The organism is uncultured Sphingomonas sp. (genome assembly GCF_913778135.1).
In the GTDB taxonomy this organism is placed as follows: Bacteria; Pseudomonadota; Alphaproteobacteria; order Sphingomonadales; family Sphingomonadaceae; genus Sphingomonas.
Genome location: NZ_CAJYVU010000093.1, coordinates 1 through 51,652 on the forward strand (window position 1 = coordinate 1; position 51,652 = coordinate 51,652).

Annotated in this window: 55 protein-coding genes; 28 read left to right on the plus strand and 27 right to left on the minus strand. The window is 67.0% G+C overall.

Annotation, left to right across the window (positions count from 1 at the left end; all coding sequences use genetic code 11):
• The first annotated feature begins 67 nt into the window (after nucleotides 1-67).
• The 13 genes from QZ847_RS08490 (at nucleotide 68) to QZ847_RS08550 (ending at nucleotide 11,761) form a co-directional block, all read left to right on the plus strand.
• Complete coding sequence (locus QZ847_RS08490) at nucleotides 68-640, plus strand: NifU family protein (protein ID WP_294192442.1); 573 nt, start codon at nucleotides 68-70, stop codon at nucleotides 638-640.
• Nucleotides 641-682: 42 nt separating this feature from the next.
• Nucleotides 683-1,276: a malonic semialdehyde reductase gene (locus QZ847_RS08495; RefSeq protein ID WP_294355411.1), complete on the plus strand. Its 594-nt coding sequence runs from the start codon at nucleotides 683-685 to the stop codon at nucleotides 1,274-1,276.
• Nucleotides 1,277-1,333: 57 nt separating this feature from the next.
• The gene (gene tsaB / locus QZ847_RS08500; protein ID WP_294355439.1) at nucleotides 1,334-1,972 is read left to right on the plus strand and encodes a tRNA (adenosine(37)-N6)-threonylcarbamoyltransferase complex dimerization subunit type 1 TsaB; all 639 of its coding nucleotides are present in this window, start codon (nucleotides 1,334-1,336) and stop codon (nucleotides 1,970-1,972) included.
• The gene (rimI, locus tag QZ847_RS08505; protein ID WP_294355442.1) at nucleotides 1,969-2,442 is read left to right on the plus strand and encodes a ribosomal protein S18-alanine N-acetyltransferase; all 474 of its coding nucleotides are present in this window, start codon (nucleotides 1,969-1,971) and stop codon (nucleotides 2,440-2,442) included. The genes tsaB and rimI overlap by 4 nt, the downstream gene beginning before the upstream one ends.
• 59 nt (nucleotides 2,443-2,501) lie before the next feature.
• Nucleotides 2,502-2,924 (plus strand): Fur family transcriptional regulator, encoded by a 423-nt coding sequence (locus QZ847_RS08510; RefSeq protein ID WP_019517064.1) that lies wholly within the window; start codon nucleotides 2,502-2,504, stop codon nucleotides 2,922-2,924.
• A 10-nt stretch (nucleotides 2,925-2,934) separates the two neighbouring features.
• On the plus strand, nucleotides 2,935-3,651 hold the full coding sequence (locus QZ847_RS08515) for a 1-acyl-sn-glycerol-3-phosphate acyltransferase (protein WP_294355445.1): 717 nt from the start codon (nucleotides 2,935-2,937) through the stop codon (nucleotides 3,649-3,651).
• A gap of 47 nt (nucleotides 3,652-3,698) precedes the next feature.
• Nucleotides 3,699-5,021: a tRNA (N6-isopentenyl adenosine(37)-C2)-methylthiotransferase MiaB gene (miaB, locus tag QZ847_RS08520; protein ID WP_294355450.1), complete on the plus strand. Its 1,323-nt coding sequence runs from the start codon at nucleotides 3,699-3,701 to the stop codon at nucleotides 5,019-5,021.
• A gap of 82 nt (nucleotides 5,022-5,103) precedes the next feature.
• A complete protein-coding gene (locus tag QZ847_RS08525; RefSeq protein WP_294355453.1) occupies nucleotides 5,104-6,105 on the plus strand; it encodes a PhoH family protein in 1,002 nt (333 codons plus the stop codon).
• Nucleotides 6,102-6,614: an rRNA maturation RNase YbeY gene (gene ybeY, locus QZ847_RS08530; protein ID WP_294355456.1), complete on the plus strand. Its 513-nt coding sequence runs from the start codon at nucleotides 6,102-6,104 to the stop codon at nucleotides 6,612-6,614. The genes QZ847_RS08525 and ybeY overlap by 4 nt, the downstream gene beginning before the upstream one ends.
• Nucleotides 6,615-6,624: 10 nt before the next feature.
• Nucleotides 6,625-7,539, plus strand: coding sequence for a hemolysin family protein (locus QZ847_RS08535; protein ID WP_294355458.1), 915 nt, complete (start codon nucleotides 6,625-6,627; stop codon nucleotides 7,537-7,539).
• Between the two features lie 147 nt (nucleotides 7,540-7,686).
• Nucleotides 7,687-9,906: a catalase/peroxidase HPI gene (katG, locus tag QZ847_RS08540; RefSeq protein WP_294355461.1), complete on the plus strand. Its 2,220-nt coding sequence runs from the start codon at nucleotides 7,687-7,689 to the stop codon at nucleotides 9,904-9,906.
• A 254-nt stretch (nucleotides 9,907-10,160) separates the two neighbouring features.
• Nucleotides 10,161-11,507: a sorbosone dehydrogenase family protein gene (locus tag QZ847_RS08545; RefSeq protein WP_294355576.1), complete on the plus strand. Its 1,347-nt coding sequence runs from the start codon at nucleotides 10,161-10,163 to the stop codon at nucleotides 11,505-11,507.
• A 5-nt stretch (nucleotides 11,508-11,512) separates the two neighbouring features.
• The gene (locus QZ847_RS08550; protein ID WP_294355464.1) at nucleotides 11,513-11,761 is read left to right on the plus strand and encodes a hypothetical protein; all 249 of its coding nucleotides are present in this window, start codon (nucleotides 11,513-11,515) and stop codon (nucleotides 11,759-11,761) included.
• Here QZ847_RS08550 and QZ847_RS08555 read toward each other — a convergent pair.
• From QZ847_RS08555 to QZ847_RS08565, 3 genes are all read right to left on the minus strand, one after another.
• Nucleotides 11,746-11,946: a hypothetical protein gene (locus QZ847_RS08555; RefSeq protein WP_294355467.1), complete on the minus strand. Its 201-nt coding sequence runs from the start codon at nucleotides 11,944-11,946 to the stop codon at nucleotides 11,746-11,748. The genes QZ847_RS08550 and QZ847_RS08555 overlap by 16 nt on opposite strands.
• Nucleotides 11,947-12,022: 76 nt before the next feature.
• Complete coding sequence (locus QZ847_RS08560) at nucleotides 12,023-12,325, minus strand: polyhydroxyalkanoic acid system family protein (protein WP_294355469.1); 303 nt, start codon at nucleotides 12,323-12,325, stop codon at nucleotides 12,023-12,025.
• A complete protein-coding gene (locus QZ847_RS08565) occupies nucleotides 12,322-12,756 on the minus strand; it encodes a VOC family protein (protein WP_294355471.1) in 435 nt (144 codons plus the stop codon). The genes QZ847_RS08560 and QZ847_RS08565 overlap by 4 nt, the downstream gene beginning before the upstream one ends.
• A gap of 137 nt (nucleotides 12,757-12,893) precedes the next feature.
• Between QZ847_RS08565 and lnt the strand changes: the two genes are divergently transcribed.
• Nucleotides 12,894-14,435 carry an apolipoprotein N-acyltransferase gene (lnt, locus tag QZ847_RS08570; protein WP_294355473.1) on the plus strand — a complete coding sequence of 514 codons (1,542 nt, stop codon included), beginning with the start codon at nucleotides 12,894-12,896 and terminating at the stop codon, nucleotides 14,433-14,435.
• Between the two features lie 47 nt (nucleotides 14,436-14,482).
• Nucleotides 14,483-15,700, plus strand: coding sequence for a methionine adenosyltransferase (gene metK, locus QZ847_RS08575; RefSeq protein WP_294355477.1), 1,218 nt, complete (start codon nucleotides 14,483-14,485; stop codon nucleotides 15,698-15,700).
• Between the two features lie 28 nt (nucleotides 15,701-15,728).
• Here the strand turns inward: metK and QZ847_RS08580 are convergent, their stop codons facing one another.
• From QZ847_RS08580 to QZ847_RS08590, 3 genes are read right to left on the minus strand one after another with little or no spacing between them, the layout of a single operon-like run.
• The gene (locus tag QZ847_RS08580; RefSeq protein WP_294355480.1) at nucleotides 15,729-16,340 is read right to left on the minus strand and encodes a phosphatase PAP2 family protein; all 612 of its coding nucleotides are present in this window, start codon (nucleotides 16,338-16,340) and stop codon (nucleotides 15,729-15,731) included.
• Nucleotides 16,337-17,173 (minus strand): formate/nitrite transporter family protein, encoded by an 837-nt coding sequence (locus QZ847_RS08585; RefSeq protein WP_294355483.1) that lies wholly within the window; start codon nucleotides 17,171-17,173, stop codon nucleotides 16,337-16,339. Before QZ847_RS08585 ends, QZ847_RS08580 begins: the two co-directional genes overlap by 4 nt.
• Nucleotides 17,174-17,196: 23 nt before the next feature.
• Nucleotides 17,197-17,985, minus strand: a complete 789-nt coding sequence (locus QZ847_RS08590; RefSeq protein ID WP_294355486.1) for a hypothetical protein — start codon at nucleotides 17,983-17,985, stop codon at nucleotides 17,197-17,199.
• 48 nt (nucleotides 17,986-18,033) lie between these two features.
• Here QZ847_RS08590 and QZ847_RS08595 point away from each other — a divergent pair, with 48 nt between their 5' ends.
• Nucleotides 18,034-18,714: a tRNA (guanosine(46)-N(7))-methyltransferase TrmB gene (locus QZ847_RS08595; RefSeq protein ID WP_294355488.1), complete on the plus strand. Its 681-nt coding sequence runs from the start codon at nucleotides 18,034-18,036 to the stop codon at nucleotides 18,712-18,714.
• Nucleotides 18,715-19,004: 290 nt separating this feature from the next.
• Here QZ847_RS08595 and QZ847_RS08600 read toward each other — a convergent pair whose 3' ends face one another.
• The 5 genes from QZ847_RS08600 to QZ847_RS08620 form a co-directional block, all read right to left on the minus strand.
• Nucleotides 19,005-19,163: a DUF2256 domain-containing protein gene (locus QZ847_RS08600; RefSeq protein WP_294355491.1), complete on the minus strand. Its 159-nt coding sequence runs from the start codon at nucleotides 19,161-19,163 to the stop codon at nucleotides 19,005-19,007.
• Between the two features lie 23 nt (nucleotides 19,164-19,186).
• A complete protein-coding gene (gene metH / locus QZ847_RS08605; protein WP_294355494.1) occupies nucleotides 19,187-21,859 on the minus strand; it encodes a methionine synthase in 2,673 nt (890 codons plus the stop codon).
• A 69-nt stretch (nucleotides 21,860-21,928) separates the two neighbouring features.
• The gene (locus QZ847_RS08610) at nucleotides 21,929-22,975 is read right to left on the minus strand and encodes a homocysteine S-methyltransferase family protein (RefSeq protein WP_294355580.1); all 1,047 of its coding nucleotides are present in this window, start codon (nucleotides 22,973-22,975) and stop codon (nucleotides 21,929-21,931) included.
• Nucleotides 22,976-22,989: 14 nt separating this feature from the next.
• Complete coding sequence (metF, locus tag QZ847_RS08615; RefSeq protein ID WP_294355496.1) at nucleotides 22,990-23,943, minus strand: methylenetetrahydrofolate reductase [NAD(P)H]; 954 nt, start codon at nucleotides 23,941-23,943, stop codon at nucleotides 22,990-22,992.
• Nucleotides 23,940-24,899, minus strand: coding sequence for a metalloregulator ArsR/SmtB family transcription factor (locus QZ847_RS08620; protein ID WP_294355499.1), 960 nt, complete (start codon nucleotides 24,897-24,899; stop codon nucleotides 23,940-23,942). The genes metF and QZ847_RS08620 overlap by 4 nt, the downstream gene beginning before the upstream one ends.
• A 118-nt stretch (nucleotides 24,900-25,017) precedes the next feature.
• Here QZ847_RS08620 and QZ847_RS08625 point away from each other — a divergent pair, with 118 nt between their 5' ends.
• From QZ847_RS08625 to QZ847_RS08635, 3 genes are read left to right on the plus strand one after another with little or no spacing between them, the layout of a single operon-like run.
• The gene (locus tag QZ847_RS08625; protein WP_294355501.1) at nucleotides 25,018-25,299 is read left to right on the plus strand and encodes a hypothetical protein; all 282 of its coding nucleotides are present in this window, start codon (nucleotides 25,018-25,020) and stop codon (nucleotides 25,297-25,299) included.
• A complete protein-coding gene (locus QZ847_RS08630; RefSeq protein ID WP_294355504.1) occupies nucleotides 25,299-25,487 on the plus strand; it encodes a hypothetical protein in 189 nt (62 codons plus the stop codon). The genes QZ847_RS08625 and QZ847_RS08630 overlap by 1 nt, the downstream gene beginning before the upstream one ends.
• On the plus strand, nucleotides 25,484-26,434 hold the full coding sequence (locus QZ847_RS08635) for an aldo/keto reductase (RefSeq protein ID WP_294355507.1): 951 nt from the start codon (nucleotides 25,484-25,486) through the stop codon (nucleotides 26,432-26,434). The genes QZ847_RS08630 and QZ847_RS08635 overlap by 4 nt, the downstream gene beginning before the upstream one ends.
• Before the next feature lie 16 nt (nucleotides 26,435-26,450).
• Here QZ847_RS08635 and QZ847_RS08640 read toward each other — a convergent pair whose 3' ends face one another.
• The gene (locus QZ847_RS08640; RefSeq protein ID WP_294355509.1) at nucleotides 26,451-28,391 is read right to left on the minus strand and encodes a CocE/NonD family hydrolase; all 1,941 of its coding nucleotides are present in this window, start codon (nucleotides 28,389-28,391) and stop codon (nucleotides 26,451-26,453) included.
• Nucleotides 28,392-28,491: 100 nt separating this feature from the next.
• On the opposite strand from QZ847_RS08640, the gene QZ847_RS08645 reads away from it, so the two are divergent.
• Nucleotides 28,492-29,442, plus strand: coding sequence for a cation diffusion facilitator family transporter (locus QZ847_RS08645; protein ID WP_294355583.1), 951 nt, complete (start codon nucleotides 28,492-28,494; stop codon nucleotides 29,440-29,442).
• Entirely contained in the window at nucleotides 29,439-30,080 is a 642-nt protein-coding gene (locus QZ847_RS08650) for a hypothetical protein (RefSeq protein ID WP_294355516.1), read from the plus strand. Before QZ847_RS08645 ends, QZ847_RS08650 begins: the two co-directional genes overlap by 4 nt.
• 10 nt (nucleotides 30,081-30,090) lie before the next feature.
• Here the strand turns inward: QZ847_RS08650 and QZ847_RS08655 are convergent, their stop codons facing one another.
• Both QZ847_RS08655 and QZ847_RS08660 read right to left on the minus strand, forming a co-directional pair.
• Nucleotides 30,091-30,750 carry a DUF4893 domain-containing protein gene (locus QZ847_RS08655; protein WP_294355519.1) on the minus strand — a complete coding sequence of 220 codons (660 nt, stop codon included), beginning with the start codon at nucleotides 30,748-30,750 and terminating at the stop codon, nucleotides 30,091-30,093.
• A complete protein-coding gene (locus QZ847_RS08660) occupies nucleotides 30,747-31,532 on the minus strand; it encodes a 3-hydroxybutyrate dehydrogenase (RefSeq protein WP_294355522.1) in 786 nt (261 codons plus the stop codon). Before QZ847_RS08660 ends, QZ847_RS08655 begins: the two co-directional genes overlap by 4 nt.
• A 108-nt stretch (nucleotides 31,533-31,640) precedes the next feature.
• Here QZ847_RS08660 and QZ847_RS08665 point away from each other — a divergent pair, with 108 nt between their 5' ends.
• Nucleotides 31,641-32,549, plus strand: coding sequence for a neutral zinc metallopeptidase (locus QZ847_RS08665; RefSeq protein WP_294355524.1), 909 nt, complete (start codon nucleotides 31,641-31,643; stop codon nucleotides 32,547-32,549).
• 57 nt (nucleotides 32,550-32,606) lie between these two features.
• On the opposite strand, the gene QZ847_RS08670 is transcribed toward QZ847_RS08665, so the two are convergent.
• The gene (locus tag QZ847_RS08670; RefSeq protein ID WP_294355527.1) at nucleotides 32,607-33,431 is read right to left on the minus strand and encodes a class I mannose-6-phosphate isomerase; all 825 of its coding nucleotides are present in this window, start codon (nucleotides 33,429-33,431) and stop codon (nucleotides 32,607-32,609) included.
• Between the two features lie 151 nt (nucleotides 33,432-33,582).
• Between QZ847_RS08670 and bamD the strand changes: the two genes are divergently transcribed.
• Nucleotides 33,583-34,578 carry an outer membrane protein assembly factor BamD gene (gene bamD, locus QZ847_RS08675; protein ID WP_294355530.1) on the plus strand — a complete coding sequence of 332 codons (996 nt, stop codon included), beginning with the start codon at nucleotides 33,583-33,585 and terminating at the stop codon, nucleotides 34,576-34,578.
• Between the two features lie 77 nt (nucleotides 34,579-34,655).
• The gene (gene recN, locus QZ847_RS08680; protein WP_294355533.1) at nucleotides 34,656-36,311 is read left to right on the plus strand and encodes a DNA repair protein RecN; all 1,656 of its coding nucleotides are present in this window, start codon (nucleotides 34,656-34,658) and stop codon (nucleotides 36,309-36,311) included.
• A 19-nt stretch (nucleotides 36,312-36,330) separates the two neighbouring features.
• Here the strand turns inward: recN and gpmA are convergent, their stop codons facing one another.
• Both gpmA and QZ847_RS08690 read right to left on the minus strand, forming a co-directional pair.
• Nucleotides 36,331-37,017: a 2,3-diphosphoglycerate-dependent phosphoglycerate mutase gene (gpmA, locus tag QZ847_RS08685; RefSeq protein WP_294355536.1), complete on the minus strand. Its 687-nt coding sequence runs from the start codon at nucleotides 37,015-37,017 to the stop codon at nucleotides 36,331-36,333.
• Between the two features lie 85 nt (nucleotides 37,018-37,102).
• Nucleotides 37,103-37,558, minus strand: coding sequence for a GNAT family N-acetyltransferase (locus tag QZ847_RS08690; RefSeq protein WP_294355540.1), 456 nt, complete (start codon nucleotides 37,556-37,558; stop codon nucleotides 37,103-37,105).
• Nucleotides 37,559-37,632: 74 nt separating this feature from the next.
• Between QZ847_RS08690 and QZ847_RS08695 the strand changes: the two genes are divergently transcribed.
• Nucleotides 37,633-38,355 (plus strand): dienelactone hydrolase family protein, encoded by a 723-nt coding sequence (locus QZ847_RS08695; protein WP_294355542.1) that lies wholly within the window; start codon nucleotides 37,633-37,635, stop codon nucleotides 38,353-38,355.
• Between the two features lie 38 nt (nucleotides 38,356-38,393).
• On the opposite strand, the gene QZ847_RS08700 is transcribed toward QZ847_RS08695, so the two are convergent.
• Nucleotides 38,394-38,819 carry a BLUF domain-containing protein gene (locus QZ847_RS08700; protein ID WP_294355545.1) on the minus strand — a complete coding sequence of 142 codons (426 nt, stop codon included), beginning with the start codon at nucleotides 38,817-38,819 and terminating at the stop codon, nucleotides 38,394-38,396.
• 40 nt (nucleotides 38,820-38,859) lie between these two features.
• Nucleotides 38,860-39,141, minus strand: coding sequence for a chorismate mutase (locus QZ847_RS08705; RefSeq protein ID WP_294190669.1), 282 nt, complete (start codon nucleotides 39,139-39,141; stop codon nucleotides 38,860-38,862).
• A gap of 100 nt (nucleotides 39,142-39,241) precedes the next feature.
• Between QZ847_RS08705 and QZ847_RS08710 the strand changes: the two genes are divergently transcribed.
• Nucleotides 39,242-40,252, plus strand: a complete 1,011-nt coding sequence (locus QZ847_RS08710) for a polyprenyl synthetase family protein (RefSeq protein WP_294355547.1) — start codon at nucleotides 39,242-39,244, stop codon at nucleotides 40,250-40,252.
• 13 nt (nucleotides 40,253-40,265) lie between these two features.
• Here QZ847_RS08710 and QZ847_RS08715 read toward each other — a convergent pair whose 3' ends face one another.
• Entirely contained in the window at nucleotides 40,266-41,228 is a 963-nt protein-coding gene (locus tag QZ847_RS08715) for a cation diffusion facilitator family transporter (RefSeq protein WP_294355554.1), read from the minus strand.
• 54 nt (nucleotides 41,229-41,282) lie between these two features.
• Complete coding sequence (locus QZ847_RS08720) at nucleotides 41,283-42,602, minus strand: HAMP domain-containing sensor histidine kinase (protein WP_294355585.1); 1,320 nt, start codon at nucleotides 42,600-42,602, stop codon at nucleotides 41,283-41,285.
• Between the two features lie 104 nt (nucleotides 42,603-42,706).
• Here QZ847_RS08720 and QZ847_RS08725 point away from each other — a divergent pair, with 104 nt between their 5' ends.
• Nucleotides 42,707-42,952 (plus strand): hypothetical protein, encoded by a 246-nt coding sequence (locus QZ847_RS08725; RefSeq protein ID WP_294355557.1) that lies wholly within the window; start codon nucleotides 42,707-42,709, stop codon nucleotides 42,950-42,952.
• A 15-nt stretch (nucleotides 42,953-42,967) separates the two neighbouring features.
• Here QZ847_RS08725 and QZ847_RS08730 read toward each other — a convergent pair whose 3' ends face one another.
• Nucleotides 42,968-43,633: a response regulator transcription factor gene (locus QZ847_RS08730; protein ID WP_093003085.1), complete on the minus strand. Its 666-nt coding sequence runs from the start codon at nucleotides 43,631-43,633 to the stop codon at nucleotides 42,968-42,970.
• 61 nt (nucleotides 43,634-43,694) lie between these two features.
• Nucleotides 43,695-43,985: a hypothetical protein gene (locus tag QZ847_RS08735; RefSeq protein ID WP_365344720.1), complete on the minus strand. Its 291-nt coding sequence runs from the start codon at nucleotides 43,983-43,985 to the stop codon at nucleotides 43,695-43,697.
• A gap of 105 nt (nucleotides 43,986-44,090) precedes the next feature.
• On the opposite strand from QZ847_RS08735, the gene QZ847_RS08740 reads away from it, so the two are divergent.
• On the plus strand, nucleotides 44,091-45,872 hold the full coding sequence (locus QZ847_RS08740) for an ATP-binding cassette domain-containing protein (protein WP_294355559.1): 1,782 nt from the start codon (nucleotides 44,091-44,093) through the stop codon (nucleotides 45,870-45,872).
• Here QZ847_RS08740 and QZ847_RS08745 read toward each other — a convergent pair.
• From QZ847_RS08745 to prsK, 4 genes are all read right to left on the minus strand, one after another.
• Nucleotides 45,869-46,678 carry an ATP-binding protein gene (locus QZ847_RS08745; RefSeq protein ID WP_294355563.1) on the minus strand — a complete coding sequence of 270 codons (810 nt, stop codon included), beginning with the start codon at nucleotides 46,676-46,678 and terminating at the stop codon, nucleotides 45,869-45,871. The two genes, QZ847_RS08740 and QZ847_RS08745, sit on opposite strands and share 4 nt — an antisense overlap.
• A 53-nt stretch (nucleotides 46,679-46,731) precedes the next feature.
• Nucleotides 46,732-48,855 carry a tetratricopeptide repeat protein gene (locus QZ847_RS08750; protein WP_294355566.1) on the minus strand — a complete coding sequence of 708 codons (2,124 nt, stop codon included), beginning with the start codon at nucleotides 48,853-48,855 and terminating at the stop codon, nucleotides 46,732-46,734.
• Nucleotides 48,848-50,200, minus strand: coding sequence for a PEP-CTERM-box response regulator transcription factor (gene prsR, locus QZ847_RS08755; RefSeq protein ID WP_294355571.1), 1,353 nt, complete (start codon nucleotides 50,198-50,200; stop codon nucleotides 48,848-48,850). Before prsR ends, QZ847_RS08750 begins: the two co-directional genes overlap by 8 nt.
• Nucleotides 50,197-51,652 (minus strand): XrtA/PEP-CTERM system histidine kinase PrsK (gene prsK, locus QZ847_RS08760; protein WP_294355573.1); only part of this gene is annotated, 1,456 nt, incomplete at its 5' end. The genes prsK and prsR, both read right to left, overlap by 4 nt.

A 51,652-nucleotide genomic window follows, 5' to 3' on the forward strand; every position in this document is an offset into this window, starting at 1 on the left:
CGCGCTGAAACGATCGCTTTCGTGGACGCCGCTTGATCCCGCCGCCGCGCCGGGCCACATCGCCGCCATGCTGATCGAAACAGAAGCCACGCCGAACCCGGCGACCCTGAAGTTCCTGCCCGGCCGCGTCGTCATGGATGCGGGCACCCGCGACTTCGCGACGCCGGAGGAGGCCGAGGCCAGTCCGCTGGCGCAGGCGTTGTTCGATCTGGGCGACGTGACCGGGGTGTTCTTCGGGCGCGACTTTGTGTCGGTGACGGCGGCGCCGGGTGTCGCCTGGAGCACGCTCAAGCCTGACGTGCTCGGCATCCTGATGGATCATTTCGCGGCGCAGATGCCGCTGTTCCGCCCTGCCTCCGCTGGCTTCTCGGTTCCGGCAGAAGAGGAAGCGTTCGCCGACGATCCCGCCGACGCCGACATCGTCGCGCAGATCAAGGACCTGATCGACACGCGCGTTCGCCCGGCGGTGGCGAACGACGGCGGCGACATCGTTTATCGCGGCTTCGACAAGGGCAAGGTGTATCTGCGGATGCAGGGCGCGTGCGCGGGCTGCCCGTCGTCGAGTGCGACGCTGAAGAACGGCATTGAGCAGCTGCTGCGCTATTATGTCCCCGAGGTGAGCGAGGTTCGCGCGGTCTGATCTGCCGCGCACCTTTCTTTTCATCCACGACCCGGAGCCTCCATGTCACAGCCCCTTCCTGACGCCGCGCTCGATCAGCTGTTCCGCACCGCGCGCAGCTACAACGGCTACACCGACCAACCCGTCAGCGAAGATGACTGCCGCGCGATCTGGGAGCTGGCGAAGATGGGGCCGACCTCGGCCAACCAGCTGCCGGCGCGGCTGGTGTGGTGCACGTCGGAAGAGGCAAAGGCGAAACTCGCCGACTGCTGCTCCGACGCGAACAGGCCGAAGGTGCTGAAAGCGCCGGTGACGGTCATCGTCGGTATGGACACCGATTTTCACGAACACCTGCCCGAGCTGTTCCCGCACACCGACGCGAAGAGCTGGTTCGACGGCAATCGCGAGCTGCGTGAGGCGTCGGCGTTCCGCAACTCGTCGTTGCAGGGCGCGTATCTGCTGATGGCGGCGCGCGCGCTCGGGTTCGACACCGGCGCCATGTCGGGCTTCGACGGCGGTGCGGTCGACAAGGCGTTCTTCGCCGATCAGCCGGCGGTACGCACCAACTTCATCATGACGATCGGCCACGGCGATCCCGCGTCGATCTTCGACCGTAGCCCACGCCCGGCGTTCGAGAAGTTCAACACGGTTGCATGAAGCCGCGCGGGCGGCAAAAGCCTGCGCGATGTTCCTTCGCCGTCCCCAACTGCTGCCGTGAGCCGCGCCGACCGCCTGCTCGTAATCGACACCGCGACCGCCGCCTGCTCGGTTGCGCTGTTCGAGGATGAAACCTTGCTCGCGCGGCGCCACGACGTGGTCGGGCGCGGCCATGCCGAACGATTGCTGCCGATGATCGCCGATCTACCCGACGGCGGACGCGCGCCGCACATCCTGGTCGATGTCGGTCCAGGCAGCTTCACCGGCATTCGCGTCGGCATCGCCGCGGCGCGCGCGCTGGCGCTTGGCTGGGAGGCCGAGGCGCGCGGCTACAGCGCCCTCGCGCTGATCGCCGCCGCGGCGCTGGCGAAAGGCGATTTGTCAGAGCTTGCGGTCGTCACCGAAGGCGGGCACGGTGAGGTCTTCATGCAGGCGTTCGCCGCTCCCTTCCATGCGCTGGACGAGGTGCAGTCACTGCGCCCGGAGGCAGCGCTCGACGCGCTGCAGGGTCGCCGCGCGATCGGCAGCGGCACGCGCTGGCTCGCCGACCTGAACCCCGCCTTTGAGATCGCGGAGGCGTGGCCCGACGCTGCAGACGCGCTTCTCCTTCCACCCGCCTTTCGCGCACTTCCACCTGCACCGCTTTACGGCCGCGCGCCCGATGCGAAACCGCCGACACCCAAGGCGCCGCGGTGAGCACGCAGCTCCACCAGGTCGAACTCGCCAGCGGCCGCGTCAGCGACGCCGACGCGGTGGATCGCGTAATGCAGGCGGCGTTTGATCCGCGCTACGGCGAGGCGTGGACGCGCGCGCAATGCGTCGGCATCCTGACCATGCCCGGCGTCTGGCTCACACTCGCCAGGATGGAGGGCGAGGTGGTCGGCTTCGCGCTGGTCCGCGCGATCATGGACGAGGCCGAACTGTTACTGATCGCGGTCGCCCCCTCTGCGCGCCGCCGCGGGGTTGCAGGAGCGCTCATGCGGTCGATGCTGGCGGAATGCCGTGGGCGCGGCGTCAAGCGGGTCCATCTGGAGGTTCGCGCCAACAATGCCGCCATCGCGCTCTACTGCGCGCAGGGCTTCACCAAGGCAGGCGAGCGCCGCGATTACTATCGCGCGAAATCGGGCGAGACGTTCGACGCGCACACCTACGCGCGCGACCTGTAGGCGTTTTTGCGAGTCGCTAGCGCTTTTCGCAACAAGCCTTAGCCTCTAAGAGCCGCTTCATGCCTCGCAACATCGATCTCGAAGCCCTTTGCCACCAGAAGGGTCTGCGCATTACCGAGCAGCGCCGTGTCATCGCACGCGTCCTGTCCGAAGCCGACGATCATCCCGACGTGGAAAAGGTGTACGAGCGCGCGTCGAAGATCGACTCCGGCATCTCGATCGCGACCGTCTACCGCACCGTCCGCCTGTTCGAGGAAGCGGGCATCCTCGACCGCCACGATTTCGGCGACGGCCGCGCGCGCTATGAACCAAGCCCCGAGGCGCACCACGACCATTTGATTGACGTGGAAACCGGCAAGGTGATCGAATTTGTCGATCCCGAACTCGAGCAGCTGCAAAAGGCGATCGCGGAGAAGCTCGGCTTCCGCCTGGTCGATCACCGGATGGAATTGTACGGCGTCAGCCTCAGCCGCAAGGACTAGGCGCGTTCGCATGGCCGGCGGGGTTCGCACCGCGGCGCGGCTGGCGATGCTGATCGTCGCACTGCTCGCCGCGCTGCTACTGCATGGATTGTGGCGGCTTGTGCGCGCGCCCTCCCCCTGGCCGCGGCTGTTTCTGGGCGCGGTTGCGCGAATTGTCGGCGCGCGCGTGCGCGTCGTAGGAAGGCCGCTGCGACGCGACGTGGTCGTGCTCGCCAATCACCTCAGCTGGATCGACATTCTGCTGCTTGCGGGCGCCAACGGCAGCGCGTTCGTCGCCAAGTCCGAGTTGCGCGGCGTGCCGCTGATCGGCTGGCTGTGCACGCTCAACCACACGATCTTCGTCGCCCGCAGCGACCGGATGAACGTCGCGGCGCAGGTGACGCAACTGCGCGACGCGCTCGCGCGGCCATGGCCGGTGACGATCTTTCCCGAAGGCACGACCGGCGACGGCGTGACGTTGCTGCCGTTCAAGGCCGCGCTGCTCGGCGCGCTCGACCCCGCACCGGCGGGACTGATGATCCAGCCGGTCCGCATCGACTACGGCGCGGCGACACCTGAGCTCGCCTGGATCGGCGACGAGCCCGGGGTGGATCACGCGCGCCGCGTACTGGCGCGCGCCGGTCGCTTCACGGCGACGCTTCACTTCCTCGAACCCTTTGTCCCCAGCGGCGACCGTAAGGCGATCGCGGCCGAGGCACGTGCGCGGATTGCTGCAGCCGCCCGGTAGCAGGGCAAGTGTAGCGATTACCGGCACTTTGCCCTATGGGCGCCCCCATGAAGTCGCCCCCGAAAACCTTTCACGTCAAGTCGTTCGGCTGCCAGATGAACGTTTACGACGGCGAGCGCATGGCCGAACTGATGGCGGCCGACGGCCTGACCGCGACCGACGACGCCAACGCAGCCGACCTCGTCGTGCTCAACACCTGCCACATCCGCGAAAAGGCGACCGAGAAGGTTTATTCGGACATCGGTCGTATCAGAAAGCACGCGGGCAAGGACGGGCGCGCGCCGATGATCGCGGTCGCGGGATGCGTCGCGCAAGCCGAGGGGGCTGAGATCGTACGCCGCGCCAAGGTCGACGTGGTGGTCGGACCGCAGGCGTACCACAACCTGCCCCGCCTCGTCGCCGATGCCGCTACCGGCACCGCCGCGCTCGACACGGACATGCCGCTCGCCTCCAAGTTCGGCGCACTGCCCGCGCGTCGCAAGGTCGGCCCGAGCGCGTTCCTGACCGTGCAGGAGGGATGCGACAAGTTCTGCACCTATTGCGTCGTGCCCTACACGCGCGGCGCGGAGGTCAGCCGCTCGTTCGCGCAGGTGCTGGACGAGGCGAAGGCGCTGGTGGATGCGGGCGCGCGTGAAATCACGCTGCTGGGGCAGAACGTCAACGCGTGGGAAGACGCGGATGGCCGGGGCTTGCACGACCTGATCCGCGCGATGGATCGCATCCCGGGCCTGTCACGCATCCGCTACACCACCAGCCACCCCAACGACATGCGCCAGGGCCTGATCGACGCGCACCGCGACGTCGAGAGCCTGATGCCGTTCCTCCACCTGCCGGTGCAGGCGGGATCGGACCGCGTGCTCAAGGCCATGAACCGCAGCCACACGCGCGACAGCTACCTGCGACTGCTCGACCGTATTCGCGACGCCCGCCCCGATATCGCGCTTTCCGGCGACTTCATCGTCGGATTTCCCGGTGAAACCGACGCGGAGTTCGCCGAAACACTGAGCCTGGTCGACGCGGTCGGCTACGCGCAGGCGTTCTCGTTCAAGTACAGCCCCCGCCCCGGCACCCCCGCCGCCGACATGGATGAACAGGTCGCCCCCGAGGTGATGGACGATCGCCTGCAACGCCTGCAGGCCGCGCTCAACCGCGATCAGACCGCGTTCAACGCGCAGGCGGTCGGACGCACCTGCCGCGTGCTGGTGGAACGGCGCGGCAAGCTGCCCGGCCAATGGCTCGGCAAGTCGCCGTGGCTGCAATCGGTTCATCTGATCGGTGACTATGCGATCGGCGACTTGGTCGACGTGGTGCTGACGCAGGCTGGCCCGAACTCGTTGACCGGCGAGGCTTGCGTGGCAGTCGCAGCCTGAGCGAATTCTCGTGCGGTGACGACAGGGCAGTTGCGCGCGCGCCCGCGAGTGCTCACCTTGTGCGGGTAAGTGAAAGGACCGCATGAGTCGCAAGCCTGCTCCCGCCCAGATGGGTGAACGTGCCCGCGTCGAACTTCTGTTCGACAAGCCGCAACTGCTGGTACAGCTGTTCGGCCAATATGATCAGCATCTGGTCGCGCTGGAGAACCGGCTGGGGGTCTATATCACCGCTCGCGGCAACCGCGTCGGGCTGGAGGGGACTGCCGAGCAGGTCGCGCTCGCCCGCGACGTGCTGAACGACCTGTATCAACGGATCCAGCGCGGCGAGGAGGTCGACACCGGCCTCGTCGACGCGTCGATCGCGATGGCGGCCGAGCCGGTGTTGAGCGGCATTATCCGCGCCGATGCGGGGCAAGGCGCGCCCTCGGTGATGATCCGCACGCGCAAGAAGACGATCGTGCCGCGCACGCCGGCTCAGGCGCATTACATGCGCGAGCTGACCACGCATGACATGATCTTTGCACTCGGTCCCGCGGGCACGGGCAAGACCTACATCGCGGTCGCGCAGGCGGTGGCGCAGCTCATCACCGGCAGCGTCCAGCGGCTGATCCTGTCGCGCCCCGCGGTGGAGGCGGGCGAGAAGCTCGGCTTCCTGCCTGGCGACATGAAGGAGAAGGTCGATCCCTATCTCCGCCCCCTGTACGATGCGCTGCACGACTGTTTGCCCGCCGAGCAGGTCGAGCGAAGGATCGCGAGCGGGGAGATCGAGATCGCACCGATCGCGTTCATGCGTGGGCGCACGCTCGCCGACGCATTCGTGATCCTCGACGAAGCGCAGAACACCACACCGGCTCAGATGAAGATGTTCCTGACACGCTTCGGGCAGAACAGCCGCATGGTGATTTGCGGCGATCCGAACCAGACCGACCTGCCCGGCGGCGTCCGCGCCAGTGGCCTCGCCGACGCGACGCAGCGATTGGACAGCGTCGAAGGCATCTCGCTGTGCCGGTTCAGCGCCGCCGATGTCGTGCGTCACCCGATCGTCGGGCGCATCGTCGAGGCGTACGAAGGGGTCGACGGATGATCCACGTCGAGCTGACCTGCGAGGAACCGTGGGACGACGGCGCCGATTGGGAGGCGCTGACGCTCGCCGCCGCACGCGCCGCGGTCTCGCGCACGCCGCACGGCGAACTGCTAACCACGCCCGCGCACGTCGAGGTGAGCGTCCGGCTGACGAGCGATGACGAGGTGCACGCGCTCAACCGCCAGTATCGTGGAAAGGACAAGCCGACCAACGTGCTGTCGTTTCCGATGGTGCAGCCCGACCTGATCGACACGGTGACGCAGAACAGCGACGACGGCGAGGTGCTGCTGGGCGACATCGTGCTCGCGCACGGCGTCTGCGTGAGCGAGGCGGCAGAGCGTGGCATTTCGGTCGAGCAGCACCTGTCGCATCTGATGGTGCACGGCACGCTTCATCTGCTAGGCTATGATCACGGCACCGATGAAGAGGGGGACGCGATGGAGGAACTCGAACGCGCGGCGCTCTCCGATCTCGGCATCGCCGATCCGTATCTGATCCGGGAGGAATGACGCAGCCACTATGGCCGAGGACCGAAGTAGCGCCGCGCACGGCGGCGACTCCAACGAACAGAATATCTGGAGCGGATTGCGCAACCTGATCTTCGGCGAACAGCGCGAAGAAACGTTGCGCGATCAGCTCGAAGAGGTGATCGACCGGCACGAGGACGATCCCTCCCCCGACGCCAAGGGCGACCTGACCCCACTCGAGCGGCAGATGGTGCGTAACCTGCTCCATTTCGGCGAGCGCGACGCGGGCGATGTCGGTGTGCCGCGCGCCGACATTGTCGCGGTGGAGGAGCGCACCACCTTCGACCATCTGGTGCAGGTGTTCGCCGAGGCCGGCGTCAGCCGCCTGCCCGTCTACCGCGAGAACCTCGATACGATCATCGGCATGGTCCACATCAAGGACGTGTTCAACATCCTCGCGAGGTCTGCCGACAAGCCCGCGGATATTGCCGCGCTGATCCGCCAGCCGCTGTACGTGCCAATGTCGCGCGGCGCGCTCGACCTGCTCGCCGACATGCGCCAGACGCGCGTCCACCTGGCAGTCGTGCTCGACGAATATTCGGGCACTGAGGGCCTCGTCACGATCGAGGATCTGATCGAGGAAATCGTCGGCGAGATCGAGGACGAGCATGATGAGGCGCCCGCCCCGCTACTGGTGCCGATCGATGGCGGCGCGTGGGACGCCGACGCGCGCGTCGAGCTGGAGGACGTCGCCGAAGCGATCGATCCGCGCCTTGCCGAGGTCGAGAACGACGTCGACACGATCGGAGGGCTCACTGCAGTGCTTGCCGGACACGTGCCGGTGGTGGGCGATTGCCTCGATCATCCGAGCGGCTGGAAGATCGAGGTGATCGATGCCGACGAGCGCCGCGTCAACAGCGTGCGCCTCCACCCGCCGGTAACACCGCCTGATGGTGATGATGACTGATCGAGCGCGACGATCAATCCAGGCGTGATTTAGCGTTTCCCCGATCAGTCGTCACACGCTAGACACGCTCATCCATTATCCCGAGCCACGTTTCCGCCGAGGTGGAAGCAAAGTGGCCTGAACGCGCCGACGAGGAGCCAGAAACACATGGACGCGATTACCGAAGGCAGCCCCATCAACGATCCCAACAAGCAGCCCGCCGCGATGCGCTCGCTGCTTGGTCGCACCGCGCGCGACTGGTGGCCCGACACGCTGCCGCTCGAAATCCTGCAGACCGATGGTCAGCCCGCCAATCCGATGGGTGCGGAGTTCAACTACCGCGAGGCGTTCAAGACGCTCGACTATGCCGCGGTAAAGGCAGACCTGACCGCGCTGATGACCGACAGCCAGCCGTGGTGGCCGGCCGATTACGGTCACTACGGCCCCTTCTTCATCCGCATGGCGTGGCACTCGGCCGGCACCTATCGCACCGGTGACGGTCGCGGCGGTTCGTCGTCGGGCGCGCAGCGGTTCGCGCCGCTCAACTCGTGGCCGGATAACGGCAACCTCGACAAGGCACGTCGCCTGCTGTGGCCGATCAAGCAGAAGTACGGCCGTGCGCTCAGCTGGGCCGACCTCTTCATCCTGACCGGCAACGTCGCGATCGAGTCGATGGGCGGGCCGACCTTTGGTTTCTCGGGCGGGCGTGAGGACGTGTTCGAGCCGCTCAAGGACATCTACTGGGGTACCGAGGAGGAGTGGCTCGGCCAGACGCGCATCGACGAGGAGGCTGGCCTCGCGCTTGAGAGCCCACTTGCGGCGATCCAGCACGGCTTGATCTACGTCAATCCCGAGGGTCCGGGCGGCAAGCCCAACCCGATGGGCTCGGCGCGCGACATGCGTGAGACGTTCGCGCGCATGGGCATGAACGACGAGGAAACCGCTGCGCTGACCGCGGGCGGCCACACCTTCGGCAAGGCGCACGGCAATGGCGACGCGTCCAAGGTCGGCAAGGAGCCGGAGGGTTCGGACATCGCGGCGCAGGGTCTCGGCTGGACCAGCACGCACGGCACCGGCATGGGCGACGACACGATCACCTCGGGCATTGAGGGCGCGTGGACGCCGACGCCGATCACCTGGGACATGACTTACTTCGACATGCTGCTCGACCACGAGTATGAGCTGACGAAGAGCCCGGCGGGTGCGAACCAGTACCATCCGGTCGGCGATCCCGAGGACACGCTCGCCCCGTCGGCGCACGTCGAGGGCAAGAAGGTTCCGACGATGATGACCTCGGCGGACATGGCGCTACGCGAGGACCCCGCCTACCGTGCGGTGATGGAGAAGTTCCGCGCCGATCCGGCGTACTTCGCCGACGCCTGGGCGCGCGCGTGGTTCAAGCTGACCCACCGTGACATGGGCCCGAAGCAGCGCTACATCGGACCGGAAGTGCCGTCGGAAGAGCTGATCTGGCAGGACCCGATCCCCAAGGCCGACTACGCGCAGATCAACCAGTCGGACGTTGTCTCATTGAAGCAGGCGATCGCGAACTCCGGGTTGGAGATCAGCGAGCTGGTCACCACCGCCTGGGCATCTGCCTCGACCTACCGCAAGTCGGACCATCGCGGCGGCGCCAACGGCGCGCGCATCCGCTTCGCGCCGCAGAAGGATTGGGACGTCAACGAGCCCGAGCAGCTCGCCCGCGTCCTCTCGGTCTACGAGGGGCTGAAGGCCGAGTTCGACGGCAAGGGTAGCAAGAAGGTATCGATCGCCGACTTGATCGTGCTCGGCGGCAACGTCGGGATCGAGGCCGCAGCGAAGGCGGCGGGCAAATCGATCGAGGTGCCGTTCACCCCGGGCCGCACCGACGCGCTGGAGGAGCAGACCGATACGGCGAGCTTCGACGTGCTGGAACCCAAGGCCGACGCGTTCCGCAACTACCTGCAGGTGCGCTTCACCGTGCCGACCGAGGAGTTGATGGTCGACAAGGCGCAATTGCTCGGCCTGTCGACGCCGGAGATGGCGGTGCTGATCGGCGGTCTGCGCGTGCTCGGCACCAATCACTCGAACGCGAAGCAGCACGGCGTCTTCACCGATCGTCCGGGTCAGCTGACCAACGACTTCTTCGTCAATCTGCTCGACATGAAGACGGCGTGGAAGCAGGTCGATGAGAAGAGCGATCAGGAATATGTCGGCACCGATCGCCTGACCCATGAGCATCGCTGGACCGCGTCGCGGACCGACCTGATCTTCGGCTCCAACTCGCAGTTGCGTGCGGTGGCCGAGGTCTATGCGATGGACGACGCAGGCGACAAGTTCGTCGGCGACTTCGTGGCGGCGTGGAACAAGGTGATGAACGCGGATCGCTACGACCTGCTCACTGCCTGACGTTATCCGATTGTGCTGCCGGGTTTCGCCCGGTAGCGCGGCGGAGATAAGCTCGGTGGGGCGCGGGGTGCACAGGCACCTCGTCCCCTGCCCTTCGGACCGGCGGAACAAGCCCTTCGGGTCGCACCGGGGACGCTGAACCGTCGGGGGCCGCCGGCATGCCCCCCATGTCGGCGGTCCACTCTTTTCTGCGGCGGAAATCGCGCAGCGTACAACCGCGTGCATCCGACAACGATCGCGCTTACATGGCGATCATGCTCAAGCACGTGCTCGCAGTTTTTGGCCTGATCGCCCTCGTCGCCGTCGGCATCGTCGTTTATCTCGCCTGGCCAGACAAGGCACGGCTCGACGTCAACGCGGTCGCGGGCGGACGCCCCGACATCACCGCCCCGCGCGAGCAGGTGATCCCGACCGTTGGCACCGCCGACCCGATCGGATGGAAGAACGGCGAGCGGCCGACTGTCGCTGCCGGGCTGACCGTTCAGCCGTTCGCGACTGGCCTCTCGCATCCCCGGTGGCTCTACCGACTGCCCAACGGCGACGTGCTGGTCGCAGAGACCAACTCGCCTCCGCGCGAGGGCGGCGGCATCCAGGGCTGGGTGATGAAGCACCTGCTCGGCAAGGTCGGTGCGGGGGTACCCTCGGCCAACCGCATCACGTTGCTGCGCGACGCGAATGGCGACGGTGTGGCGGAGATGAAGACGGTGTTCATGACCGGGCTCAGCTCGCCCTCGGGCATGACCTTGTTCGACGGGCAGCTCTACGTTGCCAACACCGACTCGCTGGTGCGCGTGCCGTACACGAGCGGACAGACTAAGATCACGTCCACGCCCGAGCTCGTCGTGCGTTATCCCGGCGGCGGCAATCACTGGGCGCGCAACGTCATCCAGTCGGAGGATGGCCGCACGCTATATCTGTCGGTCGGATCGTCGTCGAATATCGCCGAGAACGGCATCGACAAGGAACGCAACCGCGCCGTCGTCCTGCAGGTCTATCCGAAGGAAAAGACCTTCCGCATCTATGCCGCGGGCCTGCGCAACGCGAACGGCATGGCGCTCAACCCCGACACGCGCGCGTTGTGGACCGTCGTCAACGAACGCGACATGCTCGGCTCCGACCTCGCGCCCGATTACCTGACCGCGGTCGAGTTCGGCGATCACTTCGGCTGGCCGTGGTATTATTGGGGCGGCTATCCCGACGCGCGGGTCGAGCCGAAGAACCAGGAATTGCAGCAATATTCCAAGCGCCCCGACTACGCGCTCGGGCCGCACGTCGCGGCGCTGGGGCTGTCGTTCGCGAACGAACTGCGACTGGGTGACCGCTTCGCGCGCGGCGCCTTCGTCGGTGAGCATGGATCGTGGAACCGCAAGCCGCTTTCGGGCTACAAGGTCGTGTTCGTGCCCTTCACGCCGCAGGGCTGGCCGGTGAAGGGTGCCAAGCCGATCGACGTCGTCACCGGCTTCGTCAACGCAGACGGTGAGGCGCATGGTCGCCCGGTCGACGTGAAGGCGGACGCGCACGGCGGCCTGCTGGTCGCGGACGATGTCGGCAACACGATCTGGCGTGTCAGCGCGCCGCAGCCGATCGCGGCGGCGCGCTGATCCCCTTGGCTGAGCAACGTTCGACGCTCCGTTCGTTGCGCTCGGTGGTAGAAGCGCTGATCTTCATCGTCACGACTGTGGCGCTCGCCAAGGTCGCGCAATATGCAGCGGTCGATCAGCTGGGCGGATCGATCGGCTTCCTTACGGCCTCGTTCCTCGGGGCTGCGCCGGTGGTCGTCGCAGCGGCGACGGTCCGCAGGTGGACGCAGCGCAGCAGGCTGTTCGAAGAGACCGGCGATCAGTCGAGCAGATAGTTGTCCAGTACGACGGCTAGTTCGTGACATGACAGGCAGCTGGGATGCGCACAGTTCGAGATCGTCTGCCGGATCGTCGTGAGCACGTCGCGGTGGAGTCTCACCAACGTTGGTTCATCGTGACCATTCGCCACGAGCAGGTCTGTCAGCGGCGCGTCGAGCACCGGGATCGTCGTTATACGCATACAGGAAGTTTCCTCCGAAGCGACAGCGAGCGTTCACTCCTGAGGTTGCATGCACCTCCAATGCGGAGGTAATTTCTTACTCAAGCAGCTTCGGCCCCTCCTTTTGCAACTTCGCGCGCAGCTGGTCGCCGAACATGGCGAGAAAGCCGGGCAGCTCGAACGAGGCGTGCACGTTGCTCTCGCCGACGTCGAGCCGCACCGCGACACGCTGTCCCATCCCCTCCGCCACGAAATTGAGCGTGTCGCCGCTCCAGTGATGCTCGGCGACGTGCCCGCCGGGAATGAAGCCGGCGAGCTTGCCGAAGCCGCCCTCGATCCGCTGCTTGGCAGCCGCCTTGCCGAGGCGATGCGGCAGGTCGACTTCGATCGGCTGGGTCATGCGGACATCTCCTCGGTCGCGAACAGCATTGTGTCGTCGGCGAACGCCTTGAACTCCAGCGCGTTGCCCGACGGATCGCGGAAGAACATGGTCGCCTGCTCACCCACCTGCCCCTTGAAGCGGATGTGCGGTGCGATCCCGAACGCAACGCCGGCCGCTTCGACCCTGTCGGCGAGCGTGCGCCAGTCGGACATGGTCAGCACGACGCCGAAATGCGGCACGGGGACGTGGTGCCCGTCGACCGCATTCTCGACCGCGACCGGCTTCGCGCCCAAATCGAGGTGCGCGACGATCTGATGTCCCATCAGGTCGAAGTCGATCCACTCGGCGCTCGACCGGCCCTCGGCACAGCCGAGCACACCGGCGTAGAAGGCGCGTGCGGCGGCGAGGTCGTGAACCGGAAACGCGAGGTGAAACGGTCTTAGTGTCATGCCAGCGTGATACAGCGCCGTGCGACGCGCGTCACCAGCTTGTTGCCGCAAGCACGACGCGCTTGTGCGCGCACGACCGCTCGCCCAAACAGCCCTCGATACATCGCCGCCTGTGCGGTGAGCCGAGGAAAGCCTGCTTGTCCCACTTACTTTCGCGTTACCCTGCTCTCGCTGCGCTAGCCCTCGGCGCCGTAGCCGCATGCGGGTTCGCGCCGCTGCAACTCTGGCCGCTGACGCTCGCCTGCTTCGCCGCGTGGATGTGGCTGGTGCACGACGCGCCGACGTGGAAGGCGGCGTTGTGGCGCGGCTGGGTGTTCGGCGTCGGGCATTTCACGATCAACGACAACTGGTTTCAGCACGCGTTCGACTTTCAGGACAAGATGCCGCCGGTGCTCGGCTATGTCGCACCGCTCGCGCTGGCGCTCTATCTCGCGGTGTTCCCGATGGCAGCGGCAGGGATCGCGTGGTGGTTTCGCAAGCCGCGCCTCGACCTCGCCTGGATCCTGCTGTTCGCCGCGACGTGGATCGCGACCGAGTGGGTGCGTAGCTGGCTGTTCACCGGTTATGCCTGGGATCCGCTCGGCGTCATCTGGGTCCCGGTGCAGCCGGCCGCGATGCTGGCGCGCGTGACCGGGACCTATGGTTTATCGGGCCTGACGGTCGCGCTCGCGGGAGCGCTGCTGGTGTTGCCGCAGGGCATGAAGGTCGTAGCGGGCGGCGGCGCGGTGGGGGCATTACTGGCCGCACAAGCGCTCAGCTACCGCGACGTTTCACCCCCGCTCACCCCGACGAACCCGCGCCTCGTCGTCGTGCAGCCCAATGTCGCGCAGGACGAGCGCGGCGAGAGCGACGGCGAGATGATGCTGCGCCGCCTGTCCGCGCTGTCCGGCAGGCCCGGTGCCGCGCCTAGGCTCGTGTTGTGGCCTGAGGGCGTGATCCGCGACTTCGTCGAGGACGGCTATCCGTTATGGGTTTACGGCAACCGCAGCCCGTACGTCATCCGCGAGCGGATGGCGGCGCTGCTCAGCCCGCGCGACCTGCTGCTGACCGGGGGCACCGCGCTCAACTTCAAGGCCGACGGCGACATTGCGTCAGGCTACAATTCGGTGTTCGCGATCACGCCCGACGCGCGGATCGCCGCGCGCTACGACAAGGCCCACCTCGTTCCTTATGGCGAGTATCTGCCGATGCCGTGGTTGCTCAAGCCGCTGGGGCTTGCGCGGCTGGTGCCGGGCGACGTCGACTTCCTGCCTGGACCGGGGCCGCGCACGCTCGACACGGCCGCCTTCGGTGCGATCGGCGTACAAATCTGCTACGAAATCATCTTTTCGGGACAGGTAATCGGTCCGACGCATCGCCCGCGCCTGTTGTTCAACCCGTCGAACGACGCGTGGTTCGGTCGCTGGGGACCACCGCAGCATCTGGCGCAGGCGCGAATGCGCGCGATCGAGGAAGGGCTGCCGATCGTACGCGCGACCCCCAACGGCATCTCCGCGGTGATCGCCGCCGACGGTGCGCTGCTGGCGACCGTTCCGCACATGAAGGCAGGCGCAATCGAGGCAGCGCTGCCGGCACCTGCCCCTGCGACGCTGTTCTCGCGCATCGGCAACTGGATGGCATTCGTCGTCTCCGCACTGCTGATCGCCGCAGCCCTTGTCCTGCGTCGCCGTGCGCGATAGAGGTCATTTAAAGCTATCTTTATATCGTTATCTGTTGCGGAGCTATCATGCGCCAGTCGTTCCTGTTCACCTCCGAGTCCGTGTCCGAAGGCCATCCCGACAAGGTCGCCGACCAGATTTCAGACGCGATCGTCGACCTGTTCCTGTCGAAGGACCCGCAGGCGCGTGTCGCGTGCGAAACGCTGACGACCACCAACAAGGTCGTGCTCGCGGGTGAAATCCGCGGCAAGGGCGTGTACGAGAATGACGCCTGGGCGCCGGGGATCGAGGAAGAGATCGAGCGCACCGTGCGCGAAACCGTGAAGCGGATCGGCTACGAGCAGGACGGCTTTCACTGGCAGACGTTCGACTTCTCGAACAACCTCCACGGCCAGTCGGTCCACATCGCGCAGGGCGTCGATGAGAGCGGCAACAAGGACGAGGGCGCGGGCGACCAGGGCATCATGTTCGGCTACGCCACTGACGAGACGCCCGGGCTGATGCCCGCGACGCTCTACTACAGCCACAAGATCCTCGAGCGGATGGCGGCCGATCGTCACTCGGGCGCTGCGCCGTTCCTGGAGCCCGATGCGAAGAGCCAGGTGACGCTGCACTACGAGAATGGCGTACCGGTGAAGGCGACCGCGCTCGTCGTCTCGACGCAGCACAAGCCCGGTTACTGCGAGATCGGCGACAAGGCGGACGCTGCCAAGTACGCCGAGCTGCGCGATTATGTGAAGGGCGTGTTCACCGACGTTCTGCCCGACGGCTTCGTGTCTGACGACACCAAGCTCTACATCAATCCGACCGGCACCTTCGAGATCGGTGGCCCCGATGGCGACGCCGGACTGACCGGGCGCAAGATCATCGTCGACACCTACGGCGGCGCAGCCCCGCACGGTGGCGGCGCGTTCAGCGGTAAGGACCCGACCAAGGTCGATCGCTCAGCGGCCTATGTCGCGCGCTATCTGGCGAAGAATGTCGTCGCAGCCGGGCTCGCCAAGCGCTGCACGATCCAGCTCTCCTACGCGATCGGCATCGCCGAGCCGCTGAGCGTCTACGTCGACCTGCACGGCACCGGCAAGGTTGACGAAGCTGTGCTGGAGGAAGCGCTGCCCAAGCTCGTTCGCCTGACGCCAAAGGGCATCCGCGAGCATCTGAAGCTCAACGCGCCGATCTATTCCAAGACCGCCGCTTATGGTCACTTCGGTCGCGACCCGGAGGGTGACACCTTCACGTGGGAGAAGACCGACCTCGTCGAGCAGCTCAAGGCCGCCGTCGCCTGATCTGATTTCGACGACAACCGGCCCTTCGCTACATCGATGTGGCGGAGGGCTTTTTCATGACTCGAGCGAGAACGACCGGCTCAAGCCGGTCGAGCACATAGCCGGCGACCCGCTCCGACACCCAACCCACCACCGCGCCGCTCAGCACGTCGGACAGGTAATGTGCGCCGCGTGGTACCTGCGTGGCACTCGCGATCATCGCCACGGTGCGTGCGGGAGCCGCGACACGCGGAAACTCATGCGCGACCGCCTGGGCGACAGCGATGGCACCGGCGGTATGTCCAGAAGGAAAGGCGTTCGCAGCCTTGTCGTTGGTGCCGCTGCCGGGCTTGATCTCGGGCTCATGCTCGACCGCATTGGGGCGCAGTCGATCGACGCTACCCTTCAGCACCGTCTTCGCCGCATTGGCGACCAAGTGCGCGGCGAACATGCGCACGCCGACACGGATCACACCGCGGCGACGCAGCAGCAGGCCCGCAGTCAGCGTTGCGCCGCTCAGCAGCATGAGCGGCGTCTCGTCCGCAAGCTTGCTCAGCGGCGTCAAGGCGCGGACAAGCGCCCCGTCCTGCAACGCGAGCACAGGCTCGAGGAGTCGATGCTCGGCAACCGCCGCCTGCCTGACCTTCTCCGTCGCGCTCATCGATCCAACCCGCCTTCGGGCATCTCGGGCCGCACCTGTCCGTGCGCGAGCACCGCGAACAATCCTGCGCCACCAACGAGATTGCCGATCACGGCCGGCGCGATCTGCGCGAACAGCGCGCGCGCGATGTCGATCTTGCCTGCCCAGACCAACGTGAACGCCTCCGCCGATCCGACGACCGAGTGGCTGAGCCCGGTGATACCAACCGCATAGGTCACGGTGAAGATGACCAGAAACGATTGCTCACGCGCATTCGGCAGCATCCACGCGATCGACGCAATCATGAACCCCGCGGGAATTGCGGTCCAGAAGGTCGACATCGCATCGTGGCGCAGGATCACCTCCGACACGCTGACCATGCCGTCACGCAGCGAAGCGTCGAGCATCGGCAGGTGCATGAGCGCGAGGGTGGTCAGCGCGGTGCCCGCCAGATTGGCGAGGATGACCAAGGCCCATAGGCGCAGCGTGCGCTTCAAGGTCCACATCGACGGCCGCGTCACGAGGGGCAGCATTGCGGTGATGGTCGACTCGGTAAAGAATTGCATCCGCCCGAGGATTACGATGACGAAGCCGAGCGGGTAGCCGAGCGAGACTACCAGCGTCCGCCACGGCGTCTCCCCAATGCCGGTGTGGAGCGCGGCTTCTGCCAGCAACGAGGCGTTGATCGCGAAGCCGGCGGCCAATCCGGACCACAGCAGCGACGCGGCGGGACGGTTGACCTCCTCCTCGCCCTCCTCGCGGACGGCGCGGTGGACCTCTTTGGCGTCGGCCGCCTTGAGCTCCTCGATCTCTTCCTCGTCGCGGCTGGACGTGGACCCGCTTGGCTGTGACATCACTCCTGAACCAGCGACGGGGTTCAGGGTTGCAGCGCCGCCGTATAGGCGCCGAACGGCTCGGCCAGAAGCACGCGCCCATTCCGCAGCACCTGCACGCCGCCGCCGCCACGCGCCGGGTCTACCGACACGAAGACACGGAATGTGTAGCCTGCGTTCTCGAACTGGTAGACGCGCCGGGTGCCGCGACGGTCGATCAGCCGGCCGCCGTCGATCGTCAGCGACGCTCGCGTATCGCGACCGCCCCACGGCTGCTCGATCTCGGGCAGCCGGGTGTCGTCGTTGTAGCTGCGGTACCGGTAACCGTGGGTCGGCGTCGCGGTGACCTGCACCGACCGGCTTGGCGTGATGCCGAGCACGCGCGTCTGCGGCGCGAAGCGGCAGTTGGTGGTTTCCTTTCGCCACTTGATCGACGTGACCGCGGGCGTCGTCGCACCCGGCTCGACGATGCCGGGATTGAGCGCGTGGATCCAGCCGAGCTGTTCGCCGCCGGCCCCGGTCAGCGAATAATAGATCTGGTTCATGCCCGGCTCGCCGCGCCCGAGCGTTGCGTCGTTGCGCGTTGCCGCCAGACCGGGCTTGTCGAGGCTCCACAATTGGACGCGCCGGTCACGTCCGGTCACCGACAGCACGAGCGCGCGATCGCTGTTGGTCGCGTCGCACACGAATGCCGCCTGCGCCCACCCCGCACCGGCGCGCGTGAACATGGAAATCGAGGGAGCGGGCGCGAGTTGCGCTGTCACCTCCGCTGCAATTGAGAACCCGCCAGCCGCTGCCGCGCCGACAAACAGCGCTAGCCTTGCCCACCGCATGCTTCTCTTCCGTTTCGTTTTCGCGCGGCAGCGGTTAGGCGCGCGCAGATGAACGACCCCACAACGATCCGCCGGCTCTACGGGCGCCGGCAAGGCCATGTGCTGCGCGCCGGACAAGCCGCGCTGATCGACGACATGCTCCCGCGCGTTGCGGTGCCGGCCGACGGTCCGCTCACCGCCGAGCGGCTGTTCGGCGACGCGCGACCCATGCAGGTGGAGATAGGCTTCGGCGCCGGCGAGCATCTGGCCGAACAGGCGAAGGCGGCACCGGACACCGGCTTCATCGGGTGCGAGCCGTTCCTGAACGGTGTCGTCGGCGCGCTGGGGCATATCCGCGATGGCGCACTCGACAACGTTCGCGTTCACATGGGTGATGCGCTAGAGGTGATCGAGCGCCTGCCCGACGCCAGTCTGGACCGCGTCTATCTGCTCCATCCCGACCCCTGGCCCAAGGCGCGCCATGCCAAGCGTCGGATGATGAACCACGGCCCAATGGACCTGATCGCGGCGAAGCTGAAGCCGGGCGCGGAGTTCCGACTCGGTACCGACGACGAAATCTACTGCCGCTGGGCCATGATGATCATGAACCAGCGGAGCGACTTCGTCTGGCAGGCGCAGACCTCGCACGACTTCCTCAATCGCCCGACAGACTGGCCCGAGACGCGCTACGAGCGCAAGGCACGTCGCTACGGACACGAGGTGTGGTACTTTCGCTACCTGCGAGTGTGACCGCCTTCGGCGCCGGAAAACCCGGGCTTTCCGGGTGAGCGGCCAGCGTGCCGCTCACCCCCTTTGCAACGCCGGTCCGACCGGCGACATCCTCCTGCGCGCATTATTATGGCTTGCGGCTAAGTTGATCGCCTAGACGAGCGCGAGACCAAAAAAAAGGCCGGGAAGACCCGGCCTGTGAAAGTTTTTAGGAGAGGATGCCTGAAAGGCCCGATCCTTGTGCATCGCAGCAGCGGCGCTTGCAAGTGCAATGTCATCGATGTCAGCATGCAAAAAACGCAACCACAACTCTATTGATGCGAATGCCTCGCAGAAGCGGCGTCGCGCCGACAGCGGTCGGAGCAGTAGATCACGTGATCCCAGTCGCGCCCCCACTTCTTGCGCCAGGCAAACGGACGCGCGCAGACCGGGCAGGTTTTTGTCGGCAGGTTCAGCTTCTTGTGCGCCATATCGGGCACTCAACGCGCGAGGCTCAATCGAGGTTCGGGCGCAGCAACCGCGTCGCGCGCTCGCGGTCCACGCCGAGCCGCTGCGCATAATCCTCCAGCTGGTCCTCGCCAACTCGCGCGACGCCGAAATATTCCGCCTGCGCGTGCCCGAAGTAGAATCCGCTGACTGCCGCGGTCGGCAGCATCGCGAAGCTCTCGGTCAGCTCGAGCCCGACGTTGGCCTCTGCGTCGAGGAGATCGAACAGCGTCCGCTTGAGCGAATGTTCGGGACACGCCGGATAGCCCGGCGCCGGTCGGATACCACGATACTGCTCGCGCACCAGCGCCTCGTTGGTCAGCTGCTCGTCGGGTGCATAGCCCCACAGATCGGTGCGAACGTGCTGGTGCAGCCGCTCGGCAAATGCCTCGGCGAGCCGATCCGCCAGCGCTTTCAGCAGAATGTCGTTATAGTCGTCGTGCGCGGCCTTGTATGCCGCCAGATGCGGTTCGATCCCGTGAATGCCGACCGCGAAGCCGCCGATCCAGTCGCCTGCGGGATCGATGAAGTCGGCCAGACACATGTTGGCCCGTCCCTCGCGCTTGGCGATCTGCTGGCGTAGGAACGGCAGGCGGGTCGAGTGCTCGTCGCGGCGGTCGAGATTGGGGACGCTGAACCCCGCCGGGATCGCGCCGCCGTCAGGGCTGCGGTGCGCCTCGGCGTGGCGATCGTGCACCCAGATATCGTCGTCGTGGCGGTGACACGGCCACAGCCCGGCGACGCCGCGCGCGGTCAGCCACTTCTCCGCGACAATGCGGTCGAGCATCGCGCGCGCGTCGGCGTACAACCCGGTCGCGCTCTCCCCGACGACCTCATCCGACAGGATTGCGGGATAGGTGCCGGCGAGCTCCCACGCGCGGAAAAATGGCGTCCAGTCGATATAGTCGACAAGGTCGGCAAGATCCCAGTCGTCGAACACATGGACGCCCGGCTGCTTCACCGCGGGTGCCTTCAACGCCATGTCGGCCTTGAACCCGCGACGGCGTGCCTCGGCGATTGGCAGCAGCGCGTTCTGCCCCTTGCCCTCGCGCGCATCGCGCACCGCCTGATAATCGGCGGCGACCTGGGTGACATAAGGATCGCGCTGCGTGTCGGAGACTAGCGTGGTCGCGACACCCACCGCACGACTGGCGTCGAGCACGTGGACGACCGGGCCCTTGTACGCCGGCGCGATGCGCAGCGCCGTGTGCACCTTCGACGTCGTCGCACCGCCGATCAGCAGCGGCATCGTCATTGCGGCGCGCTGCATTTCCTCGGCCACCGTCACCATCTCGTCGAGGCTCGGCGTGATCAGGCCCGACAGGCCGATCATGTCGGCGTCATTCTCGTTCGCGGCCTCCAGAATCTTCGACCACGGCACCATGACGCCCAGGTCGACCACCTCGAAGCCATTACACTGCAGCACGACGCCGACGATGTTCTTGCCAATGTCGTGGACGTCGCCCTTGACGGTCGCCATGACGACGCGGCCCTTGCCCTTCGCGCCCGGCTCCTTGGATGCCTCGATGAAGGGCAGCAGGTGCGCGACCGCCTTTTTCATCACGCGCGCCGACTTCACCACCTGAGGGAGGAACATCTTGCCCGATCCGAACAGGTCGCCGACGACGTTCATGCCGTCCATCAGCGGGCCTTCGATGACCTCGATCGGCCGTGCGAAGGCTTGCCGGCATTCCTCGGTATCGTCGACGACGTACGCGTCGATGCCCTTGACCAGCGCGTATTCCAGCCGCTTGGTGACCGGCAGGCTGCGCCACTCCGCCGCCTGCTTCTCCGCCACTGCGTCGGTGCCGCGGTAGCGTTCGGCGAGCGCGACCAGCCGGTCGCCCGCGTCCGCGTCGCGGTTGAGCACCACATCCTCGCACGCGGTGCGTAGCTCGGGATCGATCGTGTCATAGACGTCGAGCTGCCCGGCGTTGACGATCGCCATGTCCATGCCCGCGGGGATCGCGTGGTACAGGAACACCGAATGCATCGCGCGGCGCACCGGCTCGTTGCCGCGGAAGCTGAACGACAGGTTGGAGAGGCCACCCGAGATATGGACGTGCGGGCAGCGCGCCTTGATCTCCCGGCAAGCCTCGATGAAGTCGACGCCGTAGTTATTGTGCTCCTCGATCCCCGTCGCGACCGCGAACACGTTGGGGTCGAAGATGATGTCCTCGGGCGGAAAGCCGATGCCGGTTAGCAGCTTGTACGCGCGCTCGCAGATCTCGACCTTGCGATCCTTGGTATCGGCCTGCCCCGTCTCGTCGAAGGCCATCACGACCGCGGCGGCGCCGTAGTTCATGCACAGCCGCGCGTGGTGGAGGAACGCTTCCTCGCCCTCCTTCATGCTTATCGAGTTGACGATCGGCTTGCCCGACACGCATTTCAGCCCGGCCTCGATCACCTCCCACTTGGACGAATCGATCATGATTGGCACGCGCGCGATATCGGGCTCGGCGGCGATCAGTTTCAGGAACGTGGTCATCGCCTCGACCGCGTCGAGCAAACCCTCGTCCATGTTGACGTCGACGACCTGCGCGCCGTTCTCGACCTGGCTGCGCGCGACCTCGACCGCGCGGGTGTAGTCGCCCGCCATGATCATCTTCTTGAACGCCGCCGACCCGGTGACGTTGGTTCGCTCGCCGACGTTGACGAAATTGGCGGAGGTGTTGGTCATGACGTTCCTGTCACCCCCGCGCTGACGGGGCATGAGTCTGTTGTTCGAGTTGACGGGGTAATCGGGCGATCACGCCGCCATGAAGAACGGCTCCAACCCGGCGAGCCGCGTACGCACCGCCGGTACCGGCACCTGCCGCGGGGCGAGGCCGCGCACGCCTTGCGCGATCGCCGCGATATGCGCGGGCGTCGACCCGCAGCAGCCGCCCAGCACGTTGACTTGGCCCGCCTCAGCCCATTGCCCGACCAGCCCCGCGGTCGTCGCGGGCGCCTCGTCATAAGCGCCCAGCTCGTTCGGCAACCCGGCGTTGGGATAGACCATGATTAGCGTGTCGCAGATCTCCGACAGCGTCTTCACGTGCGGGCGAAGCTGTTCCGCACCGAACGAGCAGTTGAGCCCGATCGTCAGCGGCCGCGCGTGGCGCACCGCGTGCCAGAACGCCTCCACCGTATGACCCGACAGATTGCGTCCCGACAGATCGGTCAGCGTCATCGACAACATGATCGGCAGGTCCCGCCCGAGCGCTTCTCCCGCCTCGATCGCCGCCATCACGCCGGCCTTGGCGTTGAGCGTGTCGAACACCGTCTCGATCAGCACGAAATCGGCACCGCCCTCGACCAGCGCGTCGATCTGCTCGCGGTAGACTTGCTTCAGATAGTCGAAGTCGATCTCGCGGTAGCCGGGATCGTTGACGTCGGGCGACAGCGACAGCGTCTTGTTGGTCGGCCCGACCGCGCCCGCGACGAAGCGGGGGCGGCCGTCACGCGCCTGGAACTCGTCTGCGATTTCTCGCGCCAGCCGCGCGCTCTCGACGTTGATCTCGCGCACCAGCCCCTCGGCGCCATAATCGGCCTGGCTGATACGGTTCGCGGAGAAGGTATTGGTCTCCGCGATATCCGCACCCGCCTCGAAATAGGCGCGGTGGATCGCGGCGGGTACCTCGGGCTTGGTCAGCGCGAGGATATCGTTGTTGCCCTTTTGATCGTGGCCGAGCGACAGCGTACCGGCGTAGTCGGCCTCCGACAGCTTCCAGTTCTGGATTTCGGTTCCGAACGCGCCGTCGGTGATGAGGATGCGCTTGGCGGCTTCCGCGTTGAAGATGTCGCGCACGCTCACGCCGCCGAACCCGCTCATGCCGCCACCTTCGCCTGCGCCGCGCCACCGGCACGCACGCCGAGCAGGTGACAGATCGCGAAGCTCAGCTCGGCCTTGTTCATCGTGTAGAAGTGGAATTGCTTGACCCCGCCCGCGTAAAGCTTGCGGCAGAGTTCCGCCGCGACCGTCGCCGCGACGAGCTGCCGCGCCGCTGGGCGATCATCCAGCCCCTCGAACAACCGTGTCAGCCATGCTGGAACGTCCGTCTGGCACATCGCCGCCATCCGCATCACGCCCGCGACGCTCGCGATCGGCATGATGCCGGGCACGATCTCGGCGGTAATTCCCGCCGCGGCGGCGGCATCGCGGTAGCGGAAGAAGGTGTCGGGCTCGAAGAAGAATTGCGTGATCGCGCGGTTCGCGCCGGCGTCGATCTTGCGCTTGAGGTTGTCGAGGTCGGCGGCGGCGTCGCTCGAATCCGGGTGGCACTCCGGATAGGCCGCGACCGAAATCTCGAACGGGTGCAGCCGGCGCAAGCCCGCCACCAGCGCCGCCGCATTCTCATACCCGCCCGGATGCGGCGCGTAGCCATCCGCGCCCGCAGGCGCATCGCCGCGCAGCGCAACAATGTGGCGTACCCCCGCCGCCCAATATTCCTGCGCAATCGCGTCCAGTTCCTCGCGCGTCGCCTCGACGCAGGTCAGATGCGCGGCCGCCGGCACGTCGGTCTCACGCGCGATCCGCGCCACCGTCGCGTGGGTACGATCGCGCGTCGAGCCGCCGGCACCATAGGTGACCGACAGGAAGCGCGGGTTGAGCGGTTGCAAGGTCGCGATCGATTGCCACAACACCTCCTCCGATTTGTCGGACTTGGGCGGAGAGAATTCGAAGCTCACGTCCACGTCGCCGCCGACATCGGCGTAGAGCGGGCCATCGTGCGCCAGCACCGCTTCGTTCACCTGCCTAAATTCTTTTGCCTGCGTGCTCATGCCGCCTTCACCTCGCCTGCGCGCCCGGCCGCCTTGCGACCGAGCCACAATTTCACCGTCAGTTCACCGCCATCCAGCGTCTCGATCCGTGCCGGCATCAACCCGGCGGCGGCGAACCAGCCCTCGATCTGCGCGTCGGAGAAGCCGAGGCGCGTGTGCGCGTCCTGTGTCCGCAATTCCTCGCGATCGTGCGGCGCGAAATCGGCGATCAGCAACCGTCCCCCGGCCGACAGCACTCGCGCTGCTTCCGCGATTGCGGCACCCGGCTGCTGCGCGAAATGGAGCACGTGGTGCAGGATCGCGACATCCGCGCCACCGTCCGCCAGCGGCAAGGCGTAGAGATCGGCCTGACGCAGCTCGGCATTGCCCAGCCCCTGCTCGCCCAGCTTCGCACGCGCGAGGCGCAGCATCTCCGAGCTGCGATCGATCCCGAGCGCGGTGGTCGCCGCGCGGGCGAACAGCTCGATCATGCGCCCGGTGCCCGTGCCGATATCGATCAAGCGGCCGATCGGCTCGCCCGCCAACACGCGGATCATCGCCGCCTCGACCTGCTCCTCGGCGATGTGGAGCGAACGGATCGCGTCCCACTCGCGCGCGTGGCTCTCGAACCAGCCCGCCGCCGCCGCCGCACGGTCGGCACGCACCGCCGCCAGCCGCGCCGCGTCGGCGCTCGCCTGCCGGTCAGGCGCCCCTGCCTCCCACGCATCCAGCGCGGCGAGCACAGGCGCGACGCGCGCCTGCTCGCCCAGCGCGACGAACACCCAGCTGCCTTCCTTGCGCCGCTCGGCCAGGCCTGCGTCGGTCAGGATCTTGACGTGACGACTGACGCGCGGCTGACTCTGCCCCAGCACCTGCGCGAGTTCGCCGACCGACAGCTCCATCGCGCGCAGCAGACAGACGATCCGCAGCCGCGAGCTGTCGGCAAGAGCACGAAAGATGTCGAGCGCGGCGTCCATGACCTCAAGATATAAAGATATCTTTATATGCGGTCAACGTAGCGTGGAGTTGCGCGGATGTGGGAGCCAAGCGCACGGACGCGACGTTGAGCCATCCGAACAACGAAGGGGAAATATCATGAAGCTTGTCATCGCGGTCGCTGCCGCCGCGCTCTCGCTCGCCGCGTGCAGCCAAAAGGCGCAGAACGAGAGCGCGGAAGCCGCCAACGCCGTTGCCGCCGACACCAGCGCGACGATTGCCAACGCGGTGAACGACGTTCAGGCGGCGAGCGACGCCGCGCTCGATCGCGCCGCGAACTCGATGGATCGTGCCGGCAACGCCGCCGCAAATACCGCCGACGCCGCGACCGATGCGACCGGCGAGGCACTGACCGACACCGGCAACGCGATGCGGCGCTGATGCGGCGATCACTGGTGGCGGCGGGGCTGCTGGGTCTGGCCGCCTGCTCCTCGCCCGATCAGCCGGGTCAGCTGACCCGAGATCAGGACGCCCGCCTGAACAGTGCGGCGGAAATGCTCGACGCGAACAGCGTGGCGTTCGACGACGCCTCCGACAACGTGACCGAGACCATGGAGAATCAGCAATGATCGACCGTCGCCGGCTTGGCGCATCCGACCTGAAGATCGCGCCGCTGGTGCTCGGCGGCAACGTGTTTGGCTGGACCGCCGATCGCGACGCCAGTTTCGCGGTACTCGACGCCTTCGTCGACGGCGGCGGCACGATGATCGACACCGCCGATGTTTATTCCGCCTGGGTACCCGGCCATCAAGGCGGCGAGTCGGAGACGACCATCGGCGAATGGCTGCGTACCAGCGGCAAGCGCGATCAGGTGCAGATCGCCACAAAGGTCGGTATGCTGCCGGGCGACGGCGGCGAGAAGCTCTCACCCGCGCGGATCGCGGCAGCGTGCGAGGACTCGTTGAAGCGGCTCGGCACCGATTACGTCGACCTCTACTTCGCGCATCGCGACGACGAGGACACCCCACAGGACGCCGTTGCTGAGGCGTTCGCCAGGCTGGTCGAGGCGGGCAAGGTCCGCGTGCTCGGCGCCTCCAACTTCCACGCTGCGCGATTGAAGTCGGCGATCGAGGGCGCGCGCGCCGCCGGTTTGCCGCATTATCAGGTGCTCCAGCCCGAATATAACCTCGTCAGCCGCACCAAGTTCGAGGGCGAGTTGCAGGATTACTGCGTCGAGTTCAACGTCGGCGTCGTCCCTTATTATGGGCTCGCGTCGGGGTTCCTCACCGGCAAGTATCGCTCCGCCGACGACCTAAAGAAAAGCGTCCGCGGCGGGCGCATGACCGAGCTCTTGGAGGGCAAGGGTCAGGCGATGCTGGCGGCGATGGACGGCGTGGCGGAGGAGACCGGCGCAACCCACGCGCAGATCGCGCTTGCCTGGCTGATCGCACAACCCGGCGTCTCCGCCCCAATTGCAAGCGCCACCCGAGTCGAGCAGGTGCACGATCTGCTGCCCGCCATGGAACTGCGGCTCAGCGACGATCAGCTTGCCCGGCTGACCGACGCGGGCGTGTGAGGCGATAAGGAGGCGGTTATCGCGCCGCCGTCACCTGCGCCGCGGCCGCATCGTCGACGATCGGCAGCAGGACCGAACTTGCCTGCGCGCCGCCCCAGCTCACGCGCTGCGTCGCCGCTTTGTAGTCGCCGGGCTTCGCGTTGAAGATGTTGGGCACGAACGTCTGCGGATTGCGATCGTAGAGCGGGAACAGGCTCGACTGCACCTGCACCATGATCCGATGCCCGGGCAGAAACACGTGATCGACGTTAGGCAGCGCAAAGCGATAGTTCTCGATTTTACCCGGCGTCAGCTTCGCCGGTGTCGCGCGCCCGTGGACGTAGCGCCCGCGGTAGATCTCGATCCCGAGCGGCAACTGGTACCCGGTCATCGCCGGCTTCGATCCCTGGCTCGCGGGCTCGGGCAGCGTGTCGGGATAGACGTCGATCACCTTGACCACCCAGTCGCTGTCGCTGCCGCTGGTGGCGGCGAACAGGTTGACCTGCGGTGCGCCCATGATGTGGACCGGCTTGTCGAGTGCCCCTGTTTGCCAGCTGACCACGTCGGGACGCCCGCTGACGAAGCGCTGGTCGCGCACCAGCCACGTCTTCCACTGGTCGCCGTCACCGATGTCGATCGGGCGTGGCAGGAACGGCACCGGGCTGGCGGGATCGGAAACGTAGCTGGTGCTGCCTGCGGCCGCCGGCTTGTCGAACGACGCCGCGCCGTTCGCGCCAAGGTATAGCGGCGTCGCCGTCCCCATCGGCCACTTCGGCGACACCTCCCACCGGTTGACACCCGTGGCATAGGTCAGCACTGGCGGGATCGTCGCCGGCGTGCCGCGCAGGTAATGGTCGAAGAACGGCTTCATGTAGCGCTGGCGGAATTGCAGCGCCGTGTCGCCATTAAAGGTCAGCGCACCTAGCTCGTAGCCGTAATGGTTGACGCCCGAGTGCCGCCACGGCCCGATCACCAGCGACACCATGTTGTTGCCGGTGTCCTTGGGCTCCAGCGCGTCGTAGACCGCAGGCGCACCGTAGCTGTCCTCCTGATCCCACTGTCCGACCACCAGCATCGTCGGCACGGTCAGCGGACGCGCCGCCATCCATTTGTCGACCGCCTGCATTGACCAGAAATCGGTGTAGGCCGGGTTCTCCATCACCTTGCGGACGGTGGGATAGTTCTCGATCCCCCATTTGCGCGCGTAATCGCCGATCGAGCCCGCGTTCAGGTAGGTGGTGTAATCGTCCCCTGCCCCGCGCGCGATCTTCGCGCCCGTGTCGCCGTGGCCGGTGCTCATCTCGACCGCGTAGTCGAGCGTGCCGACGCGGAACGCACCGTTGTGGAAATCGTCGTCGCCGATCCAGGTGTCGACCATCGGGCTCTGCGGCATCGCGGCCTTCAACGCCGGGTGCGGGTTGATCTCCGCCATCAGCGTGGTGAACCCCAGATAGCTGCTGCCGATCACGCCGACCTTGCCGTTACCCTCCGGCACGTTCTTCACCAGCCAGTCGATCGTGTCGTACGCGTCGGTCGATTCGTCGATGCCGGTCGGATTGAGCGGCCCCGACAGCGGGCGCGTCATCACGAAGATGCCCTCGGAGTGATGCATCCCGCGGATGTCCTGATAGACGCGGACGTAACCGTCATCGACGAACTCCGCATCCATCACCGGCAGGATGTCGACCAGCTTCTGACTTGCGGTCCGCGCGGTCGATCCCGCCGCGTCATAGGGCGTGCGCGACAGGAGGATCGGGCCGTTCCGCGTCCCCTTCTTCATCAGGATGACGGTGTACAGCTTCGTTCCGTCGCGCATCGGTACCATGACCACGCGCTTGATGTAATCCGCCTCCGGCCGCACCTGATCGTAGGACGCGACCACGTCGGGAGTCATCGGCGTCACCCGTTCCTGCGCGTGGGCGAGCGCGATCGGGGCGACAGAGAGCGCGAGCGCGGCGAGCGGGAGGCGAAGCGTCATGGTGCAGGCGTATCGCGTCGCCCCGGCCCCCGCAACGCGGCGATGAACGACTTGGCGACACATTTGTTTACGTGGACACACTAATCCGGGAACCACGACGCTGTCCGACCTTACCGCGCGCATTCGCGACAACATCGTCCTTTTCGGCGCGCTCGCTGCCAACCTCGGCATCGCGGTGGCGAAGTTCGTCGCGGCCGGCATCACCGGCTCGTCCTCGATGCTGACGGAGGGCGTCCACTCGGTCGTCGACAGCGGCAACCAGGTGCTGCTGCTCTACGGGCAGAAACGCGCAAAGCGTGCGCCGGACGCGGCGCACCCGTTCGGCTACGGGCGCGAACTGTACTTCTGGGCCTTTGTGGTCGCGATCCTGATCTTCGCGGTTGGCGCGGGCGTGTCGGTGTACGAGGGCTATCTCCATATTATCGAGCCGGAGGAGCTGACCGATCCGACAATCAACTATATAGTCATAGCCATATCGCTTGCGCTTGAAGGATCGTCGTGGTGGATCGCGCGGCGCGAGTTCAAGGAAGCCAAGGGCGATCTCGGCTGGTGGGAAGCGATCCACCAGTCGAAGGACCCGCCGGGATTCATCGTTCTGTTCGAGGATTCGGCCGCACTCGCCGGATTGCTGATCGCCGCGATCGGGGTCTTTGCCAGCCACGCACTCGGCGATCCGCGGATCGACGGCTACGCCTCGATCGCGATCGGCGGCGTGCTCGGCATCGTCGCGGTGCTGCTGGCGCGCGAGGCCAAGGGCCTGCTGATCGGCGAGCGCGCCGACCCACGCGTGATCGCCCGCGTGCGTGAGACGGTCTCGACGTATCCCGCAATCACCGCGGTGAATCACGTCCGCACGATCCACACCGCGCCCGACAGCATCTTCGTTGCGATCAGCGCCGATTTCGACGACAATCTGACGATGGGCGAGGGCGAGACGATGATCGAGGAGATCGAGCAGGCGCTGAAGAAAGCCGAGCCGCGGCTTTCGTCTATCTACATCCGGCCCGAAAAGGCGAGCGATGCGGTGAGCGACGGAGCACACGGCAAGTGAGCATGATGCAACGGCTGCTCGGCACATTCTCGGCGCTGCTGCTGCTCGTCACCGCGCTGCCTGCGCAGGCCGCGGTGATGATCACGTTCTGGAACCGTGACTTCGGCAACTATTTTCCGCACGCCTTCTTCACGCTGCGCGGCACGCCCGATCGCGGCGGCCCGGCGGTGGACGGCAGCTACGGCTTCACCGCGCAGTCGGTCAGCCCGGCATTGCTGTTCGGCAACGTCAAGGGCCGCGTCGAAACGCCCAAGCTCACCTACATGGAGGGCAGCCACGCACGCTTTGCCGTCACGCTGACCGACGCGCAATATGACGCGATCCTTCGCCTGATCGCCGGCTGGAGCGAGAAGACCGGCGACAGCACCTACAATCTGGGCAAGCGTAACTGCGTGCATTTCGTGCGCGAGGCACTACGCACGAGCGGGCTCGAGGGGCTCGACCATCCCAAGCTCATGAAGAAGCCCACCAGCTTTCTGTCCGCGGTGGAGAGCGCCAATGCCGGGCACGTCATCGTCATCGACAAGATCGGCAAGGAGTATCTCGCCTCCCTGCCGCCGATCAACGGCGTCCGGCCGATCGACGCGCCGGTATCGGATCCCGGCACGATGAAGGGCAAGAAGCCCGAAGCAAATTAACGAGATCGATTCAGGCTGGCACCAACTCGAGCACATCCATTATCGACTCGAAGGCGGGGTAAGGCTGCGCCAACCGCCAGCGCTGCGGACCGATCCGCTCGACCCAGCCGGCAACATCGCGCGTCGCATCGCGGCCATAGCGCATCGCGCTGCGTTCATCGCCGAGCGCAACCGTGCCGAGGAACACGGCGCGCGATGTGTCCGAGGGATAGATCGTACCGCTGATGCGCTGCGATCCGGTCAGCTTGATCAGCGACACGCCGTCTCCACCCGATGCGACACGGCAGCGGAAAAACGGATAGGCGACATAGTCGAGTGCGCCTGCCGCCTTCGCGCCGAGCTTGACCGTGCGACAGCGATAATCGCCGGCGGGCGGTACCGGATCGGTCAGCGCCGCGTCATAGGCATACAGCGCGGGGTCGGCTTCGATCTTCGCGCTTGCCCCGCCAGCACGCGCCTTCTTCAATGCAGCGATCCACGCGGTCCGCCATTCGCGCAATCGCTGGCGGTCGGCGACGGTCGCAACGGCGCGCCAGTCGCGCGTGTCAGTGGTGGGTTCTGCCGCTGCCTGCTCGCCGACCGAGCGGACCGACGTACTGCCATCCTTGCCGCCGCATCCTCCGAGCGCCATCAGCACGAAACCCGCGCAGGCGAGGCGCGCAACCGTCATGCCGCGGTCCAGCCACCGTCGGCAGACAGATTGGCGCCGGTGATCGCCTTTGCTTCCTCGCGGCACAGGAACAGCGCGAAGGCGGCGACCTGTTCGGGCGTAACGAACTCCTTGGTCGGCTGCGCGGCGAGCAGCACATCGTTCATCACCTGCTCGCGCGTCATCCCGCGCGCCTTCATCGTGTCGGGTATTTGGCTCTCAACGAGCGGCGTCCAGACATAACCCGGCGAGATACAATTGGCGGTAATACCGTGCGTCGCATTCTCCAGCGCGACCGCCTTGGTCAGCCCAGCAACGCCGTGCTTGGCCGCTACATAAGCCGCCTTGTTGGGGCTCGCGACGAGGCTGTGTGCGCTCGCCGTCGTGATGATCCGACCCCAGCCGCGCTCGCGCATCAGCGGCACCGCCGCGCGCATCGCGTGGAACGCGCTCGACAGGTTGATCGCCAGGATCGCATCCCATTTGTCGACCGGGAACTCGTGGACGGGCGCGACATGCTGGATGCCGGCATTGTTGACCAGAATGTCGGGTCCGCCCAGTTCCGCGTGACAGCGCGCCACCATCGCCGCGATCTCATCGGGCTTGGTCATGTCGGCGGCGTCGTGGAGCACGCTAACGCCGCTCGATGTCTCCAGCTCGGCGCGTGTCGCCTCGATCGCCTCTGCCTCGCCCAACCCGTTCAGCATGACGCTGGCACCCTCGGCGGCGAGCGCACGCGCGATGGCTAGACCGATGCCCGACGTCGATCCCGTGACGATCGCACTCTTACCTTGCAGGAACATCGGCTCACTCTCCTCCCCGTCTGCATCGGGCAGACGCGCGCCGCTTGCAACCCGAAGCGCGCCGCCGGGTTCATGCCGCAACAGAAACGATTGGCAGGGAGTGGGTCGATGCGGCTCGACGATTACGACAATGACATCGATGTCGGCGATGCCACCTCGCGCGGCGGCTTCGGCGGTGGCGGCGGCGGAGGGCTGCTGTTCGGGCTGCTGCCGCTGATCGGCAGTCGCTTCGGCTGCGGCGGGATCGTGGTTGTATTGATCCTGTTCGCGGTGTTCGGCGGAGGGCTGGGCGGACTTGGCGGGCTGCTCGGCGGCGGCGGCAGCGCACCATCGAGCCAGGTCGGCCAGCAATCGGACGGCGGCAGCGTGCAGCAAATTTGCGACGCTAGCCCCGAACGACGCTCGACCTGCAATGCCTTCAGCAACGTCGAAAATACGTGGGAAAAGATTTTCGCAGCTTCCGGTGAACGCTTCCGCGCTCCCGGCCTGCGCTTCTTTACCGCACAGGGACAGTCGGGCTGCGGTGCGGCGCAGAGCGCGACGGGTCCGTTCTATTGCCCGACCGACAGCGACATCTACCTCGACACCGGCTTCTTCAACGAACTGACCAACCGCTTCAAGGCGCCCGGCGACTTCGCGCAATATTACGTCGTGGCGCATGAATTCGGCCACCATATCCAGAACCTGCTCGGCACGTCGGACAAGGTCCAGCAGATCCAGCGCAGCAGCGGCGAGGTCGAGGGCAATGCCGCCTCGGTGCGGCTCGAACTGCAGGCCGATTGCTACGCCGGCGTGTGGGCGGCGAAGAACCGCGACCGGCTCGAGCCCGGCGACGTGGAAGAAGGCATGCGCGCCGCACAGGCGATCGGCGACGACACGTTGCAGCGCGAGGCGCAGGGACGCGTTGTGCCGGACAGCTTCACCCACGGCACTTCGGCGCAGCGCCAGTTCTGGCTCCGCAAGGGCATGGAGAGCGGCGATCCCGCCGCATGCGACACCTTCTCTGGCGCGATCTGATAAACGTAGGGGCGAGGTGCACCGGCACCCCGCCACTTCACTCAGCATGTCGTCAGGTCAGAGCCGACGATCACCGACATAGGCGAACAGCAGGTCGGCATCGTTCGACGCATGTAGCTTCTCCGCGCCGGTGACGGTCACGCACTCGCCCGCCTTCCACGCCACGCCCGCGACGACGCCCTCGCCCTTGATCGGCACCAGCCAGCCCGTCTTGCCCTCAGGCAGATCGACCTGACGGTCGCCGCCGGTCCAGCGCTCCAGCACGAATTTCGGCCCTTCCACCAGGATCGTCCGCCCGGGCTCGACCTCGCCCGGTGCGCTCGGCGGCGTCCACGGCGTGAGTTCGGCGACCGCCACGCCATCGTCGAGGTGCAGCTCGCGCGGGCGGCCGTAATCGTACAGGCGATAGGTCGTGTCCGAATTCTGCTGCACCTCGATCAGCGTCAGCCCCGCGCCGATCGCGTGAATAACGCCCGAGTGCGAGTAGAAGAAGTCGCCCTTCTTCACCTTCTTCCAGTCGAGCTTGTGCTCGATCGAGCCGTCGAGCGCACTTTCGCGCAGCTCGTCCGCCGTCATCGGCGCGAGCGGCCCGATCGCGATCGTCGAATCAGGTTCGGCATCCAGGATCGTCCAGCACTCGTCCTTGCCGCGCGGCAGCCCGCGCTTCTGCGCTTCCTCGTCGGACGGGTGGTCCTGCACCGACAGCTTCTCGCTGGTGAACAGGTATTTGATCAGCAGTTCCGATTCTTCCGGATGCGGCGACTGGAACCACACCTCGCCGATCGGCTCCGCATCGGGCGCGGGATCGGGAAAGCCGGGGTAAAGCGTGTGCCGGCCCCACGGCTTTTCGACGCGCTTGGTGGCAAGCAGGGTGGCGGGCATGGGAACTCCTGATGATGAACGACAGTCTGTCGCAACGCGCGCGATAACAGGTCCGTTGCGCGGAGCCAGCAACAAAGCTGTCGCACCTGCGGCCCGGGTGTGTGCGAAAGCCGTTGTTCGCACGCGCTCGCTTGCGCTAAGGCCACCACCGATGCGTAACCTTCCTGTCCGCGGCCTTTCGGTCGCGCTCATCGCCGCGCTAGCGCTTCCCATCGCCGGCTGTGCGCGCAACCGCGCCGGCAGGGACCTGCCCTATGTCGCGCGCGATGTCGGCACCTTGTACACGTCGGCCAAGACCCGGCTCGATCAGGGGCGCTACAAGGAAGCCGCCGCGCTGTTCGACGAGGTCGAGCGTCAGCATCCCTATTCGGTCTGGGCGCGCCGCGCGCAGTTGATGGGCGCGTTCAGCTATTATCTCGCGCGCGACTACACCAACGCGATCCAGGGCGCGCAGCGTTTCCTGTCGGTTCACCCCGGCAACCGCGATGCGCCTTACGCTTATTACCTCGTCGCGATGAGCTATTACGAGCAGATCAGCGACGTGACGCGCGATCAGAAGATCACGACGCAGGCGCAGGACTCGCTCGGTGAACTCGTCCGTCGCTATCCCAACACGCGCTACGCCGCCGATGCGCGGTTGAAGCTCGACCTCGTGCGCGATCACCTCGCGGGCAAGGAGATGGAGGTCGGCCGCTTCTACGAACGTCGCCGCCAGTGGCTCGCCGCGACGCTGCGGTTCCGCAAGGTGATCGACGAATATCAAACCACGACGCACGCGCCCGAGGCGCTGATGCGGTTGACCGAAACCTACCTTGCCTTGGGCGTCCGAAACGAGGCGGAAAAGGCCGCGGCAGTGCTCGGCGCCAACTATCCGGGATCGGACTGGTACCAGCGCGCGTACAAGCTGATGCGCGACTATCCGTCGACGCCGATCGCACCGCTGGCGCCGGGTGCGCAGGTCGTGCCGCCGGGTACCCGCACCACCACAGTCGCGGGCGAAGCAACCACCAGCGTACCCGCCAAGGCCGATGCGCCCAATGCAGTGACGCCCGCGACCACCGGCGGCGATCCGGTCGGCACGCTGCCGCCCGACACCACCTCGCCCGCGAACACGCCCAATCCGACGTCGAGCACGCCGACGCCGTAATCGCGCGGACGGTGGGCCAGCGTGGAACAAAAGGGGGTAACGTCGCGCCCGATCTGCGCTAAAGGCGTTGGTGATTCATGCTGACTGCGCTTTCCATTCGCGACGTGGTGTTGATCGAGGCGCTGGACCTCGAATTCGGCGAAGGCCTCGGCGTGCTGACCGGTGAGACCGGCGCGGGCAAGTCGATCCTGCTCGACTCGCTCGGCCTCGCACTCGGCCGACGCGGCGACAGCGGGCTGGTGCGTCACGGCGCAACGCAGGCGAGCGTCACCGCGACCTTCGATCGACCCGCGGGTGTCGACGCGGTGCTCGAGGAGAACGGCATCGACGCCGAGCCGGGCGAGCCGCTGATCGTGCGCCGCATCGTCAGGGCGGACGGCGGCAGCCGCGCGTTCGTCAACAACCAGCCCGCCTCTGCCGCGCTGCTGCGCGAAATCGGGCAGATGCTGGTCGAGATCCACGGCCAGCACGACGACCGTGGCATGCTCGCACCCGCTGGGCACCGCGCGCTGCTCGACGCCTTCGCGCGGGCCGATGTAGCCAAGGTGTCCACGGCGCATGCCGCCTGGCGTAACGCGACGTCAGCGCTGGAGGATGCGCAAGCCGAGATCGCGACCGCGCAGCGGGATCGCGAATGGCTGGAACACGCGGTCGCCGAACTCGACAAGCTCGCACCCGAGCCGGGCGAGGAGGAAGCACTGGCCGAACGCCGCCGCGGCATGCAGCGCGCGGAAAAGATCGCAGACGACCTGAACGACGTGACCGGACACGTCGATGGTCGCGATGGTGCAATGACGCAACTGCGCCAGGCCGCACGCGTGCTCGAGCGGATCGCGGAGGATCATCCCGCGCTTGCCGAGGCACTCGCCGCGATCGACCGTGCGGTGATCGAGGGGGCAGTGGCGGAGGAAAAGCTGCGCGACGCCGCCGCCGCGCTGATGCACGACCCGCGGCAACTGGAGGAGGACGAGGCGCGTCTGTTTGAGCTTCGCGCAATGGCGCGCAAGCACCGGGTTCAGCCCGATGACCTCGCCGCCCTCGCCGACCGCCAGCGCGCACAGCTCGAGCGATTGAACGCCGGCGAGGAAGGTCTGGCCGGGCTGGAAGCGCGCGTCGACAAGGCGCGCGCCGCTTATGTCGCCGCGGCAGACGCACTGACGAAGCAGCGCACCGCCGCCGCCAAGCGGCTAGACGCGGCGGTGGCGGGTGAGCTCGCGCCGTTGAAGCTCGACGCCGCACGCTTCCGCACGATCGTCGCGCCCTTGAGCGAAGGTGAATGGTCGCCTGCCGGGCGCGACCGTGTCGAGTTCGAGATTTCGACCAACCCGGGCGCCCCCTTCGCCCCGCTCGCCAAGATCGCGAGCGGCGGCGAGCTGTCGCGCTTCATCCTGGCACTCAAGGTCGCGCTCGCGCAGCAGGGCGGTGCCGCGACGATGATCTTCGACGAAATCGATCGCGGGGTCGGCGGCGCGGTGGCGAGCGCGATCGGCGACCGGCTCGCGCGGCTGGCGACGCGCGCGCAATTGCTGGTCGTCACCCACTCGCCGCAGGTGGCGGCGCGCGGCGCCGCGCATCTGCTGATCGCCAAGAGCAACGACGGCAAGGTCACGCGCACCGGCGTCCGCCCGCTCTCCCCTGACGAGCGGCGCGAGGAGATCGCGCGCATGCTGTCAGGCGCGACCGTCACCGACGAGGCGCGCGCACAGGCGGAACGATTGCTCGAACCCGCCTGAGCGACGCACCCGCCGTCGCTTACCGCTCGCTCAGGTAATAGCGGTCGGTCGCGTTCAGGTTCGCGTCCAGCTCGTAGACGATCGGCTGACCGGTCGGGATCTCCAGTCCGGTGATCTCGTCGTCGGGAATGTTGCTCAGGTGCTTGACCAGCGCGCGCAGCGAATTGCCGTGGGCGGAGATCAGCACCCGCTGCCCGTCCTTCAGCGCGGGTGCGATCCGCTCGTCCCAATACGGCAGCACGCGCGCGATCGTGTCCTTCAGGCTCTCGGTCGCGGGCACGTCAATCCCGGCGTAGCGACGATCGCCCGACAGGTCGTATTCGCTCCCCGCCTCCATCGGCGGCGGCGGCACGTCGAAGCTGCGACGCCAGATATGGACCTGCTCGTCGCCGTGGCGCGCCGCGGTCCCCGCCTTGTCGAGCCCGGTCAGCCCGCCATAATGGCGCTCGTTCAACCGCCAGTGCTTTTCGACCGGCAGCCACAAACGCCCCATCGCTTCGAGCGCGAGGTTCAGCGTCTTGATCGCGCGGGTCTGCAGCGAGGTGAAGGTCTGGTCAAAGTCGAGACCCTTCGCCGCCATCAACTCGCCCGCCGCGCGCGCCTCGGCCGCGCCCTTCTCCGTCACGTCGACGTCCCACCAGCCGGTGAAACGGTTCTCCAGGTTCCACGACGACTGGCCGTGACGGATAAGGACGAGCGTGGGCATGGTTGAACCTTCCTGCGTGGCCGCGCGGCGGCGGCGATCACCGCTCCGCTACGGGAAAGCGGGCCCGCCGGGCAAGCCGCGACGCTTACAGCGTCAGGCGGAAGAAGCAGTTGTGCGGGCTGGGCTGATAATCGGCGAAGGCGTCGCACGGCACGAACCCGGCGCGCGTGTAGAGCCTGATCGCGGCATCGTAGGCGGGCGTGGTCCCGGTCTCCAGGTACAGCGTGCCTAGCCCTTGCTCCCGCGCCTCGGCCATGATCGCGCGGAGGATCGCGTGGCCGGCGCCGCGTCCCCTCGCCTCGGGCGTGCTGCGCATCGACTTGACCTCGCCCGCCGCGTCGTCGAGCCGCTTCAACGCCCCCATGCCGGCGAGCGTCGCGTCCTCCCACGCGGTGAAGAACGTCACTTCGGGCGCGGACAGCGCCGCACCGTCTAGCGCAAAGGAAAAGCCGGGCGGCGTGCCCGCACGCTGCTCGGCGACGTGCGCGGCGAGCAACGGCGCCACCGCGGGGTTGGTCGGTGTATCGCGTCGAACCTGCACTTGCGCGCTCCGCTGCCGGCGTGTTTGTACCGGTCTAACGCGCCGCGGCAGGCGGACAAGCAGGGAGAAGGTAGATGGCGGTCGAGCGCAGGGCATTGATCCACGACGGTCCGGGCGGGCGGTTCGAGGGCGTGTTCGCATGGGACGATGCACAATCCGGCGCGCGGCCAGCGGTGCTGGTGATCCCGAACATCCTGGGTCAGAAGGAAGAGGATAACGTCAAGGCGGAGGAACTCGCCGCGCTGGGCTACGCCGCCTTCGCGTGCGATGTGTACGGCCAGGGCAAGCGGACGCAGCGCGGGCCGGATGCGTCACGCTACATGGACGAGATGAACGCCGATCGGGCGCTGCTACGCGATCGGCTCGCCGCCAGTCTCGCCGCGCTCAAGGCACAGCCGGAGGTGGACGCCACAAGGACCGCGGCGATCGGCTTCTGTTTCGGCGGCAAGTGCGTGCTCGACATGGCGCGTAGCGGGTTGGACGTGCTCGGCGGTGTCAGCTTCCACGGGGTCTACGATCGCCCGGACTACGACACCGTGTCACTAATCGCGGCCAAGCTGTTGATCTGCCACGGCTGGGACGACCCGCTCGGCAAGCCAGAGACGGTAGTATTGCTGGGACAGGAACTCACCGACAGCGGAGCCGATTGGCAGATCCACGCTTACGGCCATGCCGGTCACGCCTTCACCGATCGCAGCATGAAGGGCTCGACGGTCCCGGGCGTTGCCTACGAGGAGCGTGCCGACCGCCGAAGCTGGCACGCGATGGAATTTTTTCTCGGAGAGTTATTCGCGTAGGCATGCCGCCCGGCGGCCGGCTCGCCGCGGCCTTGCCCTTACGTCGACGTAGCGACCGTGCGCAGGACGTCCTCGAACTCCGCGCGAATGTCTTCGGGGGCATTGCGCAACAACACCTGCAATCGCTCGCGGACCGCCTCCGTCTGTTGATCGTCCGACATGCTCGCCATTGTCCAGCCGCTGAAGATACGACGCGTGTCGAGCTCGTCGTGAAGCGTCTTGACCTCGGCGTGGCGCGAGTCGGCGCTGATCCGTCCGAACACGTGCGTGATCGCCTCCGGCGTCCCCTCCAGCACCTGCAGGAAACGCCGTCCGTCCGACAGTAGCACGCCGGAGATGCCGTTCAGACCGTTGTTCGCGCGCGACTGTCGCAGAATTTCGATCTGCGTGTCGTCGTCGGTTCGCCCAGTCGCCACGCTTGAATAAACGATGCGTCGAAAGCGCGCATCCTGTTGCTCGGTCATCTGCCGCTACTAGCTAATCCATGTTACGAAGTCGAGACGATCATGATGTCGCCGCGGCGCGGTGATGCCGGATCACCTCGTCGATGATGAAGCGCAGAAATTTTTCCGAAAATTCAGGGTCCAGTTCGGCATCGAGCGCGAGCTGCCGCAACCGCGCGATCTGCTGTTCTTCTCGCCCCGGATCGGCTGCCGGCAGCCCGCTCGTCGCCTTGTGGCGCCCGACGGCCTGGGTCACCTTGAACCGTTCGGCGAGCAGGCAGACGAGTGCCGCGTCGATGTTGTCGATGCTCTTGCGATAACCTTTCAACACGTCGTCGGTCATGCGGTCCTCCCGCGTTTGGCTGTCGCGCAAGGAGAACGCCGCTGCAAGGTTCGATCGCTGCTTGCCTTGCCCCGTCGACCGCTCGTACACGCGCGGGGAGATGAGTGCATCGATCCACCGGCTCTCGGGCCGCACCCCTTCGCTCGATCCGATGATCGATCTGGTCACCGCCGATATGAACGCGGTCAACGCCGTGATCCTCGACCGGATGCAGTCGCAGATACCGCTGATCCCGAAGCTTGCCGGGCACCTGATCGCGGGCGGCGGCAAGCGGATGCGCCCGATGCTGACGCTCGCGAGCGCGAAGCTGATCGGCTATACCGGTACGCGCCATCACCGTCTGGCCGCCGCGGTCGAGTTCATTCACACGGCGACGCTGCTGCACGACGACGTCGTCGACGGCTCCGACCTGCGCCGGGGCAAGCGCACCGCCAACATCATCTGGGGCAATCCGGCGAGCGTGCTGGTCGGCGATTTCCTGTTCAGCCGCAGCTTCGAGCTGATGGTCGAGGCCGACAGCCTCAAGTCGCTCAAGATCCTCAGCCACGCTTCGGCGGTGATCGCCGAGGGCGAGGTCAATCAGCTGACGGCGGTGCGCCGCGTCGATTTGGGTGAAGACCGCTACCTCGACATCATCGGCGCGAAGACCGCGGCGCTGTTCGCCGCCGCATGCCGCATCTCCGCCGTGGTGGCCGAGCGCCCCGACTCGGAGGAGGAAGCGCTCGACGCCTACGGCCGCTATCTCGGCATCGCCTTCCAGCTCGTCGACGACGCGATCGATTATACCTCGGACGCGGGCACGATGGGCAAAGACGCCGGCGACGATTTCCGCGAGGGCAAGGTCACCCTACCCGTCATCCTCGCCTATGCGCGCGGTTCGGCGCAGGATCGCACCTTCTGGAAGGATGCGATCGAGGGACGCCGGTCGAGCGACGCCGATTTCGCGCAGGCGATCGAGCTGGTCCGCACCACCCGCGCGGTCGACGACACGCTGGCGCGCGCGCGTCATTATGGCCAGCGCGCAATCGATGCGCTCGGACCGTTCGCCAACGGCGTGGCCAAGGACGCGATGGTCGAGGCGGTCGAGTTCGCGGTGGCGCGCGCCTACTGACCGGGTCGGCGGGTCAGACCCGCCGCTCGTCCGCCAGTTCGCAAGCGTGGGCGCCCGTCTCCACCTGGATCGTCGCGTGGCCGATGCCGAAGCGGTGGTGCAGCATGTCCTGTATCTCGTGCAGGAACGCGTCGCCCGGGTGGCCCGCCGGCACGCACAGATGCGCGGTCAGCCCGGGTTCGGTCGTCGACATCGGCCAGATATGCAGGTCGTGCACCTCGCTGACGCCGGGCAGATCGGCGAGCGCGGTACGCACGCCGTCATAGTCGATCCCGCGCGGCACCGCGGCGAGTGACATCTCCACCGTTTCGCGCAGCAACCCCCACGTCTGCCAGAAGATCAGGCCGGCAATGACCAGGCTGACGAGCGGGTCGATCCACGCCGCCCCCGTCGCCCAGATGACCACGCCCGCGACGACGACGCCCGCCGACACCAACGCGTCGGATAGCATGTGCAGGAATGCGCCGCGGATATTGACGTCGCCCTTGCGCCCGCGCGCGAACAGCCAGGCAGTGATCGCATTAACCGCGATACCGCCGGCCGCGACCGCCGCGACCGACAGGCCGGGCACGCGCGGCGCGGCCGAGAACCGCTCCACCGCCTCGGTTGCGATGGCGCCGAGCGCGACCAGCAGCAGCAGCGCATTAGCGAGCGCGGCGAGGATGGTCGACCCCTTCAACCCGTAGGTGAAGCGTTTTGACGGCGGCGTCCGCGCAAGCGCCGCACCGCCCCAAGCGATCGCCAAGCCCAGCACGTCGGACAGATTATGCCCGGCATCCGCCAGCAGCGCGACAGAGCCATAGATCAACCCCGCCCCCGCCTCGACGATCAGATAGGCGAGATTGAGCCCGATTCCGATCGCGAACGCGCGATCCCACCGCTCCGGCGGCGCGGCATGGGCGTGACCATGTCCATGACTGTGCCCGTGGCCATGCGCGTGCCCATGCGAGTGACCGTGGTGATGCCCGTGACCCATGCCGCGCGCGTTAGCGTAGCAGGAACAGGTGATACTAGGACAAGAGCGGCCCTTTTACGCCTCGATCGACGAGGCCGCGGGCAGACGCAGCCGGACGAGCAGCCCGCCCAAGTCTTCGCTCTCTTCCAGGCTGACCGTGCCGTCGTAAATTTCGGCCACGTCGCGCACGATCGCGAGCCCGAGCCCGGTGCCGGGCTTGCCCGAGTCGAGCCGCACGCCGCGATCGAAGATGCGCGCGCGGTCCGCCTCGGGTATCCCCATGCCGTCGTCCTCGACCTGTATTTCGACGAAGCCGGAGTGCGCGCCGACGGTCACGAACACGCTGCCGCCGCCGTATTTGGCAGCATTCTCGACCAGATTGCCCATGATTTCGTCCAGGTCCTGCCGCTCTATATGGGCGACCAGATCCCTCGGCCCGTCCATGTCGACGCGGACGTGCGGGTAGAGGCGACGCACCGCGCGCTCGACCGACTCGACGCTCGGCCACACGTCGGCGCGACTGTGCGCGGAGCCGCGCCGCCCGACCGCACGCGCGCGCGCCAGGTGATGGTCGACCTGCCGCCGCATCGTCCGCGCCTCTCGGATTACCGTGTCGGACAGATCGTCCGAGTTCGCCGTTGCCGCGTTTATGATGACCGTCAGCGGGGTCTTGAGTGCGTGCGCAAGGTTGCCGGCGTGGCGTCGCGCTTCCTCCGCCTGCCGCTCGTTGTGCTCGACCAGCGCGTTCAGCTCGTCGATCATCGGCAGCACCTCGATCGGCATGTTGCCCTCGACCCGGTTCGCCTTGCCCGCGCGCATCCGCGCGATGGCGAGCCGCACGCGCCGGAGCGGCAGCAGGCCGTAGAAGGTCTGCAACGCCGCCAGCGCGACCAGCCCAATCCCGAGCAGCAGAAAACTGCGGATCAGCGTGCGGCGCAGGATGGTGATCTGCGCGTCGAGCGCCTCGCGGCTGGAGGCGACCTGGAAACGCCAGCGCACCGGCGATCCGGGCAGCTTCACGTCCTGCTCGACGACGCGCAGCTTCTCGTCCTTGAACTGCTTGCTGTCGTAGCTGTGGACGCTGCGATCGTTGTGCGGTGCGCCATAGGCGAGCTGGCGATCCCACAGCGAGCGCGACGGCCAGGTCTCGTGCCCCGGCGCCGACACCTGCCAGTAGAGACCGGAATAAGGCTCGAGAAATCGCTGGTCCGCCGGCTCGCGGTTGAACGTCACCTCGCCCGCAGTGTCGATCTCGGCCGAGACGAGCAACGAGCGCAGCACGTAGCCGAGCTGATCGTCGGCGTTTCGCGTCACCGCCGCGACCAGCACGCGGTCGAGCGCGAAGCCGCCGCCCGCGAGCAGGATCGAGATCCACGCCGCCGCGATCAGGATCATGCGCCGCGACAGCGATCCGCGAACCCGCAGCGGCGGCTTCACGCGGCCGCGCTCCGGAACCAAGCCGGTGCCGACCGGTTCAGCGCCGCATCGGAGGAATAATCATGCGAAAGGGTAGAAACGTACCCGCGATGATCGTCGCCGTGCTGGGCGGCGTGTTCGTGTCGATGCTCGCAGGGCTGCTGCTCGCCTCCTACGCGGTGGCGGGGGTTAGCCCGTCCTACCTTCCCGAACCCGCACTTCACCCGACGCGGATCGCGCAGGAGAGCGCAAGCCTCTCGGAGCCGACTACGATCCAGCGCATCACCGCCGACGTGGATGCCGCGCAGATCAGCCGGCACGGACTGTAGACCCGCGATCATCGGTCAGGCGTCCGGATCCTCCAGGCTGTAGCCCAACCCGCGGATGGTCGTGATCACGTCCTGACCCAGCTTCTTGCGAATACGCGTCACGAACACCTCGATCGTGTTCGAATCGCGATCGAAATCCTGATCGTAGATATGCTCGATCAACTCGGTGCGGCTGACCACCTTGCCCTTGTGATGGAGCAGGTAGCTCAGCAGTTTATATTCCTGCGCGGTCAACTTGACCGGCTCACCCGCGCGCGTGACTTTGCCCGAGCGCGTATCGAGCCGGACGTCGCCCGCGGTCAGTTCGGACGATGCATTACCCGACGCCCGCCGGATCAGTGCGCGCAGGCGGGCGATCAGTTCCTCGGTCTGGAACGGCTTGGCGACGTAATCGTCTGCGCCCGCGTCCAACCCGGCAACCTTGTCCGACCAGCTGTCACGCGCGGTCAGCACCAGCACTGGCGTCACCTTGCCCTCCTTGCGCCAGCGGTCGAGCACGGTGAGCCCGTCGATCTCCGGCAGGCCCAGATCGAGCACGATCGCGTCGTAGCTCTCGGTCGAGCCGAGGAAATGCCCCTCTTCGCCATCGGTCGCGAGATCAATCGCGTAGCCCGCACCCTCCAGCGTCGATTTCAGCTGCTGCCCGAGGTTGGGCTCGTCCTCGACGATCAGAACACGCATCTATGTCTCCCTGCGGCACGTCTGCACCCGCCTTGCGGTGCGCATTCGGCAAGATCAATAATTAGCGGCCGGTCTGGCCCAGTACCTGCCCCGAGCGACCGTCCACGTCGACCCAGATCACTTCGCCATCGCGCAGGAACTTGAGCGTGTAGACGACCGACTGTGGATCGAGGTTGAAACCGATATATTGCGCGCCCTTCATCGTCGGGATGATCCGCCGCTCGATCTCCTTGATCGGCAGCAGCTTGCCCGACCGCGTCGCGCGCCACGCGAACGCGCGTTCGCTCTCCTGCTCCGCAGGTTCGGCCAGCGCGGGGGCAGCGGCGGTCAGCAGCAAAAGGATCGGCAACATCTTCACAGGTGGTCGCATAACGCCAATGGATTGAACACCCTGTGAATAACGCCGTCAGCCCTCGGTAACTTGCCCGCTGGCGGTCGGTTCCCTAGGTGCGCGGGCATGGCAGCACCGATCCTCGCGTATGAAGACCTCGGCCTCGTTCAGGGCGCGGGGTGGCTCTTCCGCCACCTCGACGTGTTCATCGGGCAGCGCGACCGGCTGGCGTTGATCGGGCGCAACGGCGCGGGCAAGTCGACGCTGCTCAAGCTGATCGCCGGTGCGATCGACAGCGACGAGGGACGCCGCACGATCGTGCCGGGCACCAACGTCGTCATGCTGGAGCAGGAACCGAACCTCGCCGGGTTCGAGACGCTCGCCGACTATGTCCTGTCGGGTGATCGCGCGCCGGAAGGCTATGAGGCGGAGGCGATCGCCGGGCAGCTCGGCATCGACCTGTCGCGCGCCTGTGCCTCGGCGTCGGGTGGCGAGCGTCGCCGCGCCGCGATCGTGCGCGCACTGGCGCTCGACCCCGACGTGCTGCTGCTCGACGAGCCAACCAACCACCTCGACCTCGGCGCGATCGAGTGGCTGGAGGACTGGCTCAATCGCTTCACCGGCGCGTTCGTCGTCATCAGCCACGATCGTACCTTCCTCACCCGCCTGACCAGGCAGACCCTGTGGCTCGAGCGCGGATCGCTGCGCCGCAACGAGGTCGGCTTCGGCGGGTTCGACGCCTGGACCGAGGCGGTCTACGCGGAAGAAGAACGCGCGGCGCAGAAGCTCGACGCGAAACTGAAGCTGGAGGAGCATTGGCTCCAGCGCGGCGTGACGGGCCGCCGCCGCCGCAACCAGGGCCGGCTCACCAAGCTGAAGGAGATGCGCGCCGAACGTGCCGCGATGGTCGGTCCGCAGGGCGCCGCCGCGCTCGCGGTCGGCAGCGACGACGTGAAGACCAAGGTGGTGATCGACGCCGAGCACGTCTCCAAGTCGTTCGGCGACCGCACGATCATCCGCGACCTTTCGCTGCGCGTCACCCGCGGCGACCGGATCGGGATCGTCGGCAGCAACGGCGCGGGCAAGTCGACGCTGTTGAAACTTCTGACCGGCGAGCTTCAACCCGACGCCGGCTTGGTCAAGCTCGCGAAAACGCTCGACGGCATTGTCATTGACCAGCAGCGCAGCCTGATGGCACCCGAGAAGAAGGTACGCGACGTACTCGCCGACGGGGGCGAGTGGATCGACGTGCTCGGCACGCGCAAGCACATCCACGGCTATCTCAAAGAATTCCTGTTCGACCCCAACATGGTCGACGCGCGGGTCGGCACGCTATCGGGCGGCGAGCGATCGCGGCTGCTGCTCGCACGCGAGTTCGCGCGGTCGTCGAACCTGCTGGTGATGGACGAGCCGACCAACGACCTCGACCTCGAAACGCTCGACCTGCTGCAGGAAGTGATCGCCGACTATGACGGCACCGTGCTGATCGTCAGCCACGATCGCGACTTTCTCGATCGCACGGTCACGGTGACGCTTGGGCTCGACGGCAGCGGCCACATCGATGTCGTCGCGGGCGGATACGAGGATTGGGTCGCCAAGCGTCGCCCCAGCAACGAGGCGAAGCGCGCGCCCGCGAAGATCGCGCTTGCACCCCCGCCGCCCCCTACGACGCGCGTCAAGCTCAGCTACAAGGACCAGCGCGACTACGAACTGCTGCCGCGCCGGATCGAGGAGATCGACAATCAGATCGCGGGCAAGGAGGATCTGCTCGCCGACGCCGGGCTCTACACGCGCGATCCCGCCGCGTTCGATCGCCTTACGCGCGAAATCGGCAGCTTGCGCGACGAGAAGGACACGGCCGAGCTGCGCTGGCTCGACCTCGCCGAACAGGTCGAGGCGCTGGGCTAGAGCGCCCGGCCCTCACGTCCGGCGAGGTCCACCACATATTGCCACGCGACCCGGCCCGACCGACTGCCGCGCCGCGTCGCCCATTGCACCGCATCGGCAGCATCGAACGGCAGCGCATAGGCGTCGGCATAGCCACGCACGATCGACAGATAGTGCTCCTGATCGACGACGTGGAAGCCGAGGCTTAAACCGAACCGGTCGGAGAGTGCGAGTTGATCGTCGGCGACATCGCGCGCGTTCACCGCCCGCTCCTGTTCGCCCATGTCACGCGGCAGCAGGTGCCGGCGGTTCGAGGTGACGAGCAGCCGCGCGTTGGCGGGCCGCGCTTCCGCCCCGCCCTCCAGCAACGAACGCAGCGACCGCGCATCCGCTGCCGCATCGAACCCCAGATCGTCGAGGAACAGCACGAACGCGCGCGGCACGCGGGCGATCGCGTCGAACAGCCGCGGCAGCGTGTCGAGGCGGTTGGCCGCGACCTCTACCAGCGCCAGCGCCCCGCCCGCGCCCTGCACCGCCGCGACGCTCGCCTTGACCAGCGCCGACTTCCCCGTACCGCGCGCGCCCCACAACAGCACGTCCTGCGCCGCATGCCCCGCCGCGAGCCGATCGAGGTTGGCGAGCAACGCGCCCTTCTGCGCATCGACGCCGTGGAGCATGGCGAGCGGCAAAGGCCGGAAATCGCGCGCGGCCACCAGCACGTCGTCACGCCAGACGTAGGCGGGATGCGCGAGCGGATCGGCGGCAGGAACAGGCGGCGGACTGAGCCGCTCCAGCGCGGCGGCGATGCGGGTCAGGGCGTCGTCCATGCGCGCGCTATACGGCGTTGCGTCCGGTCCTCAAGCGCGCGCGTCACGCCTCGTCAGTGCGAAAGCGCTGCCAGCAACCGCGTCGCAGCCATGCGTTCGCTGAAGCGCACATCCTTCAACGCCGCTGCGATCGCCTGCCGCGCCTCGGCCGTGTGCCCCGCGTCGGCGAGTGCCTGCGCGTAGTGCCAGCGAACATCGGCGCTGCCGGGTGCGAGCTTCAGCGCCTTGGTCAGCAGTTGCAGCGCACCGCGCGTATCGCTGGCGGCAAACAGCGCCGCGCCATAGGCATCGCTGGCGGCCGCGCTCATTGGTGATAACCGGTAGGCGGCACGCGCGTAAGGCAGCGCGCTCTGCGGGTCGCCCGCCTGCGTATAGGCACGCGCGAGCTGCGCCAGCACCAGCGCATCGCCGTTGCCGATCTGCCCACGCAATTGCTCCAGCGTCACGACCGCCGCCCGGTCGTCACCCGCCGCCAGTTGCACGTTCGCCAGCAAACGCCGCGCGATCACCGATGCCGGGTTCTGCGCCAGATACAATGCCAAAGCGTTGGCGGCACCCTCGCGATTGCCCGTCTGCAACCACGCCTCGATTAGACGCAACAGCACCGGTTCGTCGAAGCGCAGGTCTGCCGCACGCGCGTAGGCGGACGCGGCCGGCGCGAACCGGCCGCTCGCCGCCAACGTGTCGCCCAGCAGGAGCTGCGCCGGCGGTGCACCGGGTGAGGCGCGCGCGACCCGCTCGCTCTGGCCGATCGCCTCGGCGAACTGGCCGCGCTCGATCAGCCCGCGGATGTTGTCCACTGCCGCCGCGGGATCGCTCGGCGCGTCGGCGACCGCTTCGGCGAGCACGCCGGCGTCGTCGTCCTGCCCGAACGGCACTGCGCGGATCGCTACCGGGCGCGCTGCGCGATCGAGAAAGCGCGCCGCCCAGTCGCGCTCGCCGCGCGCCTCAAATACGCGCGCGACGAGCGTCAGCGTATAGCTGTCGGCATCGGGCCTGAGCGCAGTGGGCCGCAATGCGTCGAGCGCGGCCTTGGCATCGCCCGAGCGGAGCAGCGCCGCACCGAGCAGCCGGCGCGCGACCAGGTTCATCGGCTGCGCACCCATTAGCGCCTGCCACTTGACCGCCGCCTGCTGATACCGCGCATTGGCGTAATCGATCGCGCCCGACAGCAGCAGCCCGCCGGGCAGACCGTCCAGTCCGCCCGCACTCTGATCGAGCAGGTCACCCGCGAGCGACAGGTCGCCGGCACGCGCCGCGACCACTGCCATCAGGTACAGCGCCTGCGGATCACCCGGCCGCGCTGCGAGCGCGCGACGTGCCGAGGCGACGCTGTCGGCGTTTCGCCCCAGGTCGCCAAGTGTTCCCGCTTCCTCGATCAGCGCCGGGTGGAAGTAAGCGTCCCGCGTCAGCGCGGCCTCGAACCACGGCAAGGCGGCGTTCAACCCGTACTGGCTACGCACCAGCTGCCCGCGCAGCACCAGCGCGGCGAGGTTGTTCGGATCGAGCGACAGCGCACGCTGTGCGGCGACGCTCGCGCGTCCGACATCACCGATGTCGAGCCGGACGCGCCCCAGATCGAGCCAAGCGCCCGCGTCTTCGGGATAGCGTTTGGTCAGCTGCTCCAGCAGCGCGGCTCCCGCGGCGCGATCACCCTGATCGGCGAGCGCACGCGCCTTCGCGCGTTGCGCGAGCGCCGTGTCGGCGCCGGTCGCGCGATCCGCCTCCGCGATTGCTCCATCCTCGTCCCCCTGCAGCAACAGCGCGGCGGCGCGGAGCGCGTGCAACCGCGATGGCGGCGCGCCCGCACTCTGCGCTCGGTCGATCGCGCCTCCGGCCGCGACGCCGTCCTCCAGCAACAGGTAGCTTTGCGCGAGCGCGATCTGCGCCGCCGCGTTGCCCGGCTCGGCGCGGGTCGCGGAAACGAAGTGGTTACGCGCGGCGGAATAGTTCGCCCGCGCGAGCGCCGCCCGCCCGCGCGCGATCGACACGCGCGCATCGGGTACGTCGGCGCGTCGCGCGAGCATCGCGATGCCGGCGCCCAAGCCCAAAAGAACCAGCAATCCTAATACGAACCGCGCGTTGCGCCCTCGCGACCATGCCACGACACGGCGCAGCGGCGAGCGCCGCTGGCGACGCCCACGCAGCAGCGGATAGGTCGCCGGTCCTTCAAGCATGAAGGTCGTAGCTTTTGAGCAGGTCGTAGAGCGTCGGACGGCTGATGCCGAGGAGGCGCGCCGTGCCCGATATGTTGCCGTCCGCCTGCGCCAGCGCACGCGTGATCGCGCTGCGATCCGCACGCTCGCGCGCCGCGCGGAGGTTGATCGGCATCGCCTGCGCGGTGCCGGGCAGGTCGAGGTCGGCGGCCGTCACGTACTTGCCGTCGGCCATGATGATCGCGCGCTTGACGCGGTTTTCCAGCTCGCGGACGTTCCCCGGCCATCCCCAGCCATCGATCGCGGCGATGGCGTCGGGGCTCAGCCCCTGCACCGCCGGATTGAGCGTCTGCCGGTGCTGCTGGACAAAATGCCGCGCGAGCAGCGCCGCGTCCCCGCTCCGTTCCGCGAGCGTCGGGATGCGCACAACGATCTCCGACAGACGATAGTAGAGGTCTTCGCGGAAGCGCGTATCGGCGACCATCGCGTCGACATCCTGGTGGGTCGCGGAAACGATCCGCACGTCAACGGGGATAGCGCGCCGCCCGCCGATCCGCTCGATCACCCGCTCCTGCAGGAAACGCAGCAGCTTGACCTGCAACGCGAGCGGCACGTCGCCGATCTCGTCGAGGAACAGCGTGCCGCCGTCCGCGGCCTCGATCTTGCCCGCAGTGGTCTTGCCGGCGCCGGTGAAGGCGCCCTTCTCATAGCCGAACAGCTCGCTTTCGAGCAGCGTTTCGGGAATCGCGGCGCAGTTGATCGCGACGAACGGCCGTGCCCGGCGCGGTCCTGCATCGTGCAGGCCGCGCGCGAGCAGTTCCTTGCCCGTCCCGCTTGCGCCGAGCAGCATGACCGACACGTCGGCGGGCGCGACGCGCTCGATCGTCCGGATAACACGCTGCATCTCGGGCGACGCGGTGACAAGGCCGCCAAGACCCGGCCCAGCATCGGTGCGTGCCGCCAGCCGGCGGTTCTCCGCCTCCAGCGCATGGACGTGGAACGCCCGCGCCACGATCAAGCCCAGCGTGTCGATATCGATCGGCTTGCTGTAGAAATCCCATGCACCGCCTGCGATCGCAGCCAGCGCTGCCTCGCGCGCACTGTTGCCCGAGGCGACGATGACCTTGGTATCGGGCTTGAGCGCGAGGATTTCGGCCAGTGCGCGCAATCCTTCCGACGCGCCGTCTGGGTCGGGTGGCAATCCGAGATCGAGCGTCACCACCTGAGGCTCGGACGCACGCACCGCATCGATCGCGCTCACACGGTCGCTCGCGACGACGACGTCGTAGCCGTCATATGCCCAGCGCAGCTGACGTTGCAGCCCGGGATCGTCCTCGACGACCAGCAGCGTCTTCAACTCGCTCATGCTGCCTGCTCCCATACCGATGCAAGCGGCGCGCTAGTCGGCGCAGTAGCCGTCGAGGCGAGCGGAAGTGAGACACGGAAACGGCTCCCCTCGCCCTCTCGCGTGACCACGTCGACGTGCCCCCCCATCTGCTCCGCCATTTGCCGCGCCTCGTACGCCCCCAGTCCGAAACCGCCGGCCTTGTTCGACACGAAGGGCCGGAACAGCGACTCGCGCACGAACGCCATCGACATGCCGCAGCCGTGATCGGTCACGGTGATCGCGGCTGAATTTTCGTCGTGATCGACGTGCAGGTGCACCGCCTCCACCGCCGCACTCGCCTCGATTGCATTCTGCACCAGATGGTCGAGCAAGGTGCGCAGGGCACGCGGGTCGGCGCGGGCGAACACGGGCACTCCTGTCACCTCGATCGCGTGCTGCGCGGCACGCATGGCGGCGATGTCACGCGCAATGGCGAGCAGGTCGACAACCTCCGACGTGTCGCCCGCAGGCGCCTGGTGCTGCGACAATCGGGCGAGCAGTGCGGTCATCCGCTGCGACGTGTCGGTCAGCGTCGCGATCATGTCGGCGCGAAACGCGGGATTGTCGGCGTGTCGTTCCGCATTGCGCGCAACCAGCGCGGTCTGGCTGACAAGGTTCTTCAGATCATGCATGATGAAGGCGAGACGACGGTGGAACTCGTCGAAGCGTTTCGCATCGGCGAGCGCATCGTGCGCGCGTTCCTCCGCCAGAAAGCTCGCCGCCTGCTGCCCCGCCGCGCCGAGCAGGTCGAAATCCTCCCAGTCAAGCGCGCGTGGGACGAGCGGATGCGCGAGCACGACCGCACCGATCAGCGTGGTCCCGCGCAGCAGCGGCACCACTGCCCAGGCATCGTCGCGCGCGATCAACCACGATGGGATCGCGGCGATCTCGTCCTCCGGCGCCTCTCCCTGCCGGCAGCTATCCAGGTCGATGATCCGGGCGGTCGCTGCCAGATACGTGATCAACGCTTGGGCACCCGCGCATGGCGCCTCTTCCCAGCGCCAGGCCGAACCCGTCACCATCTCGTCACCCTCGGCATAGAGCAGCAGGCCCGCGGGCGACCCGGTCAGGTTCGCGATTGCCTCGACGACCCGTTCCGGCAACGACGGTACGTCCGCGCCCGATACACCCAGCGTGTCGGTAAAGCGCATCCACTCCGCACGGTAATCGTAGCGGTGACTGAACAGGTGCTTGGCGATCATCACCTTTGACCAGGCGCGCAGCCACGGTGTCGCGACAAAGGTGAACAATGCAGTGCCCGTGCCGACGACGAACGCGGCCTGGAACACTCGCGCATGCGTTCCCGCAACCTCGCCCAGCAGGCCGGTTACCGCAATTGCGACGGCAACGTAGGTCATTCCGCCTATGACCACAATCATCTGCGCCGCCGCCGCTCTCGACACGCTGAGCGTACGATCGGTGGGGCGCTGG

What these genes read in the sequence shown, in the direction of transcription:
- QZ847_RS08495 (WP_294355411.1), top strand. Translation starts at nt 683, where the DNA reads ATGTCACAGCCCCTTCCTGACGCCGCGCTCGATCAGCTGTTCCGCACC.
- QZ847_RS08560 (WP_294355469.1), bottom strand. Translation starts at nt 12,325, where the DNA reads ATGACCCAGCCGATCGAAGTCGACCTGCCGCATCGCCTCGGCAAGGCG.
- QZ847_RS08515 (WP_294355445.1), top strand. Translation starts at nt 2,935, where the DNA reads ATGGCCGGCGGGGTTCGCACCGCGGCGCGGCTGGCGATGCTGATCGTC.
- QZ847_RS08740 (WP_294355559.1), top strand. Translation starts at nt 44,091, where the DNA reads ATGGCAGCACCGATCCTCGCGTATGAAGACCTCGGCCTCGTTCAGGGC.
- gpmA (WP_294355536.1), bottom strand. Translation starts at nt 37,017, where the DNA reads ATGCCCACGCTCGTCCTTATCCGTCACGGCCAGTCGTCGTGGAACCTG.
- QZ847_RS08715 (WP_294355554.1), bottom strand. Translation starts at nt 41,228, where the DNA reads ATGGGTCACGGGCATCACCACGGTCACTCGCATGGGCACGCGCATGGC.
- QZ847_RS08725 (WP_294355557.1), top strand. Translation starts at nt 42,707, where the DNA reads ATGCGAAAGGGTAGAAACGTACCCGCGATGATCGTCGCCGTGCTGGGC.
- ybeY (WP_294355456.1), top strand. Translation starts at nt 6,102, where the DNA reads ATGATCCACGTCGAGCTGACCTGCGAGGAACCGTGGGACGACGGCGCC.
- QZ847_RS08625 (WP_294355501.1), top strand. Translation starts at nt 25,018, where the DNA reads ATGAAGCTTGTCATCGCGGTCGCTGCCGCCGCGCTCTCGCTCGCCGCG.
- QZ847_RS08510 (WP_019517064.1), top strand. Translation starts at nt 2,502, where the DNA reads ATGCCTCGCAACATCGATCTCGAAGCCCTTTGCCACCAGAAGGGTCTG.
- QZ847_RS08555 (WP_294355467.1), bottom strand. Translation starts at nt 11,946, where the DNA reads ATGCGTATAACGACGATCCCGGTGCTCGACGCGCCGCTGACAGACCTG.
- QZ847_RS08745 (WP_294355563.1), bottom strand. Translation starts at nt 46,678, where the DNA reads ATGGACGACGCCCTGACCCGCATCGCCGCCGCGCTGGAGCGGCTCAGT.
- QZ847_RS08640 (WP_294355509.1), bottom strand. Translation starts at nt 28,391, where the DNA reads ATGACGCTTCGCCTCCCGCTCGCCGCGCTCGCGCTCTCTGTCGCCCCG.
- QZ847_RS08580 (WP_294355480.1), bottom strand. Translation starts at nt 16,340, where the DNA reads ATGAGCGCGACGGAGAAGGTCAGGCAGGCGGCGGTTGCCGAGCATCGA.
- QZ847_RS08565 (WP_294355471.1), bottom strand. Translation starts at nt 12,756, where the DNA reads ATGACACTAAGACCGTTTCACCTCGCGTTTCCGGTTCACGACCTCGCC.
- QZ847_RS08705 (WP_294190669.1), bottom strand. Translation starts at nt 39,141, where the DNA reads ATGACCGACGACGTGTTGAAAGGTTATCGCAAGAGCATCGACAACATC.
- QZ847_RS08750 (WP_294355566.1), bottom strand. Translation starts at nt 48,855, where the DNA reads ATGCTTGAAGGACCGGCGACCTATCCGCTGCTGCGTGGGCGTCGCCAG.
- QZ847_RS08545 (WP_294355576.1), top strand. Translation starts at nt 10,161, where the DNA reads ATGCTCAAGCACGTGCTCGCAGTTTTTGGCCTGATCGCCCTCGTCGCC.
- QZ847_RS08635 (WP_294355507.1), top strand. Translation starts at nt 25,484, where the DNA reads ATGATCGACCGTCGCCGGCTTGGCGCATCCGACCTGAAGATCGCGCCG.
- metK (WP_294355477.1), top strand. Translation starts at nt 14,483, where the DNA reads ATGCGCCAGTCGTTCCTGTTCACCTCCGAGTCCGTGTCCGAAGGCCAT.
- bamD (WP_294355530.1), top strand. Translation starts at nt 33,583, where the DNA reads ATGCGTAACCTTCCTGTCCGCGGCCTTTCGGTCGCGCTCATCGCCGCG.
- QZ847_RS08585 (WP_294355483.1), bottom strand. Translation starts at nt 17,173, where the DNA reads ATGTCACAGCCAAGCGGGTCCACGTCCAGCCGCGACGAGGAAGAGATC.
- QZ847_RS08590 (WP_294355486.1), bottom strand. Translation starts at nt 17,985, where the DNA reads ATGCGGTGGGCAAGGCTAGCGCTGTTTGTCGGCGCGGCAGCGGCTGGC.
- QZ847_RS08695 (WP_294355542.1), top strand. Translation starts at nt 37,633, where the DNA reads ATGGCGGTCGAGCGCAGGGCATTGATCCACGACGGTCCGGGCGGGCGG.
- QZ847_RS08660 (WP_294355522.1), bottom strand. Translation starts at nt 31,532, where the DNA reads ATGTTCCTGCAAGGTAAGAGTGCGATCGTCACGGGATCGACGTCGGGC.
- QZ847_RS08665 (WP_294355524.1), top strand. Translation starts at nt 31,641, where the DNA reads ATGCGGCTCGACGATTACGACAATGACATCGATGTCGGCGATGCCACC.
- QZ847_RS08620 (WP_294355499.1), bottom strand. Translation starts at nt 24,899, where the DNA reads ATGGACGCCGCGCTCGACATCTTTCGTGCTCTTGCCGACAGCTCGCGG.
- QZ847_RS08525 (WP_294355453.1), top strand. Translation starts at nt 5,104, where the DNA reads ATGAGTCGCAAGCCTGCTCCCGCCCAGATGGGTGAACGTGCCCGCGTC.
- QZ847_RS08735 (WP_365344720.1), bottom strand. Translation starts at nt 43,985, where the DNA reads ATGTTGCCGATCCTTTTGCTGCTGACCGCCGCTGCCCCCGCGCTGGCC.
- QZ847_RS08700 (WP_294355545.1), bottom strand. Translation starts at nt 38,819, where the DNA reads ATGACCGAGCAACAGGATGCGCGCTTTCGACGCATCGTTTATTCAAGC.
- katG (WP_294355461.1), top strand. Translation starts at nt 7,687, where the DNA reads ATGGACGCGATTACCGAAGGCAGCCCCATCAACGATCCCAACAAGCAG.
- QZ847_RS08630 (WP_294355504.1), top strand. Translation starts at nt 25,299, where the DNA reads ATGCGGCGATCACTGGTGGCGGCGGGGCTGCTGGGTCTGGCCGCCTGC.
- metF (WP_294355496.1), bottom strand. Translation starts at nt 23,943, where the DNA reads ATGAGCACGCAGGCAAAAGAATTTAGGCAGGTGAACGAAGCGGTGCTG.
- QZ847_RS08490 (WP_294192442.1), top strand. Translation starts at nt 68, where the DNA reads ATGCTGATCGAAACAGAAGCCACGCCGAACCCGGCGACCCTGAAGTTC.
- metH (WP_294355494.1), bottom strand. Translation starts at nt 21,859, where the DNA reads ATGACCAACACCTCCGCCAATTTCGTCAACGTCGGCGAGCGAACCAAC.
- miaB (WP_294355450.1), top strand. Translation starts at nt 3,699, where the DNA reads ATGAAGTCGCCCCCGAAAACCTTTCACGTCAAGTCGTTCGGCTGCCAG.
- QZ847_RS08670 (WP_294355527.1), bottom strand. Translation starts at nt 33,431, where the DNA reads ATGCCCGCCACCCTGCTTGCCACCAAGCGCGTCGAAAAGCCGTGGGGC.
- QZ847_RS08720 (WP_294355585.1), bottom strand. Translation starts at nt 42,602, where the DNA reads ATGATCCTGATCGCGGCGGCGTGGATCTCGATCCTGCTCGCGGGCGGC.
- recN (WP_294355533.1), top strand. Translation starts at nt 34,656, where the DNA reads ATGCTGACTGCGCTTTCCATTCGCGACGTGGTGTTGATCGAGGCGCTG.
- QZ847_RS08730 (WP_093003085.1), bottom strand. Translation starts at nt 43,633, where the DNA reads ATGCGTGTTCTGATCGTCGAGGACGAGCCCAACCTCGGGCAGCAGCTG.
- prsR (WP_294355571.1), bottom strand. Translation starts at nt 50,200, where the DNA reads ATGAGCGAGTTGAAGACGCTGCTGGTCGTCGAGGACGATCCCGGGCTG.
- QZ847_RS08595 (WP_294355488.1), top strand. Translation starts at nt 18,034, where the DNA reads ATGAACGACCCCACAACGATCCGCCGGCTCTACGGGCGCCGGCAAGGC.
- QZ847_RS08710 (WP_294355547.1), top strand. Translation starts at nt 39,242, where the DNA reads ATGAGTGCATCGATCCACCGGCTCTCGGGCCGCACCCCTTCGCTCGAT.
- QZ847_RS08655 (WP_294355519.1), bottom strand. Translation starts at nt 30,750, where the DNA reads ATGACGGTTGCGCGCCTCGCCTGCGCGGGTTTCGTGCTGATGGCGCTC.
- QZ847_RS08535 (WP_294355458.1), top strand. Translation starts at nt 6,625, where the DNA reads ATGGCCGAGGACCGAAGTAGCGCCGCGCACGGCGGCGACTCCAACGAA.
- QZ847_RS08600 (WP_294355491.1), bottom strand. Translation starts at nt 19,163, where the DNA reads ATGGCGCACAAGAAGCTGAACCTGCCGACAAAAACCTGCCCGGTCTGC.